This is a genomic window from Anaerosalibacter sp. Marseille-P3206, from assembly GCF_900155565.1.
Lineage (GTDB): Bacteria > Bacillota > Clostridia > Tissierellales > Sporanaerobacteraceae > FUHM01.
Genome location: NZ_FUHM01000002.1, coordinates 173015 through 230685 on the forward strand (window position 1 = coordinate 173015; position 57671 = coordinate 230685).

The 57671-nt window shown below is 28.5% G+C and carries 60 protein-coding genes (1 of these 60 cut by a window edge); 3 read left to right on the forward strand and 57 right to left on the reverse strand.

Translation table 11 applies throughout. The features are described from left to right. Positions 1–233: 233 nt before the first annotated feature. Positions 234–1214 carry a tyrosine recombinase XerC gene (locus tag BQ9840_RS02075; RefSeq protein ID WP_077367576.1) on the forward strand — a complete coding sequence of 327 codons (981 nt, stop codon included), beginning with the start codon at positions 234–236 and terminating at the stop codon, positions 1212–1214. A 4-nt stretch (positions 1215–1218) separates the two neighbouring features. On the opposite strand, the gene BQ9840_RS02080 is transcribed toward BQ9840_RS02075, so the two are convergent. Further along, positions 1219–1533, reverse strand: coding sequence for a cell division suppressor protein YneA (locus BQ9840_RS02080; protein WP_077367578.1), 315 nt, complete (start codon positions 1531–1533; stop codon positions 1219–1221). A 213-nt stretch (positions 1534–1746) separates the two neighbouring features. Between BQ9840_RS02080 and lexA the strand changes: the two genes are divergently transcribed. Next, complete coding sequence (lexA, locus tag BQ9840_RS02085; protein ID WP_077367580.1) at positions 1747–2367, forward strand: transcriptional repressor LexA; 621 nt, start codon at positions 1747–1749, stop codon at positions 2365–2367. 5 nt (positions 2368–2372) lie between these two features. Here the strand turns inward: lexA and BQ9840_RS02090 are convergent, their stop codons facing one another. The 6 genes from BQ9840_RS02090 to miaB all read right to left on the reverse strand — a co-directional run bounded on the left by BQ9840_RS02090 (position 2373) and on the right by miaB (position 10853). Beyond that, complete coding sequence (locus tag BQ9840_RS02090; RefSeq protein WP_077367582.1) at positions 2373–3680, reverse strand: methionine gamma-lyase family protein; 1308 nt, start codon at positions 3678–3680, stop codon at positions 2373–2375. A gap of 88 nt (positions 3681–3768) precedes the next feature. Continuing rightward, positions 3769–4008: an RNA chaperone Hfq gene (gene hfq, locus BQ9840_RS02095; protein ID WP_369800159.1), complete on the reverse strand. Its 240-nt coding sequence runs from the start codon at positions 4006–4008 to the stop codon at positions 3769–3771. Positions 4009–4026: 18 nt separating this feature from the next. After that, on the reverse strand, positions 4027–4977 hold the full coding sequence (miaA, locus tag BQ9840_RS12360) for a tRNA (adenosine(37)-N6)-dimethylallyltransferase MiaA (RefSeq protein WP_097677451.1): 951 nt from the start codon (positions 4975–4977) through the stop codon (positions 4027–4029). Between the two features lie 12 nt (positions 4978–4989). Continuing rightward, positions 4990–6825 (reverse strand): DNA mismatch repair endonuclease MutL, encoded by a 1836-nt coding sequence (mutL, locus tag BQ9840_RS02100; RefSeq protein ID WP_097677452.1) that lies wholly within the window; start codon positions 6823–6825, stop codon positions 4990–4992. A 12-nt stretch (positions 6826–6837) separates the two neighbouring features. Beyond that, a complete protein-coding gene (mutS, locus tag BQ9840_RS02105) occupies positions 6838–9465 on the reverse strand; it encodes a DNA mismatch repair protein MutS (protein WP_077367586.1) in 2628 nt (875 codons plus the stop codon). A 26-nt stretch (positions 9466–9491) separates the two neighbouring features. Further along, positions 9492–10853 carry a tRNA (N6-isopentenyl adenosine(37)-C2)-methylthiotransferase MiaB gene (gene miaB, locus BQ9840_RS02110; protein WP_077367588.1) on the reverse strand — a complete coding sequence of 454 codons (1362 nt, stop codon included), beginning with the start codon at positions 10851–10853 and terminating at the stop codon, positions 9492–9494. Positions 10854–11094: 241 nt separating this feature from the next. Between miaB and BQ9840_RS02115 the strand changes: the two genes are divergently transcribed. Next, the gene (locus tag BQ9840_RS02115) at positions 11095–12288 is read left to right on the forward strand and encodes a pyridoxal phosphate-dependent aminotransferase (protein ID WP_077367590.1); all 1194 of its coding nucleotides are present in this window, start codon (positions 11095–11097) and stop codon (positions 12286–12288) included. Between the two features lie 48 nt (positions 12289–12336). On the opposite strand, the gene BQ9840_RS02120 is transcribed toward BQ9840_RS02115, so the two are convergent. The 50 genes from BQ9840_RS02120 to nusB form a co-directional block, all read right to left on the reverse strand. Then, positions 12337–12927 (reverse strand): MerR family transcriptional regulator, encoded by a 591-nt coding sequence (locus BQ9840_RS02120; RefSeq protein WP_077367592.1) that lies wholly within the window; start codon positions 12925–12927, stop codon positions 12337–12339. A 329-nt stretch (positions 12928–13256) separates the two neighbouring features. Continuing rightward, complete coding sequence (locus BQ9840_RS02125) at positions 13257–14255, reverse strand: M42 family metallopeptidase (protein ID WP_077367594.1); 999 nt, start codon at positions 14253–14255, stop codon at positions 13257–13259. Then, positions 14245–15273: a M42 family metallopeptidase gene (locus BQ9840_RS02130; protein WP_077367596.1), complete on the reverse strand. Its 1029-nt coding sequence runs from the start codon at positions 15271–15273 to the stop codon at positions 14245–14247. Before BQ9840_RS02130 ends, BQ9840_RS02125 begins: the two co-directional genes overlap by 11 nt. Then, positions 15264–16325 (reverse strand): M42 family metallopeptidase, encoded by a 1062-nt coding sequence (locus BQ9840_RS02135; protein ID WP_077367598.1) that lies wholly within the window; start codon positions 16323–16325, stop codon positions 15264–15266. The genes BQ9840_RS02130 and BQ9840_RS02135 overlap by 10 nt, the downstream gene beginning before the upstream one ends. 82 nt (positions 16326–16407) lie before the next feature. After that, positions 16408–17190 carry a CheR family methyltransferase gene (locus BQ9840_RS02140; protein ID WP_077367600.1) on the reverse strand — a complete coding sequence of 261 codons (783 nt, stop codon included), beginning with the start codon at positions 17188–17190 and terminating at the stop codon, positions 16408–16410. A gap of 152 nt (positions 17191–17342) precedes the next feature. After that, positions 17343–19310, reverse strand: coding sequence for a bifunctional 4-hydroxy-3-methylbut-2-enyl diphosphate reductase/30S ribosomal protein S1 (locus BQ9840_RS02145; RefSeq protein ID WP_077367602.1), 1968 nt, complete (start codon positions 19308–19310; stop codon positions 17343–17345). Between the two features lie 22 nt (positions 19311–19332). After that, complete coding sequence (locus tag BQ9840_RS02150; RefSeq protein WP_077367604.1) at positions 19333–19911, reverse strand: lysophospholipid acyltransferase family protein; 579 nt, start codon at positions 19909–19911, stop codon at positions 19333–19335. A 3-nt stretch (positions 19912–19914) separates the two neighbouring features. Further along, a complete protein-coding gene (gene cmk, locus BQ9840_RS02155) occupies positions 19915–20574 on the reverse strand; it encodes a (d)CMP kinase (RefSeq protein WP_097677453.1) in 660 nt (219 codons plus the stop codon). Between the two features lie 51 nt (positions 20575–20625). After that, a complete protein-coding gene (gene aroH / locus BQ9840_RS02160) occupies positions 20626–20991 on the reverse strand; it encodes a chorismate mutase (RefSeq protein WP_077367606.1) in 366 nt (121 codons plus the stop codon). Positions 20992–21041: 50 nt separating this feature from the next. Further along, positions 21042–21488: a hypothetical protein gene (locus BQ9840_RS02165; protein ID WP_077367608.1), complete on the reverse strand. Its 447-nt coding sequence runs from the start codon at positions 21486–21488 to the stop codon at positions 21042–21044. An 81-nt stretch (positions 21489–21569) separates the two neighbouring features. Next, positions 21570–22793 (reverse strand): NAD(P)/FAD-dependent oxidoreductase, encoded by a 1224-nt coding sequence (locus BQ9840_RS02170; RefSeq protein WP_077367610.1) that lies wholly within the window; start codon positions 22791–22793, stop codon positions 21570–21572. A 1-nt stretch (position 22794) separates the two neighbouring features. Next, entirely contained in the window at positions 22795–23406 is a 612-nt protein-coding gene (locus BQ9840_RS02175; RefSeq protein WP_077367612.1) for a histidine phosphatase family protein, read from the reverse strand. Between the two features lie 169 nt (positions 23407–23575). Next, positions 23576–24475 (reverse strand): MurR/RpiR family transcriptional regulator, encoded by a 900-nt coding sequence (locus tag BQ9840_RS02180; protein WP_077367614.1) that lies wholly within the window; start codon positions 24473–24475, stop codon positions 23576–23578. Further along, positions 24465–25022 carry a 2-oxoacid:acceptor oxidoreductase family protein gene (locus tag BQ9840_RS02185; RefSeq protein ID WP_077367616.1) on the reverse strand — a complete coding sequence of 186 codons (558 nt, stop codon included), beginning with the start codon at positions 25020–25022 and terminating at the stop codon, positions 24465–24467. Before BQ9840_RS02185 ends, BQ9840_RS02180 begins: the two co-directional genes overlap by 11 nt. 12 nt (positions 25023–25034) lie before the next feature. Beyond that, positions 25035–25844 (reverse strand): 2-oxoacid:ferredoxin oxidoreductase subunit beta, encoded by an 810-nt coding sequence (locus BQ9840_RS02190; RefSeq protein WP_077367618.1) that lies wholly within the window; start codon positions 25842–25844, stop codon positions 25035–25037. 3 nt (positions 25845–25847) lie between these two features. Further along, complete coding sequence (locus tag BQ9840_RS02195; protein WP_077367620.1) at positions 25848–26984, reverse strand: 2-oxoacid:acceptor oxidoreductase subunit alpha; 1137 nt, start codon at positions 26982–26984, stop codon at positions 25848–25850. After that, positions 26977–27186: a 4Fe-4S binding protein gene (locus BQ9840_RS02200; protein WP_077367622.1), complete on the reverse strand. Its 210-nt coding sequence runs from the start codon at positions 27184–27186 to the stop codon at positions 26977–26979. The genes BQ9840_RS02195 and BQ9840_RS02200 overlap by 8 nt, the downstream gene beginning before the upstream one ends. Before the next feature lie 167 nt (positions 27187–27353). Next, positions 27354–28751 carry an oxaloacetate decarboxylase subunit alpha gene (locus tag BQ9840_RS02205; RefSeq protein ID WP_077367624.1) on the reverse strand — a complete coding sequence of 466 codons (1398 nt, stop codon included), beginning with the start codon at positions 28749–28751 and terminating at the stop codon, positions 27354–27356. Between the two features lie 12 nt (positions 28752–28763). After that, positions 28764–29345, reverse strand: coding sequence for a class I SAM-dependent methyltransferase (locus BQ9840_RS02210; RefSeq protein WP_077367626.1), 582 nt, complete (start codon positions 29343–29345; stop codon positions 28764–28766). Positions 29346–29539: 194 nt separating this feature from the next. Further along, a complete protein-coding gene (locus BQ9840_RS02215; protein WP_200804848.1) occupies positions 29540–30247 on the reverse strand; it encodes a pseudouridine synthase in 708 nt (235 codons plus the stop codon). Positions 30248–30277: 30 nt separating this feature from the next. Continuing rightward, complete coding sequence (locus BQ9840_RS12800; protein WP_097677454.1) at positions 30278–31552, reverse strand: FAD-dependent oxidoreductase; 1275 nt, start codon at positions 31550–31552, stop codon at positions 30278–30280. A 12-nt stretch (positions 31553–31564) separates the two neighbouring features. Next, on the reverse strand, positions 31565–32500 hold the full coding sequence (locus tag BQ9840_RS02225; RefSeq protein WP_077367630.1) for a sulfide/dihydroorotate dehydrogenase-like FAD/NAD-binding protein: 936 nt from the start codon (positions 32498–32500) through the stop codon (positions 31565–31567). A 102-nt stretch (positions 32501–32602) separates the two neighbouring features. Continuing rightward, positions 32603–33700: a D-alanyl-D-alanine carboxypeptidase family protein gene (locus tag BQ9840_RS02230; RefSeq protein ID WP_097677455.1), complete on the reverse strand. Its 1098-nt coding sequence runs from the start codon at positions 33698–33700 to the stop codon at positions 32603–32605. Between the two features lie 60 nt (positions 33701–33760). After that, positions 33761–34210, reverse strand: coding sequence for a GerW family sporulation protein (gene ytfJ, locus BQ9840_RS02235; protein ID WP_234978599.1), 450 nt, complete (start codon positions 34208–34210; stop codon positions 33761–33763). Next, a complete protein-coding gene (locus BQ9840_RS02240; protein ID WP_077367636.1) occupies positions 34182–34736 on the reverse strand; it encodes a DUF2953 domain-containing protein in 555 nt (184 codons plus the stop codon). The genes ytfJ and BQ9840_RS02240 overlap by 29 nt, the downstream gene beginning before the upstream one ends. A 71-nt stretch (positions 34737–34807) precedes the next feature. Next, the gene (gene scpB, locus BQ9840_RS02245; protein WP_077367638.1) at positions 34808–35341 is read right to left on the reverse strand and encodes an SMC-Scp complex subunit ScpB; all 534 of its coding nucleotides are present in this window, start codon (positions 35339–35341) and stop codon (positions 34808–34810) included. Positions 35342–35358: 17 nt separating this feature from the next. Then, positions 35359–36093, reverse strand: a complete 735-nt coding sequence (locus BQ9840_RS02250) for a segregation and condensation protein A (RefSeq protein WP_077367639.1) — start codon at positions 36091–36093, stop codon at positions 35359–35361. Between the two features lie 10 nt (positions 36094–36103). Continuing rightward, the gene (locus tag BQ9840_RS02255) at positions 36104–36697 is read right to left on the reverse strand and encodes a site-2 protease family protein (RefSeq protein ID WP_200804849.1); all 594 of its coding nucleotides are present in this window, start codon (positions 36695–36697) and stop codon (positions 36104–36106) included. 88 nt (positions 36698–36785) lie between these two features. Then, positions 36786–37955, reverse strand: a complete 1170-nt coding sequence (locus tag BQ9840_RS02260) for a D-alanyl-D-alanine carboxypeptidase family protein (RefSeq protein ID WP_234978600.1) — start codon at positions 37953–37955, stop codon at positions 36786–36788. A 118-nt stretch (positions 37956–38073) separates the two neighbouring features. After that, positions 38074–39399, reverse strand: coding sequence for a pyrimidine-nucleoside phosphorylase (locus BQ9840_RS02265; protein WP_077370073.1), 1326 nt, complete (start codon positions 39397–39399; stop codon positions 38074–38076). Between the two features lie 17 nt (positions 39400–39416). Further along, positions 39417–40238: a purine-nucleoside phosphorylase gene (locus BQ9840_RS02270; RefSeq protein WP_077367641.1), complete on the reverse strand. Its 822-nt coding sequence runs from the start codon at positions 40236–40238 to the stop codon at positions 39417–39419. Between the two features lie 10 nt (positions 40239–40248). Next, positions 40249–41139, reverse strand: a complete 891-nt coding sequence (gene xerD, locus BQ9840_RS02275) for a site-specific tyrosine recombinase XerD (RefSeq protein ID WP_077367643.1) — start codon at positions 41137–41139, stop codon at positions 40249–40251. Positions 41140–41210: 71 nt separating this feature from the next. After that, entirely contained in the window at positions 41211–41846 is a 636-nt protein-coding gene (gene spoIIM / locus BQ9840_RS02280; RefSeq protein ID WP_077367645.1) for a stage II sporulation protein M, read from the reverse strand. Positions 41847–41924: 78 nt separating this feature from the next. Beyond that, on the reverse strand, positions 41925–42464 hold the full coding sequence (locus tag BQ9840_RS02285; protein ID WP_077367647.1) for an NUDIX hydrolase: 540 nt from the start codon (positions 42462–42464) through the stop codon (positions 41925–41927). A gap of 1 nt (position 42465) precedes the next feature. Next, a complete protein-coding gene (locus tag BQ9840_RS02290) occupies positions 42466–43518 on the reverse strand; it encodes a DUF3866 family protein (RefSeq protein WP_234978602.1) in 1053 nt (350 codons plus the stop codon). A gap of 48 nt (positions 43519–43566) precedes the next feature. Beyond that, positions 43567–44391, reverse strand: coding sequence for a phospho-N-acetylmuramoyl-pentapeptide-transferase (locus BQ9840_RS02295; protein WP_077367651.1), 825 nt, complete (start codon positions 44389–44391; stop codon positions 43567–43569). 4 nt (positions 44392–44395) lie between these two features. Further along, entirely contained in the window at positions 44396–45076 is a 681-nt protein-coding gene (locus BQ9840_RS02300) for a glycosyltransferase family 2 protein (RefSeq protein ID WP_077367653.1), read from the reverse strand. Positions 45077–45087: 11 nt separating this feature from the next. Next, entirely contained in the window at positions 45088–45975 is an 888-nt protein-coding gene (locus BQ9840_RS02305; protein WP_077367655.1) for a copper transporter, read from the reverse strand. Positions 45976–45986: 11 nt separating this feature from the next. Next, a complete protein-coding gene (gene steA / locus BQ9840_RS02310) occupies positions 45987–47108 on the reverse strand; it encodes a putative cytokinetic ring protein SteA (protein WP_077367656.1) in 1122 nt (373 codons plus the stop codon). Between the two features lie 151 nt (positions 47109–47259). Continuing rightward, positions 47260–48072, reverse strand: a complete 813-nt coding sequence (gene spo0A / locus BQ9840_RS02315) for a sporulation transcription factor Spo0A (RefSeq protein WP_200804850.1) — start codon at positions 48070–48072, stop codon at positions 47260–47262. Between the two features lie 127 nt (positions 48073–48199). After that, positions 48200–49522 (reverse strand): SpoIVB peptidase, encoded by a 1323-nt coding sequence (spoIVB, locus tag BQ9840_RS02320; RefSeq protein WP_077367660.1) that lies wholly within the window; start codon positions 49520–49522, stop codon positions 48200–48202. Between the two features lie 178 nt (positions 49523–49700). Beyond that, complete coding sequence (recN, locus tag BQ9840_RS02325; RefSeq protein ID WP_077367663.1) at positions 49701–51401, reverse strand: DNA repair protein RecN; 1701 nt, start codon at positions 51399–51401, stop codon at positions 49701–49703. Between the two features lie 15 nt (positions 51402–51416). Further along, complete coding sequence (locus BQ9840_RS02330; RefSeq protein ID WP_077367665.1) at positions 51417–51869, reverse strand: arginine repressor; 453 nt, start codon at positions 51867–51869, stop codon at positions 51417–51419. A gap of 34 nt (positions 51870–51903) precedes the next feature. Continuing rightward, positions 51904–52707, reverse strand: a complete 804-nt coding sequence (locus BQ9840_RS02335; protein WP_077367667.1) for a TlyA family RNA methyltransferase — start codon at positions 52705–52707, stop codon at positions 51904–51906. 10 nt (positions 52708–52717) lie between these two features. Beyond that, on the reverse strand, positions 52718–53320 hold the full coding sequence (locus BQ9840_RS02340; RefSeq protein ID WP_077367669.1) for a hypothetical protein: 603 nt from the start codon (positions 53318–53320) through the stop codon (positions 52718–52720). Between the two features lie 679 nt (positions 53321–53999). Beyond that, positions 54000–54869 carry a polyprenyl synthetase family protein gene (locus BQ9840_RS02350; protein ID WP_097677456.1) on the reverse strand — a complete coding sequence of 290 codons (870 nt, stop codon included), beginning with the start codon at positions 54867–54869 and terminating at the stop codon, positions 54000–54002. A 3-nt stretch (positions 54870–54872) separates the two neighbouring features. Further along, entirely contained in the window at positions 54873–55106 is a 234-nt protein-coding gene (gene xseB / locus BQ9840_RS02355; protein ID WP_077367672.1) for an exodeoxyribonuclease VII small subunit, read from the reverse strand. Further along, positions 55093–56319: an exodeoxyribonuclease VII large subunit gene (xseA, locus tag BQ9840_RS02360; protein ID WP_077367674.1), complete on the reverse strand. Its 1227-nt coding sequence runs from the start codon at positions 56317–56319 to the stop codon at positions 55093–55095. Before xseA ends, xseB begins: the two co-directional genes overlap by 14 nt. 1 nt (position 56320) lies before the next feature. Then, positions 56321–57286 (reverse strand): Kae1-like domain-containing protein, encoded by a 966-nt coding sequence (locus BQ9840_RS02365; RefSeq protein ID WP_159436059.1) that lies wholly within the window; start codon positions 57284–57286, stop codon positions 56321–56323. Then, a protein-coding gene (gene nusB, locus BQ9840_RS02370; RefSeq protein ID WP_077367678.1) for a transcription antitermination factor NusB crosses the window boundary here: on the reverse strand, positions 57279–57671 show its 3' portion. 21 nt of this gene lie beyond the right edge of the window; 393 of the gene's 414 nt are visible here — the last part of the coding sequence; its start codon lies beyond the right edge, outside the window; its stop codon occupies positions 57279–57281. The genes BQ9840_RS02365 and nusB overlap by 8 nt, the downstream gene beginning before the upstream one ends.

Here is a 57671-nt window from a genome sequence, read left to right on the forward strand (position 1 = left end):
TGTATAGCATTTTTATATGTTTCTAATGTAATTATATATGTAATACAAATCAAACGTAATATGAGAAGATTTAAGAGGCGTTTTTTATTAAGATTTTAAATGATATCAAAAAATAGATAAGAAATAATTTATAGTAAAGAAGGATTTTTTAATACATATGTCGAATATATAAATAGTCACAAAATATACATTTTGCGACTATTTATATCAAAAAATAAGAAAGCGGTGAGAATATGGACGATATGCCATTAATATTAGAAGATTATTTGAATTACATGGAAACTATACGTGGTAAATCTTCAAGTACAACTAAAGAATATTTTTATGATTTAAGAACATTCTTTAGGTTTTTAAAAATTAGGTATAGGCTAGTTGAAAAAGATACGCCTTTTGGGGAAATAAGCATTGAAGATATCAATATAGAATTTATTAAAAAAATAAATATCCAAGACCTACATGCCTATATCTCCTATGTAGACAAAAAAAGAAGCAATGGTAATTATGCTAAAGCTAGAAAAGTTGCAAGTGTTAGATCCTTTTTTGATTACTTACATAATAAAATAAATTTATTAGACAAGAATCCTGCAGATAACTTGGAATTTCCCAAGACTGGTAACAGACAACCTGTGTATTTGACTTTGGATGAAGCTAAAAGACTTTTAAATGTAGTAAATCAAAATAAAAGTGATTTCTTTAGAAAGAGAGATTATGCAATTATAACACTTTTTTTAAATTGTGGATTGAGATTATCAGAATTAGAAAGCATTAATATTGATAAAATTAAAGGCGATACATTAGTGGTTTTAGGAAAAGGAAACAAAGAAAGAACAATATATTTAAACGATGCATGTATTCAAGCATTAGAAGATTATATTAGTGTTCGTCCTAAGGTTAATAGCCAAAATAAGGCTTTATTTTTAAGCATGAGAAAAAATCGCATGAGCAATAGAGCAATTCAACATATGATTGATAGATACTTAGAGAAATCAGGTTTAGATCCATCTGTTTATTCCACACATAAATTGAGACATACAGCAGCTACTTTAATGTATAAGTATGGCAATGTTGATATAAGAGCTTTACAAGAAATATTAGGTCATGAGAATGTTTCTACTACTCAAATATATACACATATAGATGACGAACGACTTAGAGATGCAGTTAAAAGCAATCCTCTTTCAGATCATAAAAGTGATATAAAAAATGATAAGTAGTTTTCTACTTATCATTTTTTATTGGCACTTTAATTACATCACCAGGATTTAAGTTAGAATCTTCTAGATTGTTTGCCATCATTATCTCATATACTATTTCTCTTGTATCATAATTTTCGGGTTTATTATTTAATGCTATGCTCCATAATGTATCTCCTCTTTTTATTGTTACTTCTACATATTTTTTTTCGTATTTTGAACTGTATACTTTGTTTTTACTTGTAAGTATTATAGTGATTATGAGACTGATTGAAATTATAAATAAGATAGAAACTATAAATCTCTTTTTGTTAGCGATTCTAATTTTTTTCTTTTTCAAATCATCACCTCAAAACATTTGTTCGTTAATATTATTATAAACGAACATGAGTTCAGTGTCAATACAATTTTGAAAATTTTCGAACTCATGTTTGAAAATATAATATCTATATGCTATAATTAACATAAGATTATTGTATCTTTTTATATTGCCTATTTTTTCATATATTACTAATTATATGTTTACTAAAATCTATTATGTGAGGTGATATGTGTGTATGAAGATTTATCTCAAAAACAAGTTGAAATATTAGAATTTATTAAAAGAGAAATTCAAATGAAGGGCTATCCGCCAGCTGTTAGAGAAATATGTGCTGGAGTTGGTTTGAAATCAACCTCCACTGTACATAGTCATTTAGAGAAATTAGAACAAAAAGGTTATATTAGAAAAGATCCAACTAAGCCAAGAGCTATAGAAGTATTATATAAGGATGAAGATTTCATGTTTGGTCCTAAAAAAACAGTAGATATACCTATAGTTGGAAAAGTTACAGCAGGACAACCTATTTTAGCTGTAGAAAATATAGAAGATACTTTCCCTATTCCTGTATCATTGGCAGAAAAAGGTTCGATATTTATGTTGCGAATTCAAGGAGAAAGTATGATTGGTGCGGGTATATTAAATGACGATTTTGTATTAGTTAAACAGCAAAACAGTGCAAACAATGGAGATATTGTTGTTGCATTACTTGATGATGAGGCTACTGTAAAGAGATTTTTTAAGGAAGAAGATCACATTAGATTGCAACCTGAGAATGAAGCTATGTCTCCTATTATAACAACCAATGTTCAAATATTAGGGAAAGTAATAGGCTTGTACAGAAGAATTAGATAAGCTGGCTATATAGCCAGCTTATCTTTATCTATAAGATTATTTTCATATAAATTATTTAATGATTTCATAACTCCTAGTTTACAATGTTCATAGGTCAATCCACCTTGATAATATGCATAATATGGCTCTCTCATTGGTCCATCTGCACTAAGTTCAATTGAAGAGCCTTGTACAAAACCACCTGCTGCCATTATTACTTCATCTTCATATCCAGGCATATCAGATGGTATTGGAGCAAAATGAGAATCAACAGTTGAAGCACTTTGAATACCTTTACAAAACTCAACTATTCTTTCACTATTATTAAATTGCACCCCTTGAATAATATCACTTCTTATGTCATCAACTTCTGGTATAACTTTAAAACCCAGTCCACTATATACTATTGCTACCAAAAGCGCCCCTTTGACTGCTTCTGAAACAACATGTGGGGCTAAAAACAATCCTTGTAGAATATTTCTTGTCATTCCAAAAGTCAAACCACAATCTTTCCCAATGCCTGGAGCTGTCATCCTATTTGCAATCATTTCGATTAAGTTACTTTTTCCTACTATGTAACCACCAGATAAAGCTAATCCTCCACCTGGATTCTTAATCAAAGAACCAGCCATAATATCTGCACCAACATCTGTAGGTTCACTCAATTCTAGGAATTCTCCATAACAATTGTCAACCATTACTATTATATCTTTTTTACATTCTTTTATTTTTTTAATTGCTCTTTCCATTTCAGCAATAGTTATAGCTTTTCTATCACTATATCCGGTAGATCTTTGGATGGATATTACTTTACATTTGTTATTAATTCCTTTGATAACTCTATCTATATCTATATGTCCATTGCAATCTAAAGGGATTTCATCATATAATATGCCATAATCCATAAATGTACCCTTTTCATTGCCTTCTACCCCTATTACCTTTTGCAATGTATCATATGGACTTCCTGTAATTGATAATAATTGATCTCCTGGACGTAATAATCCTGACAATGCAAGAGTTATAGCATGAGTGCCTGAAGCTATAGTTGGTCTAACTAATGCATCTTCAGTATTAAATACATAGGAATATATTTCTTCTGTTTTATCTCTACCACCATCATCATATCCATAACCTGTTGTCCAATAAAAATCAGTTGAACTTAGCTTAGCTTTTTGCATTCCACTTATAACTTTATATTGATTATATTCCTTAATAGAATCTATACCTTTAAATTTTTCTTTAATTAATTGTTCTTTCATATTTACATAGTTAATAATTTCTTTATTTATACCAAATTGTTTACATAATATATTTACAGTTAACTCGTTCATTTTTTTCACCTTTCTATATTAAATTACATTTTAAATATAAACACAAAAGCCTCTGATTTTATCAGAGACATTTGTATGCTGAATACAATTATTCTTCTTCACTACCTCTACTTGTGTAGTTAATAGTTTTACTTGGAACTATTGTAGATATAGCATGTTTATAAATCATTTGTTGTTTTCCGTCACTGTCTAATATTATTGTATAATTGTCAAAACCTTTAACAATCCCTTTTAATTGATATCCATTCATTAGATAAACAGTTATACTAATATTTTCTTTCCTAGTTTTGTTTAGAAATACATCTTGTAAATTCATAGTTGTTTTCAATATTTACCCCTCCTTTAATTAATTTTTATTTAATAAATTTACAACATATCTAAAAATATAATCTGATGCTTCATCATAATTTTTGAAACTATCTAAATCAATCCATTTAATTCTATTATCTCTTCTAAACCATGTCAATTGCCTTTTTGCAAATTTTCGCGTACTTCTTTTAATTAAGTCTATAGACTCATCTAAAGTTAAATCTCCCTTAATATATGAAATGATTTCTTTATAACCCAAGGCTTGGAGAGAATTTAAATTCTCTGAATATCCCATATCTAATAAACTTCTTACTTCTTCAACTAATCCATTTTCAATCATTTTGTCTACTCTATAGTTTATTCTTCTATATAATTCTTCTCTTTTCATATTTAAACCTATCATAATCACATCAAAATCTTCATTATATTTTCTAAAATCTTTATAATAAATAGACATAGGTTTTTTAGTGACATAATATATTTCTAGTGCACGAATTATACGTTTCCTATCATTTATATGTATTCTATTTGTAGAGTCAGGATCAATATTTTTAAGCTCATTATATATAAATTCATTACCATATTTATCAGCAATTTTTTCATATTTCTCTCTAAACTCATAATTTGGAGGAACTTGAGTAAAGCTTAAATCATATACTAAAGAATTAATATATAAGCCTGTTCCTCCTACGACCATAGGAAGCTTATTAATATTATGAATGTCATATATATATTTAGTTGCATTTTCTTTAAAATCTGAAACAGTAAATTCTTCATCAGGATAAACTATATCAATTAAATAATGAGGAATTCCACTCATTTCATCTTTAGTTATTTTAGCCGTTCCAATGTTCATATATTTATATATTTGCGCTGAATCAGCAGATACTATTTCTCCATTAAGTTTTTTTGCAAGACTTATAGATATTGCTGTTTTACCAATACCCGTTGGTCCCACTAATAAAAACAAGGGTATTTTTTTTGCCATATAAATCATCCTTTACATAATTCTACTAAATTCTTTTTCTAATTCTCTTCTATTCATTTTAATTATAACAGGCCTTCCGTGAGGACAAGTATATGGGTTTTTTACTTCAAGTAGTTGATTTAATAATTCTTTTATTTCAATGTTAGAAATCTTGTCTCCACCTTTTATTGCATTTGAACAAGCTATCTTTGCAATCTTATCTGTATTTAAATCATAGTTACTTTTAATATCATCTTTAATATTATCTAGTACATCAAAAAATAGTTTTTCCATATTTGGTTTACCAAAAACTAAAGGTACACCTCTTAATGCAATTGTATTAATACCAAATTCTTCAATGTCAAAACCTAAACTAATAAATAAAGGCTTATGTTCAACTACTACATCCATCTCACTACTTGTTAAATCTATAATTAAGGGTGTAAGTAATTTTTGAATTACTACTTCCTCATTTTCAAATTCATCTTTGTATTTTTCATACATTATCCTTTCATGAGCAGCATGTTGATCTAATATATAGAATTCATCTTGATTTCTGTCTTCTAATATTATATAGGTTCTAAACAATACACCTACAATATTAGAATTAGTAATTGCATTTGAGATATTAATTGATTTCTCTCTTAAAGAGTAATCCTCAACTTTTGGATTATAAGTGTTAATTGATTCTTCTATGGAATTACATTCGTTAAATATGTCTTTATGATTTTTATAATTTTTATCAATAATTGTTTCATTAGATATATCTATTTTATTATCTACTTTATCTAATTTATTATCAAAAATTAGCTCATCTAAAAAATTCATAGATTCTTTTTCTGATCCAATTTGAGTTACTTCAATTTTAGGTATAGTAACAATTTCATTTAAATTGTTTTTAGTTATTTTATTAAATAAATTATTTAGTTCATCTTGATTAGTAAACTTAATTTCTTCTTTTGTTGGGTGTATATTTACATCTATCATTTTTGGATCGATTTTTATATATAATATAAATACTGGATACTTATTTATTGGTATTAATGATTTATAACATCCTTCTATAGTTTTTGTAATCTCGTCATTTTTTACACATCTACCGTTAACAAAAATATACTGATGTTTCCTATTACCTCTATGAAAATTATTTTTAGATAAAAAACCTTCAATTTCTATACTTTTATCATTATAAGAAAAATACTTTAAATTATCAATGAAATCTTTTCCTAAAACAGAGTAAATATTTGAACTAATATTACCATTTCCAGGAGTCTTTAATGTTATTTTATTATCCTTGATATATTTAAAAGATATCTCTGGATTACCTAGTGCTAGTTTATAGACAACATCACTAATAAGATTCCCCTCAACTGTATCCTTTTTCAAAAACTTTTGTCTAACAGGTATATTATAAAAAAGATCTTTAACAATCATTGAAGTACCTGTAGGACATCCAATCCAATCTTTATTAACTATCTTCCCTTCTTCTAATAAAACTCTTATTCCCTTTATGCTGTCTGATGTTCTAGTTAAAGTTTCCACCTTGCTTACCATACATATGCTAGCTAAGGCTTCTCCTCTAAAACCTAAAGAATATATGTTTTCCAAATCATCAATGTTAGAAATCTTACTAGTTGAATGTCTTAAAAAAGCTAAATCAATTTGTTCTTCTTTTATTCCCACCCCATTGTCAGTTACTCTAATATAATCTTTACCACCATTAGCTATTTGTATAATTATATTATTAGAATTTGCATCAATTGAATTTTCTATTAGTTCTTTGACAACTGAAAAAGGCCTCTCTATTATCTCTCCTGCAGCTATCTTACTAATTGTTATATTGTCTAATAATTTAATATCATTATTCATTGTTTTCTCTCCTTAGAGTTTCTTAGCCTCTTCAACTAAATCATACAAAATATTCATAGTATCCATTGGTGTCAATTTAATAACATCGATATTCTTAATTTTATCTATAAATTTTTTATTATTGTTATCAAAAAAACTTATTTGTTCTAGTGAAGTTTCTGTTGAGACATCATTATCAGATTCTTTGATTGTTATATTATTATTTTTTTGATTTTCAATGGACTTTAATATTTCACGAGCTCTTTTTATGATTGAATCATTTATTCCAGCTAATCTAGCAACTTCAATTCCATAACTTCTATCAGTACCTCCTCGAACTATTTTTCTAAGGAAAATTATTTCTTCTCCTTTTTCCTCAACTAATATATTATAGTTAACAATACCTTCCATATCTTCTTCTAATTTTGTTAGTTCATGATAATGTGTTGCAAAAAGTGTTTTAGCCTTTATATTATTAGCGATATATTCAATAACAGACCAAGCAATACTCAATCCATCAAATGTGCTTGTACCTCTTCCTACTTCATCTAATATTATTAATGAGTCTTTCGTTGCATTTTGAATAATATTTGATACTTCATTCATTTCAACCATAAAAGTACTTTCCCCTTGTGAAAGATTATCAGAGGCACCTATTCTAGTAAATATCCTATCTACAACACCAATATTAGCATACTCAGCAGGTACAAAACTTCCTACTTGAGCCATTAAAGTAATTATAGCTACTTGTCTCATATAAGTTGATTTTCCAGCCATATTAGGACCAGTTATTATTAATACTCTTTGTTTATCTCTATTTAAATAGGTATCATTTGGTACAAACATAGTTTCTTTTAACATTTTTTCAACTACAGGATGTCTTCCATTTTTAATTTCAATTATTCCATCATTATTTAATTCTGGTCTTACGTAATTATTAGTATATGCAACTTGGCTCAATGAATTTAACCCATCAATCTTTGCAATTATCTTGCTGACCATTTGAACTCTTTCCATTTCATTCTTTATCATATCTCTAACTTGAATAAAAACTTCATATTCTAATTCTACTAATTTTTCTTCAGCACCAAGTATCTTTGCTTCCATTTCTTTTAATTCAGGTGTTATATATCTTTCAGAATTAGATAATGTTTGTTTTCTTATATAATATTCAGGCACTAAGTTCAAATATGATTTGGTTACATCAATATAATATCCAAAAACTTTGTTGTATCCTATTTTTAAGGTTTTTATGCCAGTTTTTTGCTTTTCAGTATCTTCTAATTTAGCTAACCACTCTTTACCATGGGTAGAAATATCTCTAAGCTCACTAATTTCACTATTAAAATCAGGCTTTATAATTCCTCCATCCTTTATTGTAATAGGAGGATCATCTACAATAGAATTATCTATTAGAATATATAAATCATTTAAAGGGTCTATACTTTCTCCTAGTTGAATTAATTTTGAATTAGCAGTACTCATAAGCCTTTGCTTTAGGCTAGGAAGTACTTCAATGGAATTTTTCAAACAAATCAAATCTCTTCCATTACAATTTCCATATGCTATTTTCCCCATTATTCTCTCTAAATCATATATATCTTTTAAATACCCTTTTATTTCGTCCATTAAAATTATATCATCAGTAAAAGTTTCAATTATATCTAATCTATACTCTATATCTTTAATATTTAACAATGGTTGTTCTAGCCATCTTTTTAAAAGCCTTCCCCCCATTGCTGTAGATGTCTTATCTAATAACCATATTAGAGAACCTTTTTTTTCTTTGCCTCTGATTGTTTCATTGATTTCCAAGTTTATTCTTGTATTTAAATCCAATGCCATATAATTATCAATAGAATAATAAGAAATATTATTTATATGATTGGTTGTCATCTTTTGCGTATCTTGAAGGTAATCTAATAATATACCTGTAGATACAACAGAGTGTACTTTTCCATTTATATCTTTAAAACAATCTATAGAATTTTTATCAAAATACTTCATTATGCTTTCATTAGAAGACTTATAACTAATATCTTCATCTCTATATTTTGCTATATAAGGATTTATTTTATTTTCTATTGTTTTCTTTAACTTTTGATTTTCATAAACAATACTGTTGACAATTATTTCTGAAGGTATTATTTTGCCTAATTCATCTAATAATGCAATAGAATTATTTTTGATATTACCTTTAAATTCAGTAGTATACAATTCTCCTGTAGATATATCTACATATGAAATACCTACACCTTTATCATCCATAAAGACACTAGCTAAATAATTATTTGTTTTTTCATCTAGAACTTTAGAATCCATTATTGTTCCTGGTGTTATTACTCTTATAACATCTCTCTTAACTATACCTTTTGCAGTTGCAGGATCTTCTAATTGTTCACATATTGCTACCTTATAGCCTTTTTCAATTAATTTGGATATATAACTATCAGCAGCGTGATATGGAACCCCACACATAGGGGCTTTCTCTTTCTGGCCACATTCTCTCTTAGTCAGTGTAATTTCAAGTTCTTTAGATGCCTTAAGAGCATCTTCAAAAAACATCTCATAAAAATCTCCAAGTCTAAAAAATAATATACAATCATTATATTTAGATTTTACACTCGTATACTGTTTCATCATAGGTGTTAAATTATCCAAAAAAATCCCTCCATTTAATTAGAAGGTTAAACTATTTTTCCTTCCATTGTAAAAGTTTTAAAATCCGTAACTTTTACATTAACAAATTTTCCAATTAAATTTTTATCTCCTTTAAAATGTATTAACTTATTTGTTCTAGTTCTACCACTTAGAATTTTATCATCAGTTTTACTTACATCTTCTACTAATACATCAACAATTTTATCTTTATATTTTTTATTATTTTCATAAAAAATAGGATATAGAGTATCTAATAATCTTTCAAATCTCTCATGTTTTAAGTCGTCAGGTATTTGATCCTTCATTTTTGCAGCAATAGTACCTTCCCTTATAGAATATAGAAAAGTAAATGCGGAATCATATTTAACTTGTTTTACAAGTTCTAATGTATCCTGAAAATCTTTTTCTGTTTCTCCTGGAAATCCTACAATTATATCTGTAGTCAAAGCAATGTTTGGAATTTCTTTCTTTACTTTATCTATTAGACTTAAATAATGTTCCACAGTATATTTTCTATTCATACTTTCTAGTAATATATTACTACCTGATTGCACAGGCAAATGTAAATGTTCACAAACTTTTTCACAGTCTCTCATAGCATAAATTAACTCATCTGACATATCTTTTGGATGAGAAGTCATAAATCTAATTCTTTCAATTCCTTTTATTTTATTTACTTCCCTTAATAGTTCAGCAAAAGTAACTGGATTATCTAGGGTCTTGCCATAAGAATTTACGTTTTGACCTAGTAAAGTTACTTCTTTACAGCCTTCTTCTGCAAGTAGTTCGATTTCTCTTAATATATTTTTAGGTTCTCTACTGCTTTCTCTACCTCTTGTATAAGGAACTATACAATAAGTACAAAAATTATTACAACCATACATAATATTTACAAAAGATTTATAGCTATATTTTCTATTGTAATGTATATCTTCTAGAATTTCTCTACTGTCTTCTACTATATCTATCTCAGTTTTTCCCGTTTGAAGATGATTGTTTATTAATTGAGGTAGTTTATGAATATTATTAGGTCCAAAAATTAAGTCAACATGTTTAAGTTTAGTTGTTATATATTCTCTTATATTTTCTCTTTGTGGCATACAGCCACATATTCCTATTATTAAATCTTGTTTAATGCGTTTCAAATGCTTTAAAGCACCTAATTGACCATAAACTTTTAGTTCAGCATTTTCTCTTACTAAGCATGTATTAAATATAATCAAATCACTATCTTCTTTATTATCAGTTGGTTTATAACCCATATTTTCTAATATATATGATATTTTCTCTGAGTCATGATCATTCATTTGACAACCCATAGAATAAATAATGTATTTTTTCCCTTTTCCTAGACTCGCATATTTTTCTATTTCTTTGTTTAAACTCATTTATATACCTCCGTAAATCTTTTCATTGTTTTTATCTACATTATTATATCATATTTTTATGTCAACTCATAAAAACTTTATTCAATACATAAGTGAATAATACTATATTTATAAAAGAGAAGTACATATTTGAATTAATTGGTTGTTAAAAAATTAATCTAACTTTTAATAAATAATGTTTTATGGTATTATAGATGTGTATATAATAATCGTTTTTCATAATAAGAGGAGGGCTGTTTTTATGAATTTTTCTCAAAGAATAACATCTATGCAACAATCACCAATTAGAAAACTAGTACCTTTTGCCCAAGAAGCAAAAAAGAAAGGTAAAAAAGTTTATCACTTAAACATAGGGCAACCAGATATCAAAACACCAGATGAATTTTTCGATGCTGTTAAAGGATTTAAAGAAGAAGTATTGGCTTACTCTTTATCACAAGGAATGCCTGAATTAATTAATAGTATTAAACAATACTATGAAAAATATGATATTCATTTTGATGAAGATGAAATTCTTGTTACTAATGGGGGAAGTGAGGCATTAGTATTTTCTCTTATAGCAGTTTGTGACTATCAAGATGAAGTATTAGTTCCAGAACCTTTCTATACAAACTATAATGGCTTTGGTAACATGGCAGGTGTAAAAGTCGTACCTATAACTACAAAAGCAGAAAACGGTTTCCACCTACCTGAAAAAGCAGAAATAGAAAAAGTAATAACCCCAAGAACAAAGGCAATATTATTTTCAAATCCAGGAAATCCAACTGGTACCATTTATACAAAAGAAGAATTATATATGTTAAGTGAAATTGCAAAAGAGCATAATCTTTTCATTATAGCTGATGAGGTTTATAGAGAATTTGTATATGATGGATTAGAATCAATGAGTTTTGCAAAAATTGAAGATGTAAAAGACAGAGTTATTATAACTGATAGTATATCAAAACGATATAGTGCATGTGGTGCAAGAATAGGCTGTATTGCTTCAAAAAATAAAGAATTAATGAAGCAAATATTAAAGCTTTGTCAAGGAAGACTTTGTGTTCCAACTATTGAGCAAATAGGAGCAGCAAACTTAATAAATGTACCAGATTCTTATTTTAAAGAAACAAATGAAGAATATGAAAAAAGAAGAGATGTTGTATACGAAGCGTTAAAGAAAATGGATGGCGTAGTATGTGAAAAGCCTCATGGAGCATTTTATGTTATTGCTAAGCTACCAATAGACGATGCAGAGAAGTTTGTAGTTTGGATGTTGCAAGAATTTGATATAGACAACGAAACTGTAATGATGGCACCTGCGGAAGGATTCTATGCAACTAAAGGTTTAGGTAAGGATGAAGTTAGAATTTCCTATTGTCTAAATGTAAATGATTTAGAACGAGCTATGTACTTATTAGATGAAGCATTAAAAGTTTATCCAGGTAGAAAATAAATCTAAAAAGAGCAGGTATTACCTGCTCTTTTATAACTTAATATTAAATTATAATCTAAATATTTTTTTAAAGATATTCTTATTTGAATTTTCTTTTCTCTTAATCTGTTCTCTTAACTCAGCAACTTCATATGATTTTTCTTTTACTTTCATTTTAAGCTTCGCATTTTCACATATTAATACATCTCTTTCTTTACTACTTATTTCTTTTCTAAGTTTTTCTAACTCATCTTTTAGCTCTAAAATCAATTTTTGATTATTATCATATTTTAATTCCAGTAATGGTTTTAAATCATCATATATCTTTTCATATAGATTAGTACTTATTTCACTACATAAACTTCTAGTATCAATTTTTTCTAATGATGTTAATCTTGTTAATGCTAATTCATCTTGTTCATCAACTAATTCTTCTGGAGATTCTATTATTGTTTTTATTTGCTTATTGTTAAAGCCTTTTTCTTGTAATTCCTTTATATATTGAAATAATTCTATTTCCTTATAAGTATAGTATCTGTGATTTGATTCATTTCTTGGTATATCAATTTCAAATTCCTTTTCATAATATCTAAGTACATGAGGAGGATAATCTATAATCTCAGCCATTTCTGAAATTGTATATTTTTCATCAATATCCATCTCTTCTTATACCCCCTTAAAATACAGTTCTCTTATATTATTCTCTAACAATTGTATATTTCCTTTTTATATTATAAATGTTTTTCATTTTTTTAATGACATATATTAACATAATATAATTAAAATTATTTATTTGTGCCAAAAAGATAAAATGGTCGACACTATCTTTCAAATTAATCATATATACAGATAAAATAATTTTGGTTACATATTAAAATAGGTTAAAAAAAAGACTGGCTTAGCCAGTCTTTTCTAAATCCAAAATAATTTTCCGTCAATGAGTTTCAAGAAAAGTTATCCATATTTTATTGTTTTGATAGTAGCTTTTCTTAGAATAAGATTTCTTTTTCTAATATTTTAGTTAGTAAATCGATAGAAGATAGTATATCATTTTTAGATGCCATTTCTACTGTTGAATGAACGTATCTTGTTGGTATTGAAATAACTCCAGATGGAATACCTTCTCTAGTTAAATGAATAGCACCAGAATCAGTACCACCAAATTCTAACACTTCCATTTGATATTTAATATTATTTTCCCTTGCAACATCTTTCATTAGTTCTTTTACTTTAGGATGAGTTAAAATAGAATTATCTTTAACTTTAATAGCAGTACCTTTACCTAGACAAACATCAAATGTCTTTGCTTTAGGAGTATCCCCACTGCCTGTTACATCCAATGCGATACCCATATCAGGATTTATCCTATAAGCTGAAGTTTTTGCACCTCTTAGACCAACTTCTTCTTGAACTGTAAATACAAAATATAAATCATTTATATTATCTTTGATTTTTTTAATTGTTTCAATAGCTACAAAGCATCCAACTCTATCATCTAGACATTTAGATGATACTACATTTTCATTTTCATCATATTCTGTTTTGTAAACACATATATCTCCTATATTGATTTTAGCTTCAGCTTCTTCTTTGCTAAATACTCCTATATCAATATACATATTTTCTAAATTAAGTTTATTCATATCTTCTACAGGCTCACTACCTATTATTCCTACAACTCCATTTTCAAATACTACCTTTTGAGATAGTGAAACAAATGGAGAAATACCACCTACGTTTGTAAACCTTAGAAAACCTTTATCATCAATATGTGTAACCATAAGGCCTATTTGATCCATATGAGCAGCAATCATTATTTTTTTACCATTACCTTTTTTTCTAGCAATTAAATTACCTAGTGCATCTACTTCAATTTCATCTACATAATCTTTAATTTCTGATTTAATAAATTCTCTAACATTGTTTTCATTGCCAGATGGAGAATAAATACTTAGTAAGTTTTTTAATAATTCACTATTAAAATTCATTAAAATCCCCCTCTTCTATTTTATTAATAATAGCTAATAATAATTTATGTGTATTATAATAATCTTTTTTAGACATAACAGATACAGGTGAATGTATGTATCTGCAAGGAACTGAAATAGTAGATGTAACAGATCCCTTTTTAGCTAAATGAATTTTACCTGAATCATTACCTCCAAAAGTTGTTTTCCTAAACTGATAAGGGATATTATTTTCTTTAGCAATAGATACTATTTTTTGTCTTAAATTAACATCAAATAATGTTGTTCTATCCATTAATGAAATTGCAGGACCATGTCCAAGTTTTGTTGGTATCATATGGTCTTCAGTGCCAGGAGTATCTGCACAAAGAGTTCCTTCTAAGATAATACTAATATCTGGTTCAACACTATAAGCTGCAGGGCCAGCTCCAACAAGCCCTACTTCTTCCATAACTGTAAATACTCCATAAAAACTTAAATCTGTTTCTTCTTTTAGTAGGTCTATAAGTACACTGCAACCAACTCTATTATCAAGTGCTTTAGCTTTAATAAGATTATTTCCGAATTCTATATATTCACTATTAAACATAACGTAATCACCAATAGAAACTAATTTTTCCGCTTCTTCTTTAGTATTAACACCTATATCTATATATAGATTTTTTATATCCAATGCTTTAGACCACTCATCTTTGTCCTGTAAGTGAATTGGTTTTGAACCTATTACACCATTTATTTTATTTTTTCCTATTCTAACAGTTTTAGAAACTAATATTCTTTTATCAATTCCACCAACAGTTGTAAATTTTAAAAGTCCCGAATTATCTATACCTGTAATCATTAGGCCAACTTCGTCCATATGAGCAGTAATCATTAGCTTTGGAGAATCAATTTTACCTTTTTTATATGCAATGATATTACCGATTTTGTCTACTTTGATATCTGTAACAAAGTCTTTTATTTCATTTAATATTAAATCTCTAACTTCCTTTTCATTACCAGATACGCCAAATGCTTCTGTTAATTCTTTTAATAACATAAGAATCCCTCCAAATTATCTTTAGAAATTGACCCTATAAAGAAGGCTAATAATTTAGCTGTATTTTCTATGTCTGTCATATTTATAACTTCAACTGAAGTATGCATATATCTTAGAGGAATTGATATACATAGCGTTGGAATACCTTCTCTAGTTATCTGAATACTTCTTGCATCTGTTCCTGTTGGGCCAGGACATATTTCAAATTGTATTGGTATATTATATTCTTTTCCTACTTTTGAAATATGATCCCTTAGCCCTGGGTGAATATTTCCTCCAATAGTTATACCAGGACCTTTGCCCATTTCTAATGTTTCTTCTTTGGGCAATTCAGGTGTAGACCCAAAACCTACATCTATAGCTATACCTATATCAGGATTAATGTTGTAAGTACTTGTAATTGCACCTCTTGTTCCCACTTCTTCTTGCACTGTTGATACAAAATATACGTCTGCTTCATGATTTATTTTGGATAGTTCTTTAGCACACTCATACATTGTCGCTATTCCAGCTCTATCATCAAGAGCTTTAGAAGTAACTGATCTGCCTTGTAACTTGTTTAAACTCCTTCTAATTGTTACATAGTCACCAATACTTATTAATTTTTCAACTTCTTCTTTTTCATAACCGACATCAATAGACATATCTTCTTTTTTTACAGCTTTATCTCTTTCAGAAGGTTCTTGGAGATGTGGAGGTTTAGCGCCTATTACACCAAAGATATCCTCTTTTCCATGTACGATTACTTCTTGTCCCAATAAAGTTCGAGGATCTATCCCTCCTATATTAGAAAACCTTAAAAATCCATTGTCTTCAATTTTTGTTATAATTAGTCCAATTTCATCCATATGGCCAGCTATCATGATTTTTATTTTTTTATCATCTACTTTTACATTGCCTTCTTTAACTGCAATAATATTCCCTAGCTTATCGATTTCTATTTTTTCAGTATATTTTCTAAAAGCTTCAATAATTGATTCATTAAGTCTACTTTCGTAACCAGATACACCATCTAAGTTACATAATTTTTCAAGAAACAGGTCTGTAATCATAACTATGCCCCCTTTTATATATGATATTTATATTATAACATAAAATTGAATTACTTAGCGGCCCTAAATATTTATTATAGATTTATATAGTGGATGCTTTTTTATAGAAAAAAGTTTTAACAGGTTTAAAATTATATCTTTCAGGGAGTATTATTTGTTCAGTGCTACCAACAAACAATATCCCATCCTTTATCAGGCTATCGTGAAATTTTTTATACAATAATTGTTTAGCTTCTTCAGTAAAATATATCATAACATTTCTGCAAATAATTATATCTTGATTCATTGGAAAGGAATCTTTTAAAAGGTCAATATTTTTAAACTCAACACATTTTTTTATATCATCTACTATTTTATATGAACGTTCAATAGGTACAAAATACTTCTTTTTAAAATCTTGAGGTAAATTTTCTAGTGATTTTTCACTGTAAATACCTAATTTAGCTTTATTTATGGCTTCTTCATCTATATCTGTAGCTAATATCTTTATATCTTTTAAATCAAAAAATCTAGAAAGTAGCATAACAATTGAATAAGGTTCTTCTCCTGTAGAACAAGCGCTACTCCATATTTTAGGTACCCTATTGATTCTTTTAATCATGTCTGGTAATATCTCTTGTTCTAAGGTTGTCCATTGTAATGGATTTCTATAAAATTCTGAAACATTAATAGTAAGGTAGTTAATAAACTCACTTAATAATTTTTTATCAGTCTTTAATCCTTGAAAATAATCATCAAAATCTTCGAAATTATTTCTAGTAAATAAAGAAGTTATTCTTCTTTTCATTTGTTTTTCTTTGTAGTAATTTAAATCAATATCTATTAATTCATTTATTTGTTTTTTAAAAAGTTCGTATTTATCCATTGTTCAACCCCTTCGTATTTTATTTTAAATAATATATAAAAAGAACTGTGGCTAAAAGCCACAGATTTGTGTAAAGGGGGTTTTGATGTATTGACGAGGTCTCTATTATTTTAAACAAAAAAAACTATTTTATACATCAACCCCAATACACTTTAGTTATCTTTAATTATTTCTTCAATAGTAGGTTCTAATTCTTCATTTTCATTAACATATTCTTCAGATTTTGCTTTATCGTTTAATATTTCTTTTATACTTAAACTAATTCTTCTATCATCTTCTTTTATATCTATTATTTTTACTGTTACTTTATCATTTAATTTTAAAACATCTGATGGCTTATTAACATGTTCATTAGAAATTTGTGATACATGAAGAAGTCCATCTACACCTACATTAAGTTTTACAAAAGCTCCAAAGTCTTGTAAATTAACAACAGTACCATCAACAATGTCTCCTACACTATACTTATCCATAAAAACTTCCCAAGGTTCAGGCATAGTTTGTTTTAAACCTAAAGAAATTCTTCCTTTTGCCTTATTGAAATCTAATATTTGAACTTCAACATTTTGTCCTTCTTTTACAATTTCAGATGGATGTTTTATTCTTCTCCATGCTAAATCAGATATATGGATAAGTCCATCATCTCCGCCTATATCAACAAATGCACCAAAATCAGTTAATCTCATTACTTTACCTTCAACTATTTTACCAACTTCAAGACTGTTCCACAACTTTTCTTTTCTTTCTTCTAATTCTTCCTTTTCTACTTCTTTTCTTGAAAGTATAATTCTCTTTTTATCTCTATCAAAGTCTGCAACCAATACTATTAACTTCTTACCTTTGTATTCATTTAAGTCCTCTACATAAGATGTTGACAATAATGATGCAGGTATAAATGCATTTAGTCCCTCTACAACTGCCAATACTCCACCTTTAACAACTTCAGTTACTTTACAGTTAACTTTTTCTTTGTTATTATAAGCGCTTTCTAAATCATCCCAACTCTTTATAGATTCAATTCTTTTAGTAGATAGTAATACATTTCCTTCTCCGTCATCAAGTCTTAGAACATATACATCTATTTCATCTCCTATATTGTATAGTTCTTCAGGTTTGATATCAGGATCATAAGAAAGTTCATCTTTTGTAATAATTCCATCTGATTTGTATCCAACATTTACCATAACTTCGTTTTCTGTTACTTGAATTACTTTACCTTTTACAATTTCACCACGATGCAACCTAACGAGTGAATCCTCTATAGCTTTTATCATTTCTTCATTGTTCATATTTTCCATCTTATTAATAACCTCCTTAATTATCCAATCAGGTGTTGAAGCACCTGCTGTTATTCCAATTGTATTAAATTTTTTAAAATTAATCAAAGGTAAATCATCAATTGTTTCTATATGAAATACATTTTCACAAAATTTCTTACTAACTTCAACTAATTTATTAGTATTAGAACTGTGATAACCTCCTATAACAATCATTGCTTCAGCTTCTTTTGCTACTTTTTCACAAGATTTTTGTCTTAGATTAGTCGCATTACAAATAGAATTAAATATTTCCACTTCATTACTTTTTTCTTTAATTATTTCAATTATATTATTAAATTTTTCTTGTCTATTTGTTGTTTGTGATACAATAAATATCTTGTTTAATTTAGGTAACTTCTCAACTTCTTCTGTACTATTTATAATAATAGCTTTATTATTACAAAATCCATTAATACCAATGACTTCTGCATGCTCTTTATCTCCTACTATTATAACCTGATACCCTTTGTTATTATAAGCTGCAACTTTTTTATGGACTGCTTTTACATGTGGGCATGTACAATCTATTATAGTATTTCCATTATCCTTTAATATCTCATATGTCTTTAAAGGTACTCCATGAGCTCTTATTATTACATTTGCATTTTGAACATGGTCTATATTTTCTAAAACCTTAAGGCCTTTTTTTTCATATTTTTCTACTACTTGGCTATTGTGTATTAATGGGCCTAAAGAAAAAATATTATCATCATGATTTTGATTTAAAACATTTTCAGTTATTTCAACAGCTCTTTTTACCCCAAAACAAAAGCCTGCATTTTCTGCCATTATTATTCTCAAACCAATTTCCTCCTATATATATTTATTTCAAGGAATATATTGCTTTTAAAATATTTTGACTTATAATAGTATAATCTTCTTTATTTAATTTCTTATCATAATAATCATTAAAATATAAAGGTTTTCCAATAGTAATATTTACTTTACTAAATAATTTATATTTTGAATTTATGAATACAGGTACTACTGGAGACCTTCCTTTTATTGCAATCATACCAATTCCAGGTTTAGCTTTATTTATATCTTCCTTAAAAACCCTTGTTCCTTCAGGGAAAATACCTAATACCTCTTCATTTTTTAAAATATTTATAGAAGTTCTAATTGCAGATAAATCTGCACCCTGCCTATCTATAGGGAATGCTCCAAGTGAGCTTAAAAATTTATCCAAGAAAGTATTTTTAAATAGTTCTTTTTTTGCCATAAATCTAATTTGTCTTGGCATAGATAATCCTAATATCAGAGGATCAAAATTACTGATATGATTAGAACAAACAATAATCCTACCTTCTTTTGGTATATTCTCTTTTCCATTAACATTGAATCTAAAGACAATTCTAAAGATAGCATTCCCAATACAATAACATATTTTATAAAAAAGCATATTTTACCTCCCCTGAATTATTTCAAGAATAGTATTTACGCTTTCTTCAATATTTTTTTCTGTTGTGTCTACTTCTATTGCGTCTTTTGCCTTAACAAGTGGTGCAACATCTCTAGTACTGTCTATTTTATCTCTCATTTTTAATTCTTTTTTTACTTGTTCTAATGTTATATTTATTTCACCTTCATTGGCTAGCTCTTTATATCTACGTTTAGCTCTTTCATCAACACTAGCAATAATGAAAAATTTATAAGTAGCATCTGGAAGTACAACAGTTCCAATATCTCTACCATCCATAATTACACTTTTGTTTTTAGCAATTTCTCTTTGTAATTCTACCATTCTATATCTTACTTCTTTTATTTTTGCAATATATGATACATTTTGGTTTATTATATTTTCTCTTATCTGCTTGTCTACTATTTCTCCATCTAAGTATATGTGATTATCCTTAAAATCAATAATCGTATTGTTTATTTCTGATAATATTTTTTCTGAGTCATCTAAAGATATTTTTTTATTTAAAATCTTTAAAGTAAATGCTCTATACATAGCTCCAGTATCTATATATTCTATATTTAACTTTTGAGATATTAATTTTGAAATAGTACTTTTTCCAGAACCAGCTGGACCATCTATTGCTATGGAAATAATCCTATCCATTAGTATCCTCCTTGTTACAAAATTACAACCACCATTAAGGTGGTTTTTTGCCTACTCTTTATCTAAATCAGGCCTTAGAATTTTTGCACCTTTTAAATAAATATGTTTTATTTCTTCTTGGTTTTGATTAGAATTATACAACATCATTAACCTAATACATTTATTTAAACCACCTTTAACTCCCATTTCGTTAAAACACATTAAAGCTGTATTCAAATATCCCATAGCTCTTGCAGCTTTTGCAGGATATTCAGTATTTAAATCTTTAGTTGATGAGAATATAATTCCTATTACTTTGCTTTTTTCAATATTATTTCTTTTTTCAATTTCTTTAATTAATTCAGTTGTATTATTTAAAATATCTTCACTTGTGTTTTGTTCAACTGTAATTGCTCCTCTTATAGCAACAGTATTCATATTTATCACTTTCCTTATTAATTATATATTAAAACAGCGAATCTCTCAAGCTATTTTAATCTTACTTTACCTAATATCTCTATGCTTTGAGATGTGGTAATAACCGTATCTAATTTTGGGTTATTTACATTTTTACTTATACCTTGTAATTTAACTTTTACTTTATCCATATAAGCTGTTCCGTCAACTTCTACTAAATCATTTTCACAAACTTTAATTTTTATTTCATTATCTTTTTTAAAATCACCTGCTGGTTCTCCATTTACCAATATATTAACTTCATTATATTCATCATCTAATAGCTTGATTATTAAAATGCCTTTATCGGTGTTTTTTTTATTAATTATAGGTATATATTTATCATTTTTCATAAATTGGCTAGTATTAATTACATTTTCATCATTTACATTTATAAATTGTACACCTATTAATAATATAAAACAAATAATTGTAATGCTTAAAATAAGTTTTTCAATCTTATTAAATAAATTGTTCATAATTTCCTCCCTAAAATATACTTGTATTTATATTTTATGTAATGTTTGATAAAATAATGTATATAGGAAGAAAACTCTTGATTAGCAATTTGTTCCAGCTAAATAACCAGTCGAATATGCGATTTGTAGATTAAAACCTCCCGTTAACGCATCTACATCAATTACTTCTCCTGCAAAAAACAAGCCTTTTATAATCTTAGATTCCATAGTAGATGGATTTATTTCTATAGTTGAAACTCCTCCAGACGTTACTATAGCTTCTTCAATTGGTCTAAATCTAGAAAAACTTAGTTCTAAACCCTTTATTATATTTACAAGATTCTCTCTTTCTTCTTTTGTTATTTGATTTATGTTTTTTGTTTCGTCTATATGTGAAAGTTTTAATACTACAGGAATTAAGCTATTAGGTAATAAATCATTAAGACCATTTTTAATTTGTTTATTATTATATTGGTTAAAATCTCTTAAAATTCTTTTATCTAACTTTTCATAAGATAATGCTGGTTTTAAATCAATTTTAAATTTGATTTTCTCTTTTTCGTATTTATTAATTTTATTACTCATAGTTAAAACTATTGGTCCCGATATTCCAAAGTGTGTAAAAAGCATTTCTCCAAATTCTTCAAATACTTTCTTGTTTTTTATATATGCTGAAAGAGTAACGTTTTTAAGTGCTAAACCCTGTAATTCTTTGATCCATGCTTCATTTACTTCACAAGGTACTAAAGCTGGTTTTAACTGAGTAATAGTATGACCAAAATTTTTTGCAAAGATAAAACCGTCCCCGGTTGAACCAGTTACCGGATAAGATTTACCTCCTGTAGCGATTACTACACTATCAAATTTCTCACTAATATTATTTGAAAATGTAATCACAAATTTTCCTTCTACATATTTAATAGTTTTAACTTCTGTATTGAGTTTAATTTTAACATTCTTATCATTTAAAAATCGATTAAAAACTTTTATTACATCACTAGATTTATTGGAAGCGGGAAAAACTCTATTTCCTCTTTCAACTTTAGTTTCTAAGCCATAAGTATTAAGAAGATTTATAATATCATCATTAGTAAAACTATATAGGGAACTATACAGAAAATTACTGTTTGTAATTATATTATCAAAGAAATCTTCTATTGGAGAACTATTAGTAATATTACATCTTCCTTTACCAGTTATATAAAGCTTTTTTCCTAATTTATCATTTTTCTCAATTAGCACTACATTTTTTCCTCTAGAACCAGCAAAACCAGCCGCTATAATTCCTCCTGGTCCACCACCTATAACAGCAACTTTCTCATTCATTTTATTCCTCCCTCAAATGGTTAGTGTCATTTAACAATTTTAAAACTCTATTATAATCCCTAAATTCAACAATGCTTAAACTTACATTGCCTAATGTCAATTTGTTATAATATTTAATGTCTATATCTAGTAATCCTAATATTATTGTTTTTAGCGTAGCACCATGGGATACTATTAATATATTTTTATTAGGGTTTTCATCTATAACTTTATTTACACCTAGCATTGCTCTTTTTTGAAGTTGATATAAAGTTTCAGCACCTTCCATATTAAATTTATGTGGTTGTCTAAGCCATATATCGTGTTCTTTTTCACTTGTTTCATTTAAGTATTCAATGGTTTTTCCTTCCCATTTTCCAAATGCAATTTCTCTAAAGCATTCTAATTTATTTACTTTTTTATCTAGTTCATTTCCTATTATAGTAGCAGTTTCATATGCTCTTTTTAAATCACTTGAGTATATTAAATCAATTTCTTCATTTTTTAATCTAGAGCCTAATTTTTTTGCTTGAATTTTTCCTAACTCTGTTAAAAGTATATCTTGTTGTCCTTGAACTTTTCTTTGGTAATTCCATTCTGACTGGCCGTGTCTAACTAAATATATTTTTTGCATACATTAACTCCTTTCGTTTTATTATTATATCCATAATTTTTATTTGTTTCATTTATAGTTATTATAATATATTTGTTATGATTTTTGTAATTTGTTTTATATAATTATATATCATATATGATAATCTCAATTATGAGTATAAATCTAAAAAATAAAAGCTTGTAAGCTTTTATTTTTTAGATTTATTATTATTTAATATTTCTTTACTATTTACATTATCATATACGCTATATTTCTTCCATATTCCTTCTAAGTCTTCGAAATAGGTAGTTATATCTTCTCGTTTTTCCATACCAACAGCAATTATTAGTGCATTAATCAAACTCATAGGTGCTACTAATGAGTCAACAAAAGAAACCATATTACTACTAGCAAGCAATGTTATATCTGAAATTTGAGCTGCTGGAGAAAGTAGACTATCTGTTATACCTATTACTGTAGAACCTTTTTCTTTAACATACTTTAGAGCTTCAAGAGTTCTAGTAGAGTATCTTGGATAACTAATACCTATCACAACATCTTTTGAAGTTACTTTTAAGAGTTGCTCAAATATATCGCTTGGACCTGCAGTTACCGTTTTTACATTACTTAATATAAAATTTAAATAAAAACCTAAGTATCCTGCTAAAAACGATGAGCTTCTAAGACCTAAAATATAAACTCTTTTTCCTTTTAAAATAGCCTCTACTGCTTGACCAAATACACTATAGTCTAATTCTTCAAAGGTTTTGCTTATATTTGATACATCTTTTTTAAAAACTCTTTTAAGTAAATTTTCTTTATTTGAGTATTCATCTGTTAGTGATATTCTTTGTACTGTAGTTAATTTATTCTTTATAAGCTCTTGTAAGTCACTTTGTAATTCTCTGTAACCAGTATATCCTAAAGTATTTGCAAATCTAACAACAGTTGACTCACTAACGCCAACTGTTGTACCTAGTTTTGCTGCAGTCATAAAGGCTGCTTTATCATAATTGTCTAAAATATAATCTGCAATTAATTTTTGACTTTTACTAAATTTAGTAAAGTTATATTGTATTAACTTTATTAAATCAGCATTATTTTGCATAACACTCTTCCTTATGAGTTTTTATTAAATTAAAACCTTCTTCTAAAGCTTTTTTGTTTAGTTCTTCTGTTCCCTTTGGAACTCTACTTAATACAGCTTTTTCTAAAGACTCCTTACTTACAACCTTTGTTAATTCATAAATAGTACCTAAGGCAACAATATTTGCAACCATTGGTCTGTTTAATTTTTCTTTTGCCGTTTCTAGAATAGGTACACGGAATATATTTATATCATCTCTCTCTGGAACATTCTTAATACTACTATCTAATATTAAAGCTCCACCTTCATTTAATCCATCTATATATTTATCACATGCTACTTGAGTCAATGCTAGAAGAATATTACAATCTCTTACTTTTGGATAATTTATATCATCTTCACTAATTATTACTTCAGCCTTACTAGCACCACCTCTAGCTTCAGGACCATAGGATTGAGATTGAACTACGTTTTTTCCATCATAAAGAGCAGCCTCTGCTAATATTATACCAGCTAAAATAAGTCCTTGTCCTCCAGAACCGCTTAACCTTAATTCATGATGCTCCATAATATCTCTCCTTTAAAAATAGTCAATTATTCTTTGATATTCATCAGTATATTCAGGCTTACTTTCACTATGCAATTGACCAACTATTATTTTGTTTTTAATTTCTTCTTTACTTAATTTTTGAGCAGCAACCACGTTAATGGAATTGTCTTTTAAAAATTTCATCATGTCTACTGCTTCACCTTTCTTGTTTTTCCTTCCATAATAAGTTGGACAAAGTGTTACTGATTCTACAAAAGAAAACCCTTTATTTTGAATGCCATCTTCTACTAATTTTGTTATTAAGTTTGGATTATAAACAGTTGCTCTACCTGCAAAAGTTGCACCAGCAGCAATTGCTAAATTACATAGGTCAAAATTGTTATCAATATTGCCATAAGGTGCAGTTGTCCCTTTATCACCTGTTGGTGTAGTTGGAGAATACTGTCCACCTGTCATACCATAGATATTATTATTAAAAACAACAGTTGTAATATCAATGTTTCTTCTGCAAGCATGTATAAGATGATTTCCCCCTATAGCAGCAGAGTCACCATCTCCTGTTATAACAATAACAGTTAATTCTGGATTAGCCATCTTAATTCCAGTTGCAAAAGACAGTGCCCTTCCATGAGTAGTGTGTATAGTATTAAAATCTAGATATCCAGAAGCTCTTGAAGAACATCCAATTCCTGAAACTATACAGACTTTATTTTTATCTAACTTTAAATTATCTATCGCTCTAACTATTGCATTTGTTACTATTCCATTTCCACAACCTGGACACCAAATATGTGGTAATCGATTTGTTCTATAATATTTTTCAACTAATTCACTGGTCAACTTTTAGCCCTCCTTAACTATTTTTAGGATTTCTTCAGGAGTTATTAACTCTCCATTAACTCGTCCGTACTTTATGACTTCAGTATGTTTTCCAGCTATTCTATCTACTTCAAGGAAATATTGTCCCATATTCATTTCTACAACTATTACCTTCTTAACTTTTTTAGATAATTCCTCAATTTGTTTCCTAGGGAACGGCCACATAGTTATTGGTCTAAACATTCCAACTTTAATATTTTCATCTCTTCCTGCATCTACAGCACTTTTTACTGATCTAGCAGTTCCGCCATAAGCTACAATAGCTATTTCAGCATCATCTAATTTATAATCTTCATAAGTAACTATATCATCAACATTATCTTCAACCTTATTTACTAATCTAGTAACTAATTCTTCAGCTAATTTTGGATTAGTTGTTGGAAATCCTGTTTTATCATGAACTAATCCTGTTACATGAAATCTATAACCATCACCAAAAACTGCCATTGGTGAAACGTATTCTCCTTCTTTTACTTCATATGGATTATATTCATCTAATCCACTTTCAGGTTTTTTTCTGTTAATTATTTCAATTTCATCTTTATTTGGTATCTCGATTTTCTCTCTCATATGTGCAACAACTTCATCCATTAAAAGTATAACTGGAGTTCTATATTTTTCAGCTAAATTAAATGCCCTTATAATTAAATCATAAGTTTCTCTTACAGATGAAGGCGTTAACGCAATCATAGGATGATCTCCATGAGTTCCCCACTTAACTTGCATAACTTCCCCTTGAGCAGGAGAGGTTGGTAACCCTGTACTTGGTCCTCCTCTTTGAACATTAACGATTACACAAGGTATTTCAGTTATTGCAGCATATCCAATATTTTCTTGCTTTAATGAAAAACCAGGTCCACTTGTAGCTGTCATAGCTTTTAAGCCAGCCAATGAAGCACCTATAACTGAACCCATACTTGCAATTTCATCTTCCATTTGAATAAATTTACCACCAACTCTAGGAAGTTTCTCTGCTGATAACTCTGCAATTTCAGTTGATGGTGTAATAGGATATCCTCCATAAAATCTCATACCTGCAGCGATAGCCCCTTCCACACAAGCCTCATTTCCTTGCATAAGTTTCACAACTCTATCAGTCATTTGATTTACCTCCTAGATAAATAGCATAATCTGGACATCTTAATTCACACTGTCCGCATTTAATACAAGATTCTTCATCTTTAATATTTACTTTACCGTCCTTAATTTCTAGAACATTCTTAGGACAAAATGCTACGCATATGCCACAACCTTTGCACCATTTTTTATTAACTTGTAGCACTTTTAAAGTCTGTTCAGGCACTGTCTTTTCCCCCTTATATGTAAATGTTTTTTTCTACTTAAATAATAACAAATTAGAATGATAATTGCAAGATTTATTTCATATTTTGTTGAAAAAATGTTTTTTTGCAAGTTTTGCTTCATGTATATTCAATTTAAAAGGCCAAAAAGGCCTTTTAATATTTTTATTTATACTGGATAAGTTTTAAATTCTTCATTCAGTAAATTTGTATCAATTTTATATCTTTCTGCTTGTCTGTATTTAAAATAATTAATTGCTACTTGTGGAAATAATGCATAAGATAATACATCTTCATCTTGTTCGATGTATTCCGATATTTCTTTTCTCAGCTTATCCAATTCAGGTTCCATTAAATCTGCTGGACGACCAGTATATACTTCTTCATCGCCAATTATTTTCTTTCTAATCTCTTCTTTTATTGGAACAGTTGGTTTACCATATAACCCTTTAACATAGTTTTTAGCTTCTGTTGGTACCATTTTATATCTTTCGCCTAAAACAACATTAAATACAGATTGAGTACCTACTATTTGACTCATAGGAGTAACTAATGGTGGATATCCTAAGTCTTCCCTAACTCTAGGTACTTCCTCTAATACTTGTTCAAATTTATCCAATGCTCCTTGACTTTGTAATTGAGATACTAAATTTGATAGCATCCCTCCAGGAACTTGGTACTTTAATGTTTTTGCATTAACTTCTAATACCTTTGGATTCAATAATCCTTCTTTTTTATATTTTTCTCTCAAATCTTTAAAATAATCAGCTATCTCTAAAAGTAAATTTAAATCTAGACCAGGATCATATTGTGAACCTTTTAGTGAAACAATCATAGATTCAGTTGCTGGTTGACTTGTACCCATACCTAATGGAGAAATAGCTGTATCTATAACATCTGCTCCAGCTTCTATTGCTTTCATATATGTTTGATTTGCAATACCACTAGTAAAGTGGGAATGTATCTGAATAGGTATTTTAATTTCAGATTTTAATTTGCCAACTAATTCATATGCAGTATAAGGAAGCAAAATCCCAGACATATCTTTTATACAAATAGAATCTGCCCCCATTTTTTCAAGTTCTTTAGCCAATTTTACATAATAATCTATATTATGTACTGGACTAGTAGTATAAGAGATTGCAGCTTGTGCATGTCCACCTGCTTTTTTAGTTGCTTTAATAGAAGTTTTTAGGTTTCTTGGGTCATTCAATGCATCAAATACTCTTATTATATCTATCCCATTCTCAATAGTTTTCTTAACAAATTCTTCTACAACATCATCAGAATAATGTTTATAGCCTAATAAATTTTGTCCCCTAAGAAGCATTTGTAACTTAGTTTTCTTGAAAACGCTCCTTAATTTTCTTAATCTTTCCCATGGATCCTCATTTAAAAATCTTAAACATGAATCAAAAGTTGCTCCACCCCAAACTTCTAGAGAATAGTATCCTACTTCATCTAGTTTTTCAGCAATAGGTAGCATATCCTCCGTTTTCATTCTTGTAGCGATTAATGATTGATGGGCATCTCTTAGTACTGTATCTGTTATTTTTACACCAGCCAATTAAAACGCCTCCTAATAATTATTTTTTTCTACGCCATATAGTATTGGCGGATTGTTAATTTGATTGATGAATTGAAACTTTAAAGTACTATATTCTTTTTGATTTAAATTTAACAAAAACTTCTCTACATTCTCCATTTCTTCTCGCCCACCATCATGACCTGGATAGCAGGTTACAAGAAGAATACCACCATGAACTAAAATACTTAGTGACTCTTTTAAAGCAATCAAAGTAGTTTCAGTTTTGGTTATTATACTATGATCACCTTCAGGAAGATAGCCTAAATTAAAAACAACAAAACTCACATTTTCACTTACACTTATATGCTTGGAAAGGTTTTCATGACCATCATTAATAAGAATTACCCTTTCTAGTAAGTTTTCATTTTTTAGCTTTTCTTCAGAAAGTTTTATAGCTGTTTTTTGGATATCAAAACCATAAACCCTGCCATGAGGTCCTACTAATTTTGCCAAGTTTATTGTATCATTTCCTTTGCCAACTGTACAATCAATTACAGTATTTCCTGGAGAAATAGTTTTCTCCATAATCATTTTTGTTATTTCTACTGCATTTTTAAAGTATTTATAATCCATTTTATCAACTCCATATATGTTACTACCGTAAAATCAAGAAAATTGCTTAAATTCTTATTGTTTTTAAATTAACATAGTATTAAATTTATATTCTTTTAATTAACAACTATATTATAATCAATATAGAACTTTTTTTAAAGGGTAAATCACTATTATAACAAAACTTTAAAAACTTTAGTAAAATACTAAAGTTTTTAAAGTTTCTTTAGAAAATCAATTTCGTTTTTAGTTAAAAATCTCCAGCATCCTTGTTTAAGATTACCCATATTAATTCCACCAAAGGAAATCCTTTTTAGCTCTAATACTGGATGATTAACTGAAGCACACATTTTCCTTACCTGTCTATTTCTCCCCTCATGAATTTTAATTTCTAAAAGAGAGCTGTTTTTATATTCTTTTAATATATTAATTTCTGCTTTAGATGTAATATAATCTTCTATTTTTAAACCATTTCTAAATCTAACTAGCTCTCCTTCATTAGGTACACCTTCAACCTTCGCCAAATATGTCTTAACAATCTCATAACTAGGATGTGTCAATTTATAGGTTAAATCTCCATCATTAGTTAAAATAAGTAATCCTGATGTATCATAGTCAAGTCTTCCTACCGGATATACTCTTTCATCTATTCCTTTAATTAAATCAATAACCTTTTTTCTATTAAATTCATCTTTCAAAGTAGTAACATATCCAGTAGGCTTATTTAACATTATATAAACTTTTGTTTCTTCTAGTTTGATTATCTTTTCATCTACCGACACAATATCGTTTTCTGGAATTATAGTTGTTCCTAACTCACTAATAGTTTTTCCATTTACCTTAACTCTTCCTGATAAAATTATTTCTTCTGACTTTCTTCTAGAAGCTACTCCACACTTTGCCATATACTTTTGTAACCTCATAATTTACCCCTTTCTTTTTCTTAATTAATTCTAAATTCTATTATAAATATTTAGTAGTTTATTTTTCTTCACTCTCTCCTGAATAGCATCTCTATCAATTGAATAAAGATTTAAATCTTTCATCCTAATAAAATAATCACTACCAGCAAATGTATATCTTTTTCTAAGTCCTTCTTCTTTTTGTATCATCTCGTTTTCATATGCAATAATATCTCCTACAGCAAGCGTCCTAGGGAGTTCTAAAAGTTCTTCTCCCCTAATCATTCTAACACTATTATACCCTGCTAGACTACCAGTAGTAATTGCTTCTGTATGCCCTACAAATAGTCCTGCTTTTTCTCCTCCACAAAACAAGTTATTTACTCCTATTACCTTCATAGCATTATCTCTAGGTGCCATAGATAAATATCTAACAGAATTGCCTATACCTCCAGAATAAGGATCTTCATATCTTGCATTTTCTAAACCTTGTATTTTCCTTAAATCTTCTAAAGGATAGAATGTTGTCATCATCTTTGCATGACCTGTATCTAGCAAAATAATATTTTCTGCATACTCTTTTAAAGCATATTGCTGACATACTTTTTTATCTAGTTTATCTAAATGTATATCTTCTTTTGGCACAGGAAGAACAACTACTCCTTTTTCATCCAATTCATTTCTTATTTCAAAACTTAATGAATCCTTATTTAATTTACAAGAACCACTAAAAGCTCCAAATGTACCATCTTTCTTTTTACCCATTAAATCATCAACACCACTTTTTTCACTAATACTTATTCGCGGACCAAAAGTTGGACATCTTAATATACACATAGAACAACCATTCCCATATCGTAAACAATTTCCCATAGGTCCTGTAGACCCAGTTGTCTCAATAAACACATCTCCATAAATTACACTATCATCATTTAAGACTATTCCTTCTATAGTTCTATTGTTTATTATAACATCTATCGCTCTCTTTTTTAATAACACTTCTATTCCTAAGTTCGTAAGCAATCTTCTCACTTCTGGTTCAATTTTGGTAACATCATAAAGGCTAGCATGTTTATGACCAGGAAAATCTAAATTTTTATGTCTTGAATACATATCTGTAATTTCAAACAATTCACTAGCACCTAAATGAATGTTTTCTTCAGTGGCAGTATATCTTCCATTATTTCTCATAATACCACCAACATTACCTAAACCTAAAAGCATATCCGTTCTTTCAATCAATACAACTTTTGCCCCCATTTTTTTTGCCCTAATACTTGCTGCACAACCTGCCCATCCTCCTCCAATTATTACAACAGTATCCAAAATAATCCCCCCCTAACTAAATAATTTCTTAGGATTTAATTGACTTTTACACATTCTAACTTTTTTACCTGTTTCAATTCTTCTTATACAAGAACCACATATCCCTTCACTACAACAAATTGTACTGTTGTTACTAGTCATATAATTAATATTTTCATTTACATCTTTAATTAAATTAATTATGTGATTATGAACTAAATCTGAACCAGAAGAAAATACTAATTTAATGTTATTATTTATTATTAATTCCTGTATCTTTTGACTATCTTTATATAAATCTCCTTTGATAACAGTCAAATCATCATTTAAAAAATCTAAAGCATAATCTAAATTCATGTTTCCACTATCCAAAAACAAAAATATTTTGTTGCTATTTCTAATCATTTCTCTAATTGGTAATACTACTGATGATTGGCCTATCCCCCTTGCTATAACCAAGCAATTGGAATTTTTTACTTGCTTTAAATAATTTATTCCCTGTATGCCATTCCAATATGGACCTTTTATATCAAGAATTTCAACTTTATCTAATGATTTCGTTTTACTTCCTTTGTTTTTATATACTATATAAAAATATTCATCCCCATCTAAATCCAAAATTGACATAGGTACATTATAAAAATAATCTTTATCGATAGCTTTTAATAGTACATAAGAACCTGACCTATTCAATTGTTTTACAAGGTTTTTGTCAGTTTTTATCTTAAGCATAAAAACATTTGAATATATTTCTTTATTTAATATTACATAACCACTATAAGCTTTTCTACTGCCATTTACTTTTTTGTTGTTCATATAAAATTCATTTAAAATACATACACCATTCCAACCACAATCACAAGTATTCTTCCCTTGTAACTGAGAACAAGATATACAATCCATAGTCTCTGCTAAATGACATGGACAAAACTCACTTCCTGCATCAATACATTTGTAAGTATTAGACATGCCTTATCCCCCTTTTTTTACCACCTATTAATAAAATATTAATATTTTTATAATATGTTACATAATTATTAAATGTTACTCAATAAAATATAAAAAAAGAGCCTATTTATCTAGGCTCCTCAATAGCTTTTCAAAGAAGTTAATCTTCTTAACTTCATATTTAGATATCAAATTAGTTGTATACATCATTTCTCCATCTAAATACACTTCAATCCTTCCAACTTTTGTATTTTTTATAATTGGTGCCTCTAATTCATCAGGTAAATGTATTACTACCTTTATTTTTTCTTTCTCGTCTTCCTTTAAGGGTAATGTACAGATATCCTCTGTAATTACAGGTAAGTACTCCTCATTTCCATCTTTAATTTTCAAATTTTTAATAAACTGACCTTTATCGTACACAATAATAGATTCATAATTATCAAATCCATAGTCAAATAACTTATAACAATCATTAAACCAATTACCATCATTTAAAACTACGGCAATAAGTTGCATACCTTTTCTTGTAGCACTTGAAACTAAACATCTACCTGCACTTTTAGTATAACCAATTTTTACACCATCACCACCATCGTATTGCCAAAGAGTTTTGTTTTTATTATAAAAATAGTTATTTTTATCTCTATTTGCTACCCAAGTTTTTGCACTTACAATTTCCCTAAACTCTTTTGATTTTAAAGCTTCTTTTGTTATTAAGGCTAAATCATAGGCAGTAGTATAGTGATTTTTGTCTTCAAGTCCATGAGGATTAACAAAATTTGTATTTAAAGCACCTATTTCTTTAGAACGCATATTCATCATTTCAATAAAACTACCTACATCCCCACCAATATGTTTAGCAATAGCAACAGCAGAATCATTACCTGACCTTAACATTAATCCATATAACAAATCTTTTTTACTTATTTCCTCATCTTCATATAAATATATACTTGAACCTTCAATACCTACTGAATCTTTATTTATTTTAACAATATCATCCATATTACCATTTTCTATCCCTATTAAAGCTGTCATTATCTTAGTCGTACTTGCCATTGGTAGTTTTTCTTGTGAATTATAATCAAAAAGAACCCTCCCAGATATAGTATCCATTAGTATTGCACTCTGTGCACTTATATCTGGTTCAGTGCAATAAGATATAGAACTTATAAATAATACGATTGTAATTAATATTAATACAGTTTTAATTCGCAAATGGCTTCCTCCATTCATCTTAAATCCAAATAAATAACAGAAGCAGAATTTATCTGCTTCTTAGCTGGGATTTATTGTCGAATCATAATTTGATGTATTTACATCTTGATTCTCTTTATTAGTAAGATTAGTTGCTAACTTTCCTATTAAATCAAATAAGTTTCCTAAAGCGTTACTTCCTTCATCAACTGGCAACAATTTCATTTGATTTTTGCCTACTACCATAAACGCTACTGGTTGAACTGATACTCCAGCTCCTGTACCACCTCCAAAAGGTAACTTTCCTTCTTCATTACTATTATCTTCCCTTTTACCTTTTTTAAACATAGTATTAAACTCAGTACCTCCAGAGGCAAATCCAAAAGATACTTTAGATATTGGAATTATCACTAATCCATCAGGAGATTGCACAGGATCACCAACTATAGTGTTCACATCCACCATATCTTTCAAACTCGTCATAGTTGTTTTCATAAGAGCTTCAATAGGATGATCTGGCAATTTTTTCACCACCTTTTTTTGTAATTAATACATATAAGCTTACAATAATAATATAAACAGTTTTGATTTTAATTATACAATTAAAATCCATTTCGAAATTTTTTTCTTCAAAATCTGGTATTACATTAATATAAATATCTTTTACTTTTCTATTGTTTAAAAATACTCCTAGTACAGTATTCTTAACAGACCAAAATACTCCATTTGTAATCCCTGTAACAGCAGCATCCTCAAAACCATATTTTGTTATCCATTTTAATTCTACTATTTCACATCTATCTAAAAAATATTTAATATATTTTTTGTTAACTTTATACACTTTTTTTATTTTTTTAAATCTAACTATTATATTTTTATCATTAGCATCTTTAATGTTTTCTTTTTTAGAGTAAATACTACGTTTTATTAAACCAAACAAAAATGTGAAATTAATTTTAGCCTTAAAAGTTTTATTCCAATTAAATTGAATTTTTATATATATTGGAGACAAAAAAATGGTGATTATCAATAGCATAACAATAAAAACCCAATACATAAATTCACCCCATTACTATAAATAACTATTTTTATTGTCTCCAAAAAACAAGAAGAATAATACAATATGTATTATTCTTCTTCAATATCTACTTCAAACTCTTCCAAGGATGGTAAGTCTTCTAAACAAGTTAAGCCAAAGTACTTTAAAAACTCTTTTGTAGTACCATAAATTATTGGCCTACCTGTTCTCTCTAATCTACCTTTTTCTTCTATTATACCTTTTTCCAAAAGGGTATCCAAAGCCTTATCACATCTAACTCCTCTTATCATTTCTATTTCATTTTTAGTTATTGGTTGATTGTAAGCCACTATTGATAAAGTTTCTAATGCTGCACTAGATAGAGTCTTATTTGATTTAGGATTATACAATTTTTTAATCCATTCAAAATGCTCTGATCTAGTACTCATTTGATAACTGTCATCAATTTGTATTATTTTTATACCTCTTCTTTCATAATTAAATTCATCTATCATTTCATCAATTATTGACCTTACTTCTTCTTCATTTATTTCTAGAATCAAAGAAATATCTTTTAAATTTAACGGGTCTCCCCACATAAATAGTAAGGATTCTATTATTGCTTTAATTTCCTTTTTATCCATAAATGGCACCTCTTTAATCATATCTTAATAATAACAATATCAGAAAAGTTATTTTCTTGTTTTACCTTTATATATTTTGATTTAGTTAATTCTAAAATTGATAAAAATGTACCTATTATTTCAGAACGAGAAGAATTTTCATCAAATAAACTACTAAACAAAATTTTTTCTTTTTCATTTAATTCACTCTTAATTCTATTTATGCATTCTTCTAATGTTATTTCGTCTCTTTGTATTTCATCAATATTTATAGGTTTAGATTTTTTATCTCTTTTAGATAATACTTTATTTAAAACTTTTACTAATTCATCTACATTGAGGTTCTCTAGTTCTAAATCTTCTTCTTTCGTATAAGCAAATTCTTCCTTTGGTTTGTAAAAAACTTTATTTTGATTTATTTCCTGTATTTTTAGTTCTTCTGCAACTTTTTTATATTTTTTATACTCAACTAATCTTCTAACCAATTCAATTCTAGGATCAATTTCTTCCATTTCTAACTGTCTATCTTCATTTTCATTGTTTTTTGCTGGCAATAGCATCTTTGATTTTATTTCTAACAAAGTTGAAGCCATCACTAAAAAATCACTAGCTATTTCCAAATCTAATTCCTTCATGTTATTTAAATAATCCATGTACTGATCGGTAATATCACTAATAGGTATATCATATATATCGACTTTTGCCTTTTCAATTAAATGTAAAAGCAAATCTAAAGGTCCTTCAAAGGTTTCTAAAACAATTTTATAATCCATTTCTATACCCCTAACCAATTATCTTAAGAATTAAATTTAAACTCATATTTATTAATGGACTCAACATTTTATCAATTGTGTTACTAATAATTAAAATAATTAATATTAAGTGGAGAGGTTTTTCGTATTTATAAAACATGTACTCATACCTTGTAGGCAATAAGCTCGCAAGTATTTTAGAGCCATCTAATGGTGGAAATGGTAGTAAATTAAATACCCCAAGCATTATATTATACCATAAGGTAATTACAAGAATTTCTAAGATTATGCTATTTCTTATTATACCACTAGAAACTATAAAACCTGAAATTATTGCCATTATGAAGTTAGATATAGGCCCTGCAATAGATACCAATATAGTATCTAATTTTCGCCTTTTAAAATACATGGGATTAATGGGTACAGGTTTCGCCCAACCAAATCTAAAAATAAGCATACTCAAAAAACCTATAGGATCCATATGTGCAATGGGATTTAATGTTAATCTACCTGCTTGTTTTGCAGTAGGATCACCTAATTTGTATGCAGTATACCCATGAGCTAGTTCATGAAAAATAATTGCAATAAATAAGCCTGGTATAGCTATTAGTTTATCGTATAGCATGTCCAACCCTCACCTTCAAAATAAGCTAGATATATTGTATAATTAATTATTCAAAAACTCAAATATATCTAGCTAAAATATCCTTTTTTTATTTATGTATCAAGTTGTTAAACATCACTTTAAACATATCTGCAAAATTAGCACTTTCTACAGTTTCACTAGATACTAAATTGATTCTATCAACTATTTTTCCATCCAATGTTATAACCAATTCACCTAATTTACTGTTTTTTTCGATGGGAGCAATCAAAGACTTAGGTAATATATATTCCCTTCCAAGGTTTGATTGGGATCCTTTAGGCAATAATACAAACACATCTTTTTCAAAAATAACATTAACCTCATTTTTCTTCCCTTTTTCAAGTAAAATTTTCCCAACTACATCTCCTTTTTTACCTATAGTTACAGAATCATAAGTAGCAAAACCATAATCTAACATTCTCTTAGTCTCTTCAAATCTTAACTTACTTGTTTCACATCCCATTATAACAGAAATCAATTGTAAATTACCACGTTTTGCTGATCCAGAAAGGCAAAATCCTGCTTCATTTGTAAAACCTGTTTTTACACCATTAGCTCCTTCATATTCCTTAACAAGTCTATTGGTGTTAACTAAACCTTGAACAACATCTTTATTCTTACCAACTTTCATTTCTGCCATCCATAATGTTAACCACTCATGAATTTTAGGATGTTTTAAAAGCTCCCTACTCATCAATGCAATATCATAAGCAGTAGTATAATGATCCTCTGATGGTAACCCTGATACATTTTTAAAATTTGTGTTTTTCATACCTAATTGAGTTGCTCTTTCATTCATTTTTTTTGCAAAAATTTCTTCACTTCCTGATATATGTTCAGCTAGCGCTACGCTTGCATCGTTAGCTGATCTTAAACATATGGCTTTTAACAAACTTTCAACTGTTTGTATTTCTCCTTCTTCAAGATATACTTGACTACCACCCATGCCAGCAGCATTCGATGTTACTACTACTTCATCCGTGAGTTTAATTACCCCTTTTTCAATTGATTCCATAGCAATTAAAAGAACCATTATTTTAGTTATGCTGGCTGGAGGTAGTTTTTCATTAGAATTATTTTCATAAAGTATTTCACCTGTATTGAAATCCATAAGAATTGCAGACTTACCTTTTATATCTAAGGAAGGTTCTGCAAAAGCTAAATTAATTGATGTAAAAACTATTATAATCCCTAGAAAACATGAAAAATATTTTCTATTTTTGAATATAAAATACACTTTATTACCTCCTCTGTTTTTTATTTATATTTATCTTAACCATTTAATACTTAGTTATACGAACAGTTTGTAATGGAGGTAATAAAATGAAATACTAATTTTCACCAAAAAACAAGGCTTAAAAAAGCCTTGTTCCATTTTTAGTCACTTCTGCATATATTAGCTTCTTCTCTTTACTATTTTTTTCCCCTATAAAAATAATGTCTTTTAAATAATCTTTTACTTCATTTACTTTTTCAATATTGTTACCATGAACATATGCAAGAACATCACCTTTTTTTACTTCATCATCAACTTTTACATTTAAAACAATTCCTGAGGATAAGTCTATTTTTGATTCTTTTGTCTCTCTGCCCGCACCTAAAATCAATGAACATTCACCAACTTTTTCAGCATTCATCGATTTTATAAAACCATCTGTATCACTTTTAACTTCTACTATATAATTCGCTTTAGGAAGTAATTTTGTATTTTCAATGTAACTAATGTCTCCACCTTGGTTTTCTACAAATTCTAGTAACTTTTTATAAGCTCTTCCTGAATCAACAGTATCGATTAACAATTCTCGAGCTTCTGATTCATTTTCACATCTCTTAGCTAATAACAATAGCTTAGTACCTAAACTCAAACATAGCTCATAAAAATCTTTTGGACCATTTCCCTTTAATGTTTCAATTGCTTCTTTTACTTCTAGTGCATTACCTACTGCATAACCTAAAGGTTCATCCATATTTGTTACTATAGCAACCGTTTCTCTTCCAAATCCAGTTCCTAAGTCTACCATCTCTTTTGCTAATGTAAGAGCGCTATCTAAATCTTTCATAAAAGCACCACTTCCAACTTTTACATCTAAAACTATTGCATCTGAACCTATAGCTAATTTTTTACTCATAATACTACCTGCTATTAATGATATGTTTTCTACTGTAGCAGTAACATCTCTTAGAGAATAAAGTTTTTTATCTGCTGGTGTAATATTGGCGGTTTGGCTACAAATAGCAATATTTATATTATTAGCAGCTTCAAAAAAATCTTTACTAGACAACTCAACTTTAAAATCCTTAATTGATTCTAATTTATCAAGTGTTCCACCAGTATGTCCCAATCCTCTACCAGACATTTTTACAAAAGGTATACCACACGAAGCTACCATTGGTCCAAGGGCAATTGTAGTTTTATCTCCAACTCCACCTGTACTATGTTTGTCCACTTTTATTCCTTTGATATGGGATAAATCAACAGTATCACCAGAATTAATCATTGCTTTTGTTAAATCTAATGTTTCTCTTTTATTCATTTTATTACAGTAAATAGCCATTAATAACGCTGCAGCCTGATAATCTGGTATATTTCCACTAGTATAGTTCTCAATAAAGAAATTTATTTCTTTTGTACTAAGTTCAATGCCATCTCTTTTATTTTTTATAATATCATACATTCTCAAAGTCATACTGTTCACCTCTAATCAATATTCTTAACAATTCCCATAACTAAACTTTGAAAGGTTTCTTTTACTCTTGCAGATGTTTCAACTACTTCTTCATGATTAAGTGGCTGATCCAATATTCCTGCTGCCATATTAGTAATACAAGATATTCCTAAAACTTTCATACCGCCATGCCTTGCTACTATAACTTCTGGAACTGTAGACATCCCTACAGCATCCGCTCCTAGAATACTTGCTAACTTGACTTCTGAAGGTGTTTCATATGTTGGGCCTGAAAACCACATATAAACTCCCTCTCTTAGGCTAATGCCTATATCATTAGCTGTTTTTTTAGCTATATCCATAAGTTTAGTATCGTATGCTTTAGACATATCTAAAAACCTAGGCCCCAATTCATCATAATTTTTACCAAGCAGTGGGTTTTTACCTGTAAAGTTAATATGGTCAGTAATTAACATTAAATCTCCTGGATTGAAGTCTTTATTAGCTCCCCCTGCTGCATTGGTAACCAAAATAGTTTCAACTCCTATAGCTTTCATAACCCTAATTGGAAAAGTCACTTCCTCTAATTCATAACCTTCATAAAAATGAAACCTTCCTTGCATAGCTACAACTACTTTTCCTTCCAAATTACCTATTACCAATCTACCTTTATGGCCTTCTACTGTAGATACAGGAAAATTAGGTATTTCATTATAATTTATATATATTGGCTTTTCAATTTTCTCTGCCATATCTCCTAATCCAGACCCTAAAATCATACCTACTTTTGGTTTTTTATCTAACTTTGTCATTATATACTCTTTACTTTCATTAATCTTATCTAATAAGTTCATATTTACCCTCCTATGCTCTTGGATGTGCTTTTTTATAAACTTCTCTAAGTTTCTTGTCATTAGTTGCAAATGAATACATTTGTGTTGTTGAAATGTCAGAGTGGCCTAACATCTCTTGAACTGACTTTAAATCAGCTCCATTTTGTAGCAAATGAACTGCAAATGAATGTCTTAATGTCTGTGGAGTAATCTTTTTGTTTATGTTAGTGTTTCCTGTATAATACTTTATTATTTTCCAAAAACCTTGTCTTGTCAATCTTTTTCCCTGAAAATTTAAAAAAACAGCTGTTTCTCTAACATTTCTTAATACTTGTGATCTATACTCATTAATATATAGTTTAAGACTATCTATTGCAAGTTTTCCAACTGGTATAGCCCTTTCTTGTAAACTATCTCCTCTTAAGGCTATATATCCTATTTCAAAATTTATATCATTAATATTTAAATCTATCAATTCTGAAACTCTTATCCCAGTTGCATATAATAATTCCAACATAGCCTTGTCCCTTGAACCTTTAAAGTCACCAACATCCGGTTGTGAAAGTAACAAATCAACCTCCTTTGGTGTAAGAATATCAGGTACTTTCCTTTCTCCCTTAGGTGAATGAAGATTATAAGTAGGATCTTCTCTTATAAAATCTTTATTAATTAAATATTGATAAAAAGATCTTATAGAAGCAAGATTTCGAGATATAGTTGAAGTAGCTTTGCCATCTTTTTGCAAATACATTAAATACGTAATTATTATGGTTTTATTAGCGCTCATTAAATCAAAAGAACTATTACTATTTAGGTATTCCTTAAATTGCTCCAAATCCCTAATATACGATTCTAATGTGTTTTGGGATAATTCTCTTTCATCTTTTAAATAGCAACTATAACCGTAAATAACCTCATCCATAAAAATTCTCCTTTGTTCTCTAGTTTCTATATATAAATTCCATAAAAAAAGCTATAATCCTTCAAAATGAATTAATTTACATAATCAACAATAAATTTCATAAATAAAGGTGAAATATAAGCTTCTACTAAACTTCCAACAACTATTAGTATACAAAATAAAAATATAATACTAGAATAGTTTAAAAAGCTAGTTAAAGAATATTTATATAGAACTCTATTTTTTCTGCCTTTAACTCTATTTAATGAGTAACTTATACCAATAGAAGATATTGATATTATCCCCGGAACAATAAATATGTTTTGGGGTAATAATGCAAATATAGAAAACAAGAACCCTTTTAATCCAAATTCATTAACTAAAAAGCCAACTGTAAATCCCATAGCAAATCCTCTTAGCAATACTATGATAGGTATTACTGGTATTCCAATTATAACAACACCAGTTAACCAAATAATTAAAATTGTTTTCATATTACCTATTAATGACTCTTTTAATAAAAGGCTGCTATTCATATCTTCCTTATTAAGTAGTTTAAAAAATGAATTAAAGAAACTCAATATTTGATTTTTTTCTTCTACATTCAATACTTTAATAGTTATAGCACCTACAACTATTCCAACAACCAATAAAATACACATCGTAAAATAAGCGGTGAAATTATCCTTAAAATGTTTAAAAATCCAATTTCTTATCTTGTATAGCAAAACATATCCTCCCTTCGCAAGATATACAAGCCTTATATGAAATACTATGCACCAAAGGAGGATATTATCACTTAGATTTTATTTGTTTAATAGATAGTCTTTTACTGTAAAAGCACTTACTATAGTTTTACTGTCCATAATCTCACCTTTTAGAATCATATCAATTAAATCATCTAATTTTACTTTTTTTACTTCAATATATTCATCTTTTTCAGGTTGAGCTTCTCCTTCTACCAATCCACTTGCTAAAAACAAATACATTTTCTCATTAGAAAAACCTGGAGAAGTATAAAATTCTAATAAATATTCTATTTTTTTAGGTGTAAATCCTGTTTCCTCTTTTAACTCCCTTATAGCAGTTTCTTTAGGTTCTTCACCAATTTCTAGTTTTCCAGCAGGAACCTCTAATAATTCTCTTTCAACTGCCTTTCTATACTGTTTAACTAATATTATTTCATTCTCATCTGTTAGTGCAACTATAGCTACTGCTCCAGGGTGCTCTACAATTTCACGTTTGGAATATTTCTTGTCAGGTAATTCTACTGTATCAATTCTTAAGTTCAATATTTTACCTTCATAAATTCTTTCAGTCTTCATGGTCTTTTCTTCAAAATTCATTTTAATACTCCTCTCCTTCATTAAGATGCCTTACCACACCCCTGCTAACAGCTCCCAATGTAATAAAATAATCTATGTCTTCTTTTATACCTCTTCCCATAGTTGTAATACTTAAATTAAAATATTTTAATGCTTCAACTATGTCTATTCCACTCTCTCTTATTATCTCATATCTATCTAATAATTTATTGTCTACTAACTGTTTATCTATAAATTGATCTTTATCATCACTTAATTTAGGTATAATAAGTTTCCCATTTGTATTACATATCTTTGTTAATACAGTTAATGTATGATGACTTATTCCTCTATGTCTTTCTCTACTATCTTTAAAACTAATCCTAGGAACAATAAAAGGCGTTCCGTTTAAATTATTAACCGCATCTATTATATTACCCTGTTCAACACCACTAAACCCAAATTTGGTCCCAGTTCCTACTATTCCAGGCCCCATAGCAATAATAGTTATATCACTATCTAATATTTCCTTTGCAGCAATAAGTCCAGTATAGATATTAACACATTCTATATCACCACCGAAAGCATGACCTATTGTAATAGTTTTATCAATTATATTCTTTTCTTTGAGCTCCTTAACAGTATTGCTAAATTGTAGTGGTAATGCTCCACCATCTGTCATCAAATAATTAATTTTTAACTCAGGATTCAACCATTTAATCATACTAGCTAATGGTGCTAACATGCTATGTAATGTTCCTACTATAAATACTTTTTTATTTAAATCCTCAAATTCATTAAATAAATCATGATATGGACTTGCTTCTTCTTCAGCAGTAAGACATTTTATTTGGTAAGGAGTATATCTAAGTTTCATTATATGACCATTACCATGAATTCTTCTTGATTCATTTGAATAATTAAATATAACAAAATGATAACCTCCAGTACCTAAAGACAAATCTACAGCAGTAGTATTTAATATTATATTATCATTTACATTTATACTTCCAGTTAGATCATTATAGTTTACAGCTTTGGCTAATTTTCCATCTATATCTACCTGAACCCAGGTTGTACTATCGTCTTTTCTCAATACATCTTTTACAATACCTTTTTTATAACTAATCAGTGAAAAAACCTCCTATCTTCCTAAATTATCAAAAAAACTTAAAAATCTATTTTGTTCAATAATCTTTGAAAAAGATACAAATTCTGCAATTACCTGAATACAAACTAACACTATTAAATATATTATTTTACTTTTCAAATCATGAGTCATAGCGCAATAAGAACCGAGAGAAATACCTAATGTGTTTGAACCTATATCTCCCATCATAGCTTCTGCTTTTAAATCTATAGGCAAATATCTAATTAATATACCAATAAAAGAATACAAAATAAAATCAAATTTTCTTGTACTAGTAGTAATAAATAAAATAATTGACATAAGTATAAAAACCTTACCAGCTCTTCCAGGCCTTAAGTCAAAAAGATTTAATAAATTAGTAAATAAACTTATAACCAAAGTATTCACAATTATTTCTACCACGTTTTTTGATATATAAATAGAAATTAACAAAGAAACTAAAAAACCAATACCCGCTTTTAGTCCCCCACTAGTTAATGTACCTTTAAAAAAAGATTTAATATGTCCCTTAAATCCTTTAACGAACTTATCTCCTACTAAATCATCAAAAAGCCCTGCTAAAGCAATAAAAATCAAACCCACTAAATATAATAATGTATAATGATGTATAGACTCTTTAATAAAAAAGCTAATTAATCCTACTGTGAATGTTTGTACAATAACAAAAATCAAACCCATGCTAGTTGGAATTTCCTCTTTTTTATAATTTAAACATGTACAATTATTATCTTTTAACATATTATAAATAAAAGGTATACCAATAAAGGTTAATATTGTACTAATAAATAAGCTTAAAATATTGTATTTAAACACTTCCATATATTCACCTTCTAAAGAATAATACTATTAATGTCCAAAGTATATTAATAAATTGTTTTCCTCTATGGACAAAATCTTTAACACTTCTTCCTGTTTCTCTGTGTCTCATATTTACTTCAACTTCTTTTATAGAATAACCCTTTCTTAAAGTTCCCACTGTCATAGCTACTTCTATTCCAAATCTGTTGGGAATATAGTCAACTTTATCAACTACTTGTTTTTTATAGACTCTTTGCCCAGACAAAGTAGTATCTAGTTTTTTGCCTGTGTAAAAGTATACTCCGTTTTTAGCAAGATTCTTAACAAATCCAAAACCACCTTTTTTAAGTGGCTTTGGAAACTTAGCAATTGTTACATCAGCTTCATCGTTAATAACTGGATAGATTAACTTTTCTATTTCACTACTAGTGTTGCCTAAATCTCCATCTACTAATACTAGATAATCAAAATCAAATTGTTGAATAGCTTCTTTTATAGCATAACCTTTACCTTTATTTTTTTCTAAATTAATAAAATTTACATTTAATTCTTTCACTACATTAGCTGTATTATCTGTTGAACCATCATTAACTACAACTATCGAATCAATAATATCTATGTTATTTAAATTTCTTACTGTTTCTCTTATTGTATCTTCTTCGTTAAAAACTGGCACAACTGCAACAACTTTATTATCTGCACTCATATAATCTCTCCTCATTCTAAAATAGTATTATTAGGATCAGGTAAAAGACTTTCAGCACTTGGTTTTTCACCATAGTACCCTGGTCTACCTTCCATTGCCATTATAAGTGCAACTTTACCCATTACTGTATCAACATTATCTATAGTTGATATCCTAAAGTTTTTATATTCACTCGTATAAGAAAAATTAACTTTAGTCTTTTCAACTCCAATTATAGGTATTTCTAAGCTTTTACATGTATTGATAACATTCTTATCTAAATAATTAATTCTGTCTAAATCTTCACTATCGCTTCCACCAGCTATAATTATATAATCAATAGGATCTTCTATATCTCCAACTATATTTATTAAGTCCCTTTCCCTAAATCCATCAATTGTCTCAGATTGTTCTCCTGTTATAATAGCTTTGGATAAATCCTTAACTGCATTTTCAATTATATTCTTACTAATTTCTTTTTCTTCACCTAATTGATTTACATAAATTTCTCTTAGCAATTCTTCATTAAGAAATTTATCTTTTATAGTTATTATACTCTTAACATTAGCTCCTGCAATTTCTAATGTTTTTCCTAAACCAGAATATATATATTCATCATTAGTCTCTATAATTGCAACATTAACTCCTGCTAATTTATTTTTAACAGCTTCTATATATGCAACTCTACTAAATAATTCATATTTATTATTTTCTAATTCTAATATTTCTACTTCTTTTTTTAAATTTGTATTTTCTTCTTTTAAATAATCAAATTTTTCTTCTAACTTAGACACTATATCTTCTTTTTGTTCAACAATCATATCATTTGCATCAATTATAAAACCAATATAAATTCCAATTGCCAGTGCTAAAAATATAGATACAATTGAAACTACAAAATAACGCATATTGGGAATCATATTATCACTCCTTACAGTCCAAACATTATTCTAAATCTTATTTTTATAAGTTGCAACAACTCTTTCATTGGAGGAAACATCATAGTAATAACTATTATAGGAATTAAAGCTGCTAATCCTATACCTATCATATGTTTCAGTTTTAAATGACTTCTATAAAGTTTATTTACACCCTTTGCATCAACTAATTTTGATCCTACTTTTAATCTAACTAAAAAAGTACTAGCCATACCACTCCTACCCTTTTCTAGAAAATCAATCATATTATTATGTGTTCCAACTGCAACTATTAAATCTACATCATTTTCATAAGCTAAAAGCATTGCAATATCCTCACTAGTCCCTGGAGAGGGAAATATTACTGCATTTAAACCTAATTCGTTAACTCTATCTAATCCTGGAGCTTTTCCATTAGGGTAAGCATGAACAACTATTTCCTTACTTAGCTTTAAACATTTATCACTAACACTATCCATGTCCCCAATTACAATATCAGGAACATAACCAAATTCAATTAGTGCATCTCCACCACCATCAACCCCAATCAAAATAGGATTCATTTCATGAATATACGCTTGTATAGCTAGTAAATCTCTTTTATAGTCCTTACCTCTTACAACTATTAGTGCATGTCTATTTTTTAACTTAGTCTTTATAGAGGGAATGGAGACTTTTCCTGTTACAAGACCCTTTTCTCTCTTAGCATAGTCTAATGTATTCTCTATAAATTTATCTAATTCTTTTTCAAAATTATCATATCCAATACCTAGTAGTTCATTGACTTTTTCATTGTCAAGAAGTTGTACCTCACCAATATATTCTTCATTCTGAACTATTTGATTTTCAACGATTTCAATTGTTTCTCCATCTTTAATAAGCTCATATAGACCCTCATCATATGCCTCGAATAATGGAATATTTGCTTTTAATAATATAGAAGGACCTTGATTGGGGTAACGACCACTGATAGTCTTATCTGTATTTATAACACATTTAACTTTCTTTTCAACCAAAGATGAAGCACCAATTTCATCTAAATCCTTGTGACATATCAATGCTATGTCTCCAGGTTTTAACCTTTTAGTTAAATTCTTAGTTCTTTTATCTTTCTTTACTTTTCCCTTGATATACATTTTAATCCTCCAAACCTATTGTCTGTATAGTATTTCCCTATACAAATAATTAATCCATTGAATAAACATCTCAGTTTATTATAGCACAAAATATGATTATAATAAATTTAATAATTAAAACCCATGAATACTAAGTATTCATGGGTTTTAATTAAGAATTGCTTTCTGACATTTCCATCTCTAATCTCAACTTATCAGCAACCATCGCAATAAACTCTGAATTTGTAGGTTTGCCTTTGTCTGTATGAATAGTGTAACCAAAAATATTATTAATAGTATCTACCTTACCCCTACTCCATGCTACTTCTATAGCATGTCTAATTGCTCTTTCCACTCTACTTGGAGTAGTATTGTACTTTATAGCAATATTGGGATATAATTCCTTTGTAACTGCACTAAGAAGTTCGATATTATCTACAACCATAGAAATAGCTTCCCTTAAGTAAAGATAGCCTTTAATATGAGCGGGTACCCCTATTTCATGAATGATATTTGTTATTTTTGCTTCCATACTCTTAGTAGAATCAATATTAGTCGTTGTCTCTTTTGGAATATTAATATATTTTTTAGTAATCTTCTTTTCAAAAGGAATACCAGATATCTGTCTTAATCTTTTGGTGAATATTTCAAAGTCAAAGGGTTTTACGACATAATAATCAGCACCTAATTCTATAGCTTTTTGTGTTATCTTGTCTTGTCCAACAGCTGAAAGAATGATTATTCTAGGTATTTTTTCTAGATTCATGCTATTTAGTCTTTCTAGTACACCTAATCCATCTAAATGAGGCATTATTATGTCTAATATTAAAACATCTGGCTTCTTTTCTAATAATAAGTCAATTGCCTCTAATCCATCTTTTGCAAAACCAATAACTTCAAAATCTTCTTGTTGCTTTAAGTAATCGTATAAAATATCACAGAATTCCCTATTATCATCAGCAACAAGTATGCTAGTCTTACTCAAATCAATTACCCCCCCTGTTTTTTATTTCTACTAATTTAAATATTCGACAAAGAAATATGATTTCCTTCTCATTTTCCATTTTTTATTCAAAAAAAATAAATTAATATAATTAAAGGCAGATATTAAATTATCTGCCTTGTTTAGTATCTGCATATTTACTTTGTTGTCTATTTTTTATATTTGTCTGATCTAACATCCATTCAATATATACTCCATAACCTTTTGTAGGATCATTTACAAAAACATGAGTAACAGCTCCAATTAATTTTCCATCTTGAATTATTGGACTACCACTCATTCCCTGAACAATTCCTCCAGTCTTTTCTAATAACTTTTTATCTATTATTTTTATTACCATACTCTTTTGTTCAGGATAATATTGATTCTGTGCTTTTAAAACCTCTATCTCAAATTTCTCAATTTTATTATCACTTATAGTTGTTAAAATATAAGCCTTTCCTTCTTTTACTTCTTCCTTCATCCCTATAGGTATTGATTTTAGTTTAGTTTTCGGTATATTTGTATTCCTTAGTTCGCCATATATACCATAGGGTGTATTGTATTTTATATCACCTAGTACATTCTCTGTTTCGTAGAATATACCTTTGATTTCCCCCGGATTTCCTTTTCTACCCTGCTCAACTTCTGATACTTTTGCACTCATTATTTTACCATTTTCAATATTGAGTAATTTTCCAGTATCCATATCTGTTATTCCATGGCCTAAGGCTCCAAATACTTTACTATTGTCATCATAAAAAGTTAAAGTACCAATGCCTGCAGTCTTATCTCTTACCCAAATTCCAAGTCTATAACAATTATCTTGTAAGCTCTTAACAGGTTTTACTGTAGTTGAAAATCGCATACCGTTTCTTTCAATAACTATATTTACTTCCTTATCTTCAATATTGTTCAATAACTCAACTACATGTTCAGCATCCCTAACTTTTTCCCCATTTATATCTATTATACTATCTCCAGCTTTAATACCGCCTACCCTTGCTGGATTGTATTTCTTCCCATCTACTCCGATTATATCAGTTACAGATACTACAAGAACACCTCTAGTATTTAGTCTTACTCCTATTGAATTGCCTCCCGGTACCAGGTGTATTCTATCTAATACATTAACTTCTATATCTCTTACTGGTATTAAACCAAACAAATTAAATTGAAGTTTTGCATTACCCGAATCTATGCTATTAAATTTGTATGACCTTTTAAAAGCTAAATTTGATTTACATATAGAATTATAATCTACAACCTTACTACTATCCTGTAATACTTTAATAGTGAAGGGAAAGGTTACGTCTAAGTCTTTATCCTCGCCTTTTATAATATTTATTTTTTGCGGGAAAGAATATAGATTTAGTATCTGACTAACACATAAAAATAATAATAGAGTTATTACTATATAAAATCTCGATTTATTGTTTAAATACTTTGGCAAGTAATATCACTCTCCCAATCTCCCCTTTTTTAAAAATTTCACCTCCTTTTAAAAATATATTTGCAATTATAATTTAGCCTTTTTAGTATATAATTATTCTCAGTAAATATTAAACCTATTGTAAAGTAAAATATATCTTTCCTAAAAAAAGAAAAACACTTTATAAAAATATAAAGTGTTATAATTTAGATTTTGTTTTTTTAGCCATAGATAACATTTCCCGTGCATGCATTCTAGTTGTATCAGTTAAATCTACACCACCAAGAAGACGAGCCAATTCATCAATTCTCTCTTCGTAATTAAGTTTTTTTACCTCTGTAATAGATCTATTATCTTCAGTTTTTTTTGATATAGAAAAATGTGTATCACCTAATGCTGCAATCTGCGGTAAATGTGAAATACAAATAACTTGTCGTTTTTTAGCAATACTATTTATTTTTTCACCTACTATTTGTGCTGTTCTTCCACTAATTCCTGAATCAACCTCATCAAAAATAAGGCATGGAATTTCATCATATTCTGCTAAAATAGATTTAAATGCTAACATTATTCTAGAAATTTCACCTCCAGATGCTATTTTTGATAAAGGTTTTAGAGATTCACCTGGATTTGTTGATATTAAGAACTCAATTTTATCAAATCCATCTAGACTATAATTATCATTTTTTGTAATTTGCACTTTAAATATAACATTTTTCATATTTAGTTGAGCTAATTCATTTCCAAAAACTTTTTCAATATCAGCACTTATCTTTTTTCTCTCTATTGATAATTTTTCACATTTATTATTAAGTATTTTTTTAATTTTATTAATTTCATTTTTTGTCTTTTCAACTTCTTTTTCATTATTTAATAAAACTTGTAATCTTTGATTGATTTTTTGTCTATAAGATAATATATCATCAATTGTATTACCATATTTCTTTTTTAATTTATTTATAGTATCTATTCTCTCTTCTAAATATACAATTCTTTCTTCATCAAAATTTATATTGTCTAGGTAATATAATAAATCTCTATTTAACTCTTGCAATTCAAAATTAATATTATTTAAAGTATCATAATATGACGCTATTTCTTTATCATATTTTTTTATTCCGCCAATAGAAGATAATACTTTATTTATAGAATCTATTATAGAAAAACTTTCATAGTTATTGGATTGAAGTAATTTAACTCCTTCACTTAATCCCGATACAATATATTTTATATTATTTAATTTCTCATATTCTTCAAATACTTCATCTTCTTCTTTTTTTGATAACCTAGCACTATCAATTTCTTCTATTTGATAATTTAATAAGTCAATTTCTCTATCTTTTGCTATTTCATCTAAGGATATTTCTTTTAATCTTTTATTATGTAATATTAGTTCATTGTAATAATTTGATACTTCTTCTTTCAATTTTTTAAAATCTTCATCTCCAAAAGAATCTATTATAATTATATGGTTATCTGGGTTTAAAAGTGATTGATGCTCGTGTTGTCCATGTATATCAATTAAATGTCTTGTAATATTATTCAACATATTTAAAGTTACTGTTCGTCCATTTATTCTAGAAACACTTCTTCCAGTAGTGTATAATTCCCTTGTAAGCAATAAATAATCATTGTTTTCACTGTCAATTCCATACTCATCTAAAACAGTTTTAACTTTTTTGGGTTTTTCAAGATAAAACAATCCTTCTAATATTGCCTTGTCTGATCCTGTTCTGATAAAATCTCTACTAGCTCTGCTACCTAGGATTAAACTTATAGCGTCAACTATTATTGACTTTCCTGCTCCTGTCTCTCCTGTCAAAACATTGAATCCAGTTGTAAAATCAATGTGTAACTTTTCTGCTATAACAAAATTCTCTACACTTAACTCTACAATCACAATACTACCCCCATTTTAATTGAGTATACTTTGAAAAGTCTTTATTATAAGTTCAATACTCTCTACATCACTAGCAGCAATAAAAATAGTATCATCTCCTGCTAAAGTTCCAACTATTCCCTCTAATTTTAAAGAATCTATGGCTGAAGCACACACTTGTGCAGCTCCAGGTATTGTTTTTATAACTACAATATGGCCAGCAATATCATAACTAACCACTGAGTTTCTAAATATAGTTATTAATCTATCAGTTGTTCCTTCTAAATTATCTTCTACTACTGCATATTTATACCTTCCATTTTTAGATAGTACCTTGACGAGTCTCAATTCTTTAATATCCCTTGATATGGTTGCTTGAGTAATGTCTATACCTGCTTTTTTTAGGAACTCTGCCAATTCCTCTTGAGTTTCAACATCATAGTTTTCTATTATTTCTAAAATTTTTCTCTGCCTGGTATATTTCTTCATTCCTAACCTCCCTAATTCGTAAATGGATTTTAACTTATAAGTCGTTATGAGATTCTATTACTATTTCACTTATTACTTTTTGCATTGTATTTTCTTCTTTTTCCATTCCTTTTCTAATATAAAATAAATATTCAATATTTCCTGTTCCTCCTTTAATAGGAGAATAGGTTATTTTATCTACAAACAATCCAATGCTAGAACAAAAATTATACATATCTAAAAGAACTTCTTCATGAACAGACTTGTCTCTAACTATTCCTTTCTTACCTACTTTTTCTCTTCCAGCTTCAAATTGTGGCTTAATCAATGCGACTATTTCACCATTTTTATCTAATAGTTCTTTAGCTACTGGCAAAACAAGTTTAAGGGAAATAAAAGATACATCTATAGAAATAAAGTTAGCTAACTCCCCAAGATCATTTTTCGTTACATATCTAATATTAGTTCTTTCCTTTAATATAACTCGCTCATCCTGCCTTATTTTCCAATCTATTTGGCCATAACCTACATCAATAGCATATACTCTTTTTGCTCCATTTTGTAGCATACAATCAGTAAATCCACCAGTTGAAGCTCCAATGTCAATACAAACTTTGTTTTTTAAATTTAAATCAAAAAAATCTATAGCCTTTTCTAGTTTTAAACCTCCACGACTTACATAGGGAATTGGATTTCCTTTTATACTAATTACACTATTAATATCCACTTTCTCTCCAGGTTTATCTACTCTCTTACCATCAACATATACTATTCCTGCCATTATAAGTCTTTTTCCTTTTTCTCTTGATTCAACCAATTTTTTATCTGCAAGTAAAATATCTACTCTCTCTTTCCTCATGTAATCTCCCCTAATTATATTTCTTATTACTTTTATTATCAGATAATACCGTAATCTTGAATTTTTCTTCTAAAAAATTGAGTACTTTAGCAAAATGAAAGATAATCTGTTCCGAATTTTTAATAGCTATCTCCTTTCCTAAAGCCTTACCTCCAACAGTTAAAGACGCAATTAGAGCTGTTACAAATATACTTAAAATTGTCCCACTTTTAATATCATACCGTTCTATTAATTTATAGATAATAGTTGTACCAGCGCCACCACTTATAATACCACTAATATCACCAATCACATCATTACAAAAGTTTGAAACTTGCCCTGCATTTCTTACAAGTCTTACTGCATATTTTGCTTCTCCTATCTTGTTAGCAGCCATCGCATGAAATGGTCTTTCTTCTGCAGAAGTTACTGCAATACCAATAATATCAAAAAATATGCCGACAAATATTATAAACATTAAAATAATAAATGCAGCTAAAATATCAATATTATTCATAAGGTTTTCAGTTATTATACTAAAAATTACAGCCATTACAAAAGTCCAAAAAGTTATAACTAAAACCCACTTATTGTTATGACTTCGCAGAACTCCGTCATCATCCTTTTTTTTCATTTTCCTAATCCCTCCATAATAATTAATAAAAGCTGATAGCAATAGCTATCAGCAAAGCGAGTGGCAATATGCTAAGTAAATCTTACGGCTTAAGGTCTAGCAGGATTTCCCAGATAAAAACTGCATGTCGCCATAGCAGCGGTTTCCCTTTAATTAAATCTCTACTCTGTCGCCATGAGTAGGGCTAGATTACCACTTAGTCCGCACTGTAATCCCTAGCACATTTCCTGTGAACAGTCTAGGAGTTTTCCTCCACAGCCAGTCTATTCCCTAGCCTCTTTTGCAAAATGGGTTTCGACAACAAAACTTCATTCCACTAGGGCCCTAGTAAAATGAAATCGAACTACTTGTCTTCTGCCCATTTCACTCAAGGCAGGCTACGCTGCATGTAATACTAATTACATTGCAGGTTTATCTTATCATACTCCCGAATATGATAAGTCTCCACGAAGGTAGGGTCAACGCCCACATGCCATTGTGGATCGCCCCATCCTTCTTACTCCCAACCATGACCCTCAACTGGGCGTCGAAAGCCAAAATCAGGAACTTCATCGATATGCCCTTTGACGGATTTTTAGCCCCGCCTTCAGAAATAGTTGTGCTGACTAGAATACTGTGCCACTCTAAGTCAATCATATTATAGCATAATGCAAGTTGATTTTCAATTACCTAAATATGTTTATTTATTCCTAAACATTAAAAAATATACGAATTCTTCAAGGAATTCTGTATCTCTATTATTGAAAGTATCTAGAGAATTTATAGCAATATTCCCCAATCTTTTTAATTCTTCCTCAGCTTCTTTTTTTGAATAAAAAGATAAAAATGTAGTTTTATTGTTTTGTTTATCTTTGTCAATATCTAATATATCATCTCTTATTTGAAAAGCCAATCCAACTGCTTCTCCATACTCCCTTAGACTTTTTATTTGTTCTTCATTTCCCCCACCAATAATTCCTCCAGCCACTACAGAAGCTTTGATCAGTGCAGCAGTTTTATATTTATACATGTATTTTAATGTTTCAATATTTATACCCATATTATCTGATAATATATCAACAACTTGACCACCTATCATTCCTTCTATTCCTGCACTAGTAACTATTTCTTTAAAAGCTCTTAAATACTTGCTAACATTTACACCTTTATCAAACTCTTTTAGGATATAATTATTCATTAATTCATAAGAACAGTTTATAAGTCCATCTCCTGCTAATATAGCAATAGCGTCTCCAAAAACCTTATGGTTTGTTGGTTTACCTCTTCTAAAATCATCATCGTCCATTGCAGGTAAATCATCATGTACAAGAGAATAAGTATGAATCATCTCCATAGCCGATGCAAAAGGCATAGCTTCCTCAAGCTTTCCTCCTATTAATTCATTACTTTTTAGGAGTAAAATAGGTCTAATTCGTTTTCCACCTGCCAATAGACTATATCTCATAGCTTCATTAATAGTTTCAGTATAAACAGTTTTATCTAAAAACAAATTTTCCAATTGTTTATCTATCAATTCTTTTAACATATCTATTTCAGATTTTATATTCATATACTAATCCTCCAGTTTAAATAACTCTTCAAACGCCCCTTTTTCTTCATCTTTTAATATAATTTTAATATCACCTTCAACTTTATTTAATACTTCATTTAAATGCTTATATATTTCTACTCCGATCTTAAAGTTATCAAATGATTCGCTTAAAGTTAAATCCCCTTGTTCAAGATTTTCAATAATCTTAGTTAATTCCTTTACACCCTCTTCATATGACATTTTACTTAAATCCATTGCTATACTCTCCTTTTTTCACTTTTTCTACTCTAGCTTTTATAGTACCATCTTTAAGGAGTACACTAAATCCTTCACCTATAGATATATCTTCTACAGATTTAATTAGTTTATCTGATTCATCTGTTAAAATGCCATATCCCCTATTGGCTGTAGATAAAGGACTTAATAAGTCTAACTTGTTTCCCAATATCTCTAATTTGTTTTTATAATCTCTCATCTTTGAAAAATAAGCATTTGTTAGATCTTTAAATAAACTATCTAAATATTGTAAGTTTTCATTTAGTTTGTTTATAGGATTAAGCCTATTTAATTTTTCTTCATAAGCGTCTAACTCTAACTTCTTACTTTCCATCAAAGATAAATAACTATCTACTATTTCTGTAAATCTAATATTTAAATCTTCTTTTAGATTTTCTAATCTAGGAACTGCTAATTCTGCAGCTGCTGATGGCGTTGGCGCTCTTAAATCGGCAACAAAATCAGCTATTGTAAAATCAGTTTCATGTCCAACTGCTGATATTACAGGTATATCCATTCCATATATCGTCCTTGCTAACAACTCATCATTAAAAGCAAAAAGTTCTTCTATTGAACCTCCACCTCTACCTGTTATTACTAAATCTATGTCATTCCTGTTATTAAAATAAAGAAGACCTTCACATATTTCCTTACTAGCCCCTTCACCTTGTACCAAAACAGGATATATTATTAGTTCAACAATAGGAAATCTTCTTTTAACAACTGTAATTATATCTCTAATAGCAGCACCTGTAGACGATGTTACAATTCCTATTTTTCTAGGAAACTTTGGTATTTCCTTTTTGTGCATCTCATTAAAAATGCCCTCTGCTTCTAGCTTTTTAAGCAATTTATTGTATGCAAGATATAAATCTCCTAATCCTGCTTCTTCTATAGTTTTTACGTATAACTGATAATCTCCATCTCGCTCATAAACTGAAATATATCCATTAACTATAACTTTTATACCATCCTTTAAAACCATATCTATATTCTTATTATAGCTTTTAAACATTACACATTTTATTTTGCCTTTTTCATCTTTTAGAGAAAAATACATATGACCACTATAATGATGTTTAAAATTGGAGATTTCACCTTCTACACAAACATTTGACAATATAGGATCGCCCATTAATATTCTCTTAATATACTGATTTACTTCACAGACCTTTAAAGGTTTTACAGACATATCAAATCCTCCATAAATGACCTGATTTTATTTTTCCCAAATATGCTACTCCAACAGCATTGTCTGTACAATAATATTTATTAGGTAGATATGTATTAATATTTTTATTACTTAGACTATTAACAAGTTTTTCTCTGATATATGAATTAGAAGCTACTCCACCAATTAATAGGACATCTTTTAAATTGTATTTCATGCAAGCTGAAAGAATGATTTTTTCTAGAGACAAGTATATAGTATGAAATAGTGTTACAATTATATCTTTATCATTATATTTTCCATTGTTTATCATATTGTTAAAAAAGTTTTCATGTCCAGAAAAATTCCCCCAAGTATCTACAATGCTAACAGGTAGCTTTCCATTTATTATAGAACCACTTATTGATGCCAAATCCATTTTTGAACCACATGGAAATTGAAACCCTAGGCTAACTCCAATTCTATCAACGAGTTGCCCAATACTAATATCCAATGTGCCACCAATTTTATTAATAATATAATTTTTATTCCTATTTTCTACAATTAATAACTCTGTAGTCCCTCCAGATAAGTGAAATGCTAAAAATTTTTCACTATGTTCTAACGGAGTATTCATTATACCAGCAGATATATGCCCCTCTTGATGGCTAAATTGTTTAAAAGGTAAGTGTAGTAATTTAGAGATAATATATGCCTGTCCTTTACCTACAGTAAAAACAGGCATATAAGATTCTTCAACATTTCTTGGTTTGCTACTAACAGAAACAACACTGATTTTATCTACCAAACTTTTATCTTTAAATTCATCAAATATAATAGGTAAATTCAACATATGTTTAAAAACTGCATCTTGCTGTCTTAAACCTCTCTTGTTTTTTTCAACTTCTAGAACCATTCTTGAATCAAATATTATATTACTATTATCATCTACAACGGCAACAGAAGTTGTATAAGCGCTTGTATCTATCCCTAAATATAGCTTATTCATTTTTATCCATCCCTGTTCGTACAAAGCTACCAAGTACTCCATTAATAAACTTTGATGATTCATCAGTGCTATATTTCTTGCAAATTTCTATAGCTTCATTAATTGAAACTTGAATGGGTATATCATCTCTAAACTTAAGTTCATATATTGCTATTCTTAAAACAGACAAATCTACTTTTGCTAACCTATGTAATTTCCAACCTTTAATATTATTATCAATTATTTTATCAATAGTTTCTAAATTTTCTCTTATGATATTTACTGCATCAGTTATGTAATCTACTTCATCGTCAGCAAAATCATTCTCATGTAGATATAATTCTATTACTCCATCAGAAAAGTCCTTATTAAGTTCCATTTGGAATAATAGTTTCATAGTTTCCTC

Bases quoted from the DNA above. Each gene is read 5' to 3' on its own strand.
- BQ9840_RS02115 (WP_077367590.1), top strand. From the start codon at position 11,095: ATGAATTTTTCTCAAAGAATAACATCTATGCAACAATCACCAATTAGA.
- BQ9840_RS02240 (WP_077367636.1), bottom strand. From the start codon at position 34,736: ATGTATTGGGTTTTTATTGTTATGCTATTGATAATCACCATTTTTTTG.
- BQ9840_RS02340 (WP_077367669.1), bottom strand. From the start codon at position 53,320: ATGAAAAAAAAGGATGATGACGGAGTTCTGCGAAGTCATAACAATAAG.
- BQ9840_RS02135 (WP_077367598.1), bottom strand. From the start codon at position 16,325: ATGATTACAGACCTGTTTCTTGAAAAATTATGTAACTTAGATGGTGTA.
- BQ9840_RS02130 (WP_077367596.1), bottom strand. From the start codon at position 15,273: ATGTTATTAAAAGAATTAACAGAAGCATTTGGCGTATCTGGTAATGAA.
- aroH (WP_077367606.1), bottom strand. From the start codon at position 20,991: ATGAATACTGTTGCTATAAGAGGAGCAATTACAGTTGAACAAAACACA.
- steA (WP_077367656.1), bottom strand. From the start codon at position 47,108: ATGTATATCAAGGGAAAAGTAAAGAAAGATAAAAGAACTAAGAATTTA.
- BQ9840_RS02285 (WP_077367647.1), bottom strand. From the start codon at position 42,464: ATGAATTTTGAAGAAAAGACCATGAAGACTGAAAGAATTTATGAAGGT.
- BQ9840_RS02250 (WP_077367639.1), bottom strand. From the start codon at position 36,093: ATGGATTATAAAATTGTTTTAGAAACCTTTGAAGGACCTTTAGATTTG.
- BQ9840_RS02225 (WP_077367630.1), bottom strand. From the start codon at position 32,500: ATGTCTAATACTTACAAATGTATTGATGCAGGAAGTGAGTTTTGTCCA.
- BQ9840_RS02090 (WP_077367582.1), bottom strand. From the start codon at position 3,680: ATGAACGAGTTAACTGTAAATATATTATGTAAACAATTTGGTATAAAT.
- BQ9840_RS02335 (WP_077367667.1), bottom strand. From the start codon at position 52,707: ATGAGGAAAGAGAGAGTAGATATTTTACTTGCAGATAAAAAATTGGTT.
- BQ9840_RS02365 (WP_159436059.1), bottom strand. From the start codon at position 57,286: ATGAATAAGCTATATTTAGGGATAGATACAAGCGCTTATACAACTTCT.
- BQ9840_RS02185 (WP_077367616.1), bottom strand. From the start codon at position 25,022: ATGGAGCATCATGAATTAAGGTTAAGCGGTTCTGGAGGACAAGGACTT.
- BQ9840_RS02180 (WP_077367614.1), bottom strand. From the start codon at position 24,475: ATGCAAAATAATGCTGATTTAATAAAGTTAATACAATATAACTTTACT.
- BQ9840_RS02305 (WP_077367655.1), bottom strand. From the start codon at position 45,975: ATGATTCCCAATATGCGTTATTTTGTAGTTTCAATTGTATCTATATTT.
- BQ9840_RS02300 (WP_077367653.1), bottom strand. From the start codon at position 45,076: ATGAGTGCAGATAATAAAGTTGTTGCAGTTGTGCCAGTTTTTAACGAA.
- mutL (WP_097677452.1), bottom strand. From the start codon at position 6,825: ATGAATAATGATATTAAATTATTAGACAATATAACAATTAGTAAGATA.
- xerD (WP_077367643.1), bottom strand. From the start codon at position 41,139: ATGGATGAGGTTATTTACGGTTATAGTTGCTATTTAAAAGATGAAAGA.
- miaB (WP_077367588.1), bottom strand. From the start codon at position 10,853: ATGAGTTTAAACAAAGAAATAGAAAAATATGCGAGTCTAGGAAAAGGG.
- xseB (WP_077367672.1), bottom strand. From the start codon at position 55,106: ATGGATTTAAGTAAAATGTCATATGAAGAGGGTGTAAAGGAATTAACT.
- cmk (WP_097677453.1), bottom strand. From the start codon at position 20,574: ATGGATAGGATTATTTCCATAGCAATAGATGGTCCAGCTGGTTCTGGA.
- BQ9840_RS02170 (WP_077367610.1), bottom strand. From the start codon at position 22,793: ATGAATGAGAAAGTTGCTGTTATAGGTGGTGGACCAGGAGGAATTATA.
- scpB (WP_077367638.1), bottom strand. From the start codon at position 35,341: ATGGATAAAAAGGAAATTAAAGCAATAATAGAATCCTTACTATTTATG.
- xseA (WP_077367674.1), bottom strand. From the start codon at position 56,319: ATGTCTGTAAAACCTTTAAAGGTCTGTGAAGTAAATCAGTATATTAAG.
- BQ9840_RS02330 (WP_077367665.1), bottom strand. From the start codon at position 51,869: ATGAAGAAATATACCAGGCAGAGAAAAATTTTAGAAATAATAGAAAAC.
- BQ9840_RS02210 (WP_077367626.1), bottom strand. From the start codon at position 29,345: ATGGATTATAAATACTTTAAAAATGCAGTAGAAATAACAAAAATGATT.
- BQ9840_RS02270 (WP_077367641.1), bottom strand. From the start codon at position 40,238: ATGAACTTATTAGATAAGATTAATGAAAGTAAAGAGTATATAATGACA.
- miaA (WP_097677451.1), bottom strand. From the start codon at position 4,977: ATGGCAAAAAAAATACCCTTGTTTTTATTAGTGGGACCAACGGGTATT.
- BQ9840_RS02150 (WP_077367604.1), bottom strand. From the start codon at position 19,911: ATGCTTTTTTATAAAATATGTTATTGTATTGGGAATGCTATCTTTAGA.
- BQ9840_RS02255 (WP_200804849.1), bottom strand. From the start codon at position 36,697: ATGCTATACGATAAACTAATAGCTATACCAGGCTTATTTATTGCAATT.
- BQ9840_RS02195 (WP_077367620.1), bottom strand. From the start codon at position 26,984: ATGACTGATAGAGTTGTGAAACTTATGCAAGGAAATGAGGCTTGTGTG.
- BQ9840_RS02350 (WP_097677456.1), bottom strand. From the start codon at position 54,869: ATGAATATAAAATCTGAAATAGATATGTTAAAAGAATTGATAGATAAA.
- BQ9840_RS02125 (WP_077367594.1), bottom strand. From the start codon at position 14,255: ATGAATTTTAATAGTGAATTATTAAAAAACTTACTAAGTATTTATTCT.
- BQ9840_RS02295 (WP_077367651.1), bottom strand. From the start codon at position 44,391: ATGGAAGTGTTTAAATACAATATTTTAAGCTTATTTATTAGTACAATA.
- BQ9840_RS02215 (WP_200804848.1), bottom strand. From the start codon at position 30,247: ATGAGGTTACAAAAGTATATGGCAAAGTGTGGAGTAGCTTCTAGAAGA.
- BQ9840_RS02120 (WP_077367592.1), bottom strand. From the start codon at position 12,927: ATGGATATTGATGAAAAATATACAATTTCAGAAATGGCTGAGATTATA.
- BQ9840_RS02175 (WP_077367612.1), bottom strand. From the start codon at position 23,406: ATGCAAAAAATATATTTAGTTAGACACGGCCAGTCAGAATGGAATTAC.
- BQ9840_RS02140 (WP_077367600.1), bottom strand. From the start codon at position 17,190: ATGGATAAATACGAACTTTTTAAAAAACAAATAAATGAATTAATAGAT.
- BQ9840_RS02075 (WP_077367576.1), top strand. From the start codon at position 234: ATGGACGATATGCCATTAATATTAGAAGATTATTTGAATTACATGGAA.
- BQ9840_RS02165 (WP_077367608.1), bottom strand. From the start codon at position 21,488: ATGAACAATTTATTTAATAAGATTGAAAAACTTATTTTAAGCATTACA.